The 55,996-nt window shown below is 70.9% G+C and carries 51 protein-coding genes and 7 pseudogenes (2 of these 58 only partly in view); 29 read left to right on the top strand and 29 right to left on the bottom strand.

Annotated elements, in window-relative coordinates:
• Nucleotides 1-1,970 carry the 3' portion of a DEAD/DEAH box helicase gene (locus ACWD3C_RS05365; RefSeq protein WP_451140281.1) on the top strand. Its footprint begins 544 nt before the window's first position, so the window shows 1,970 of its 2,514 coding nt (coding positions 545-2,514); its start codon lies off the left edge, out of view; it ends in the stop codon at nt 1,968-1,970.
• A 19-nt stretch (nt 1,971-1,989) separates the two neighbouring features.
• Nucleotides 1,990-2,865, top strand: coding sequence for an acyl-CoA thioesterase (locus ACWD3C_RS05360; RefSeq protein WP_451140279.1), 876 nt, complete (start codon nt 1,990-1,992; stop codon nt 2,863-2,865).
• A gap of 31 nt (nt 2,866-2,896) precedes the next feature.
• On the opposite strand, the gene ACWD3C_RS05355 is transcribed toward ACWD3C_RS05360, so the two are convergent.
• Nucleotides 2,897-3,913: a DUF6397 family protein gene (locus ACWD3C_RS05355; RefSeq protein ID WP_451140277.1), complete on the bottom strand. Its 1,017-nt coding sequence runs from the start codon at nt 3,911-3,913 to the stop codon at nt 2,897-2,899.
• 129 nt (nt 3,914-4,042) lie between these two features.
• On the bottom strand, nt 4,043-4,456 hold the full coding sequence (locus ACWD3C_RS05350; RefSeq protein WP_451140275.1) for a roadblock/LC7 domain-containing protein: 414 nt from the start codon (nt 4,454-4,456) through the stop codon (nt 4,043-4,045).
• Nucleotides 4,457-4,548: 92 nt separating this feature from the next.
• Here ACWD3C_RS05350 and ACWD3C_RS05345 point away from each other — a divergent pair, with 92 nt between their 5' ends.
• Nucleotides 4,549-4,977: a PPOX class F420-dependent oxidoreductase gene (locus tag ACWD3C_RS05345; protein WP_451140273.1), complete on the top strand. Its 429-nt coding sequence runs from the start codon at nt 4,549-4,551 to the stop codon at nt 4,975-4,977.
• A gap of 11 nt (nt 4,978-4,988) precedes the next feature.
• Here ACWD3C_RS05345 and ACWD3C_RS05340 read toward each other — a convergent pair whose 3' ends face one another.
• The 5 genes from ACWD3C_RS05340 to ACWD3C_RS05320 form a co-directional block, all read right to left on the bottom strand.
• Nucleotides 4,989-5,594, bottom strand: coding sequence for a GTP-binding protein (locus tag ACWD3C_RS05340; RefSeq protein WP_451140271.1), 606 nt, complete (start codon nt 5,592-5,594; stop codon nt 4,989-4,991).
• Between the two features lie 225 nt (nt 5,595-5,819).
• Entirely contained in the window at nt 5,820-6,236 is a 417-nt protein-coding gene (locus ACWD3C_RS05335; protein WP_451140269.1) for a DUF742 domain-containing protein, read from the bottom strand.
• Nucleotides 6,237-6,255: 19 nt separating this feature from the next.
• The gene (locus tag ACWD3C_RS05330; RefSeq protein ID WP_451140267.1) at nt 6,256-6,693 is read right to left on the bottom strand and encodes a roadblock/LC7 domain-containing protein; all 438 of its coding nucleotides are present in this window, start codon (nt 6,691-6,693) and stop codon (nt 6,256-6,258) included.
• Nucleotides 6,690-9,230, bottom strand: a complete 2,541-nt coding sequence (locus ACWD3C_RS05325; RefSeq protein ID WP_451140265.1) for a sensor histidine kinase — start codon at nt 9,228-9,230, stop codon at nt 6,690-6,692. The genes ACWD3C_RS05330 and ACWD3C_RS05325 overlap by 4 nt, the downstream gene beginning before the upstream one ends.
• Nucleotides 9,231-9,286: 56 nt before the next feature.
• The gene (locus tag ACWD3C_RS05320) at nt 9,287-10,063 is read right to left on the bottom strand and encodes an MHYT domain-containing protein (RefSeq protein WP_451140263.1); all 777 of its coding nucleotides are present in this window, start codon (nt 10,061-10,063) and stop codon (nt 9,287-9,289) included.
• Between the two features lie 152 nt (nt 10,064-10,215).
• Between ACWD3C_RS05320 and ACWD3C_RS05315 the strand changes: the two genes are divergently transcribed.
• On the top strand, nt 10,216-10,815 hold the full coding sequence (locus tag ACWD3C_RS05315; RefSeq protein WP_451140261.1) for a class I SAM-dependent methyltransferase: 600 nt from the start codon (nt 10,216-10,218) through the stop codon (nt 10,813-10,815).
• A 4-nt stretch (nt 10,816-10,819) separates the two neighbouring features.
• Here ACWD3C_RS05315 and ACWD3C_RS05310 read toward each other — a convergent pair whose 3' ends face one another.
• Entirely contained in the window at nt 10,820-11,578 is a 759-nt protein-coding gene (locus tag ACWD3C_RS05310; RefSeq protein WP_451140259.1) for an alpha/beta fold hydrolase, read from the bottom strand.
• A 246-nt stretch (nt 11,579-11,824) separates the two neighbouring features.
• Between ACWD3C_RS05310 and ACWD3C_RS05305 the strand changes: the two genes are divergently transcribed.
• A complete protein-coding gene (locus ACWD3C_RS05305; RefSeq protein WP_451140257.1) occupies nt 11,825-12,121 on the top strand; it encodes a hypothetical protein in 297 nt (98 codons plus the stop codon).
• Between the two features lie 139 nt (nt 12,122-12,260).
• Nucleotides 12,261-13,106, top strand: coding sequence for a hypothetical protein (locus ACWD3C_RS05300; protein WP_451140255.1), 846 nt, complete (start codon nt 12,261-12,263; stop codon nt 13,104-13,106).
• 65 nt (nt 13,107-13,171) lie between these two features.
• Here the strand turns inward: ACWD3C_RS05300 and ACWD3C_RS05295 are convergent, their stop codons facing one another.
• Nucleotides 13,172-13,351 carry a hypothetical protein gene (locus ACWD3C_RS05295; protein ID WP_451140253.1) on the bottom strand — a complete coding sequence of 60 codons (180 nt, stop codon included), beginning with the start codon at nt 13,349-13,351 and terminating at the stop codon, nt 13,172-13,174.
• Between the two features lie 260 nt (nt 13,352-13,611).
• Here ACWD3C_RS05295 and ACWD3C_RS05290 point away from each other — a divergent pair, with 260 nt between their 5' ends.
• Together ACWD3C_RS05290 and ACWD3C_RS05285 are read left to right on the top strand one after the other, a co-directional pair.
• Entirely contained in the window at nt 13,612-16,458 is a 2,847-nt protein-coding gene (locus tag ACWD3C_RS05290) for an SNF2-related protein (RefSeq protein WP_451140251.1), read from the top strand.
• Nucleotides 16,455-17,717, top strand: a complete 1,263-nt coding sequence (locus ACWD3C_RS05285; protein ID WP_451140249.1) for an SWIM zinc finger family protein — start codon at nt 16,455-16,457, stop codon at nt 17,715-17,717. Before ACWD3C_RS05290 ends, ACWD3C_RS05285 begins: the two co-directional genes overlap by 4 nt.
• A 164-nt stretch (nt 17,718-17,881) precedes the next feature.
• Here the strand turns inward: ACWD3C_RS05285 and ACWD3C_RS05280 are convergent, their stop codons facing one another.
• Entirely contained in the window at nt 17,882-18,460 is a 579-nt protein-coding gene (locus ACWD3C_RS05280) for a hypothetical protein (protein ID WP_451140247.1), read from the bottom strand.
• 454 nt (nt 18,461-18,914) lie between these two features.
• A complete protein-coding gene (gene xylA / locus ACWD3C_RS05275) occupies nt 18,915-20,081 on the bottom strand; it encodes a xylose isomerase (protein WP_451140245.1) in 1,167 nt (388 codons plus the stop codon).
• 192 nt (nt 20,082-20,273) lie between these two features.
• Between xylA and xylB the strand changes: the two genes are divergently transcribed.
• The 8 genes and pseudogenes from xylB (at nt 20,274) to ACWD3C_RS05235 (ending at nt 29,291) form a co-directional block, all read left to right on the top strand.
• Nucleotides 20,274-21,719 (top strand): xylulokinase, encoded by a 1,446-nt coding sequence (xylB, locus tag ACWD3C_RS05270; protein WP_451140243.1) that lies wholly within the window; start codon nt 20,274-20,276, stop codon nt 21,717-21,719.
• A 76-nt stretch (nt 21,720-21,795) separates the two neighbouring features.
• Nucleotides 21,796-23,004 (top strand): ROK family protein, encoded by a 1,209-nt coding sequence (locus ACWD3C_RS05265; protein ID WP_451140241.1) that lies wholly within the window; start codon nt 21,796-21,798, stop codon nt 23,002-23,004.
• 258 nt (nt 23,005-23,262) lie between these two features.
• A complete protein-coding gene (locus ACWD3C_RS05260) occupies nt 23,263-23,862 on the top strand; it encodes an N-acetylmuramoyl-L-alanine amidase (protein WP_451140422.1) in 600 nt (199 codons plus the stop codon).
• Between the two features lie 167 nt (nt 23,863-24,029).
• Nucleotides 24,030-25,307 carry a GAF domain-containing protein gene (locus tag ACWD3C_RS05255; protein ID WP_451140239.1) on the top strand — a complete coding sequence of 426 codons (1,278 nt, stop codon included), beginning with the start codon at nt 24,030-24,032 and terminating at the stop codon, nt 25,305-25,307.
• 101 nt (nt 25,308-25,408) lie between these two features.
• A complete protein-coding gene (exaC, locus tag ACWD3C_RS05250) occupies nt 25,409-26,932 on the top strand; it encodes an acetaldehyde dehydrogenase ExaC (RefSeq protein WP_451140237.1) in 1,524 nt (507 codons plus the stop codon).
• A 311-nt stretch (nt 26,933-27,243) separates the two neighbouring features.
• Nucleotides 27,244-27,799 (top strand): annotated as a pseudogene (locus tag ACWD3C_RS05245) (transposase family protein); the annotation flags it as partial.
• A gap of 561 nt (nt 27,800-28,360) precedes the next feature.
• Nucleotides 28,361-28,558 (top strand): hypothetical protein, encoded by a 198-nt coding sequence (locus tag ACWD3C_RS05240; RefSeq protein ID WP_451140235.1) that lies wholly within the window; start codon nt 28,361-28,363, stop codon nt 28,556-28,558.
• Between the two features lie 85 nt (nt 28,559-28,643).
• Entirely contained in the window at nt 28,644-29,291 is a 648-nt protein-coding gene (locus tag ACWD3C_RS05235; protein WP_451140233.1) for a class I SAM-dependent methyltransferase, read from the top strand.
• 81 nt (nt 29,292-29,372) lie between these two features.
• Here the strand turns inward: ACWD3C_RS05235 and ACWD3C_RS05230 are convergent, their stop codons facing one another.
• Together ACWD3C_RS05230 and ACWD3C_RS05225 are read right to left on the bottom strand one after the other, a co-directional pair.
• Nucleotides 29,373-29,894: an integrase gene (locus ACWD3C_RS05230; protein WP_451140231.1), complete on the bottom strand. Its 522-nt coding sequence runs from the start codon at nt 29,892-29,894 to the stop codon at nt 29,373-29,375.
• 853 nt (nt 29,895-30,747) lie between these two features.
• A complete protein-coding gene (locus tag ACWD3C_RS05225) occupies nt 30,748-31,128 on the bottom strand; it encodes a hypothetical protein (RefSeq protein WP_451140229.1) in 381 nt (126 codons plus the stop codon).
• A gap of 28 nt (nt 31,129-31,156) precedes the next feature.
• Here ACWD3C_RS05225 and ACWD3C_RS05220 point away from each other — a divergent pair, with 28 nt between their 5' ends.
• Nucleotides 31,157-31,348, top strand: a complete 192-nt coding sequence (locus ACWD3C_RS05220) for a hypothetical protein (RefSeq protein WP_451140227.1) — start codon at nt 31,157-31,159, stop codon at nt 31,346-31,348.
• Nucleotides 31,349-31,501: 153 nt separating this feature from the next.
• On the opposite strand, the gene ACWD3C_RS05215 is transcribed toward ACWD3C_RS05220, so the two are convergent.
• The 3 genes and pseudogenes from ACWD3C_RS05215 to ACWD3C_RS05205 all read right to left on the bottom strand — a co-directional run.
• Nucleotides 31,502-32,710 carry a PP2C family protein-serine/threonine phosphatase gene (locus ACWD3C_RS05215; protein ID WP_451140225.1) on the bottom strand — a complete coding sequence of 403 codons (1,209 nt, stop codon included), beginning with the start codon at nt 32,708-32,710 and terminating at the stop codon, nt 31,502-31,504.
• Between the two features lie 103 nt (nt 32,711-32,813).
• Nucleotides 32,814-33,214 (bottom strand): annotated as a pseudogene (gene mshD, locus ACWD3C_RS05210) (mycothiol synthase); the annotation flags it as partial.
• Between the two features lie 16 nt (nt 33,215-33,230).
• A pseudogene (locus tag ACWD3C_RS05205) lies at nt 33,231-33,989 on the bottom strand (RICIN domain-containing protein); the annotation flags it as partial.
• A 1,288-nt stretch (nt 33,990-35,277) separates the two neighbouring features.
• Between ACWD3C_RS05205 and ACWD3C_RS05200 the strand changes: the two are divergent.
• Nucleotides 35,278-36,328 (top strand): annotated as a pseudogene (locus ACWD3C_RS05200) (IS110 family transposase); the annotation flags it as partial.
• On the opposite strand, the gene ACWD3C_RS05195 reads toward ACWD3C_RS05200, so the two are convergent.
• The 7 genes and pseudogenes from ACWD3C_RS05195 to ACWD3C_RS05165 form a co-directional block, all read right to left on the bottom strand.
• Nucleotides 36,218-36,598: an FAD-binding protein gene (locus tag ACWD3C_RS05195; protein WP_451140420.1), complete on the bottom strand. Its 381-nt coding sequence runs from the start codon at nt 36,596-36,598 to the stop codon at nt 36,218-36,220. The pseudogene ACWD3C_RS05200 and the gene ACWD3C_RS05195 overlap by 111 nt on opposite strands.
• A pseudogene (locus ACWD3C_RS05190) lies at nt 36,490-36,834 on the bottom strand (hypothetical protein); the annotation flags it as partial. The gene ACWD3C_RS05195 and the pseudogene ACWD3C_RS05190, both read right to left, overlap by 109 nt.
• Nucleotides 36,716-36,961 (bottom strand): annotated as a pseudogene (locus ACWD3C_RS05185) (hypothetical protein); the annotation flags it as partial. The pseudogenes ACWD3C_RS05185 and ACWD3C_RS05190, both read right to left, overlap by 119 nt.
• On the bottom strand, nt 36,910-37,701 hold the full coding sequence (locus tag ACWD3C_RS05180; protein WP_451140223.1) for a histidine kinase dimerization/phospho-acceptor domain-containing protein: 792 nt from the start codon (nt 37,699-37,701) through the stop codon (nt 36,910-36,912). The pseudogene ACWD3C_RS05185 and the gene ACWD3C_RS05180, both read right to left, overlap by 52 nt.
• A 14-nt stretch (nt 37,702-37,715) precedes the next feature.
• On the bottom strand, nt 37,716-38,093 hold the full coding sequence (locus ACWD3C_RS05175) for a hypothetical protein (RefSeq protein ID WP_451140222.1): 378 nt from the start codon (nt 38,091-38,093) through the stop codon (nt 37,716-37,718).
• 162 nt (nt 38,094-38,255) lie between these two features.
• On the bottom strand, nt 38,256-38,609 hold the full coding sequence (locus ACWD3C_RS05170; protein WP_451140220.1) for a winged helix-turn-helix domain-containing protein: 354 nt from the start codon (nt 38,607-38,609) through the stop codon (nt 38,256-38,258).
• Between the two features lie 384 nt (nt 38,610-38,993).
• Nucleotides 38,994-39,434, bottom strand: a complete 441-nt coding sequence (locus tag ACWD3C_RS05165) for a MarR family winged helix-turn-helix transcriptional regulator (protein WP_451140218.1) — start codon at nt 39,432-39,434, stop codon at nt 38,994-38,996.
• Between the two features lie 444 nt (nt 39,435-39,878).
• Between ACWD3C_RS05165 and ACWD3C_RS05160 the strand changes: the two genes are divergently transcribed.
• The 4 genes from ACWD3C_RS05160 (at nt 39,879) to ACWD3C_RS05145 (ending at nt 44,207) form a co-directional block, all read left to right on the top strand.
• Entirely contained in the window at nt 39,879-41,375 is a 1,497-nt protein-coding gene (locus ACWD3C_RS05160; protein WP_451140216.1) for a vanadium-dependent haloperoxidase, read from the top strand.
• Between the two features lie 125 nt (nt 41,376-41,500).
• Nucleotides 41,501-42,232, top strand: coding sequence for a flavodoxin family protein (locus tag ACWD3C_RS05155; RefSeq protein ID WP_451140214.1), 732 nt, complete (start codon nt 41,501-41,503; stop codon nt 42,230-42,232).
• A 289-nt stretch (nt 42,233-42,521) separates the two neighbouring features.
• Entirely contained in the window at nt 42,522-42,881 is a 360-nt protein-coding gene (locus ACWD3C_RS05150) for a DUF779 domain-containing protein (protein ID WP_451140212.1), read from the top strand.
• A 75-nt stretch (nt 42,882-42,956) separates the two neighbouring features.
• The gene (locus tag ACWD3C_RS05145) at nt 42,957-44,207 is read left to right on the top strand and encodes a phosphodiester glycosidase family protein (protein WP_451140210.1); all 1,251 of its coding nucleotides are present in this window, start codon (nt 42,957-42,959) and stop codon (nt 44,205-44,207) included.
• Between the two features lie 3 nt (nt 44,208-44,210).
• Here the strand turns inward: ACWD3C_RS05145 and ACWD3C_RS05140 are convergent, their stop codons facing one another.
• The 6 genes from ACWD3C_RS05140 to ACWD3C_RS05115 form a co-directional block, all read right to left on the bottom strand.
• A complete protein-coding gene (locus ACWD3C_RS05140) occupies nt 44,211-44,405 on the bottom strand; it encodes a hypothetical protein (RefSeq protein ID WP_451140208.1) in 195 nt (64 codons plus the stop codon).
• A 144-nt stretch (nt 44,406-44,549) separates the two neighbouring features.
• The gene (locus ACWD3C_RS05135) at nt 44,550-45,410 is read right to left on the bottom strand and encodes a phosphatidylinositol-specific phospholipase C/glycerophosphodiester phosphodiesterase family protein (RefSeq protein ID WP_451140206.1); all 861 of its coding nucleotides are present in this window, start codon (nt 45,408-45,410) and stop codon (nt 44,550-44,552) included.
• A gap of 229 nt (nt 45,411-45,639) precedes the next feature.
• Nucleotides 45,640-46,737 carry an acyl-CoA dehydrogenase family protein gene (locus ACWD3C_RS05130; RefSeq protein ID WP_451140204.1) on the bottom strand — a complete coding sequence of 366 codons (1,098 nt, stop codon included), beginning with the start codon at nt 46,735-46,737 and terminating at the stop codon, nt 45,640-45,642.
• Entirely contained in the window at nt 46,734-47,915 is a 1,182-nt protein-coding gene (locus ACWD3C_RS05125; protein ID WP_451140202.1) for an acyl-CoA dehydrogenase family protein, read from the bottom strand. Before ACWD3C_RS05125 ends, ACWD3C_RS05130 begins: the two co-directional genes overlap by 4 nt.
• Nucleotides 47,912-48,889 (bottom strand): NADPH:quinone oxidoreductase family protein, encoded by a 978-nt coding sequence (locus ACWD3C_RS05120; protein ID WP_451140200.1) that lies wholly within the window; start codon nt 48,887-48,889, stop codon nt 47,912-47,914. Before ACWD3C_RS05120 ends, ACWD3C_RS05125 begins: the two co-directional genes overlap by 4 nt.
• Nucleotides 48,890-49,022: 133 nt before the next feature.
• The gene (locus tag ACWD3C_RS05115) at nt 49,023-49,604 is read right to left on the bottom strand and encodes a helix-turn-helix domain-containing protein (protein WP_451140198.1); all 582 of its coding nucleotides are present in this window, start codon (nt 49,602-49,604) and stop codon (nt 49,023-49,025) included.
• 78 nt (nt 49,605-49,682) lie between these two features.
• Here ACWD3C_RS05115 and ACWD3C_RS05110 point away from each other — a divergent pair, with 78 nt between their 5' ends.
• The 7 genes and pseudogenes from ACWD3C_RS05110 to ACWD3C_RS05080 all read left to right on the top strand — a co-directional run.
• Nucleotides 49,683-50,609, top strand: a complete 927-nt coding sequence (locus ACWD3C_RS05110) for an NAD(P)/FAD-dependent oxidoreductase (RefSeq protein ID WP_451140196.1) — start codon at nt 49,683-49,685, stop codon at nt 50,607-50,609.
• A 45-nt stretch (nt 50,610-50,654) separates the two neighbouring features.
• Nucleotides 50,655-52,193, top strand: coding sequence for an ATP-dependent DNA ligase (locus ACWD3C_RS05105; protein ID WP_451140194.1), 1,539 nt, complete (start codon nt 50,655-50,657; stop codon nt 52,191-52,193).
• Nucleotides 52,190-52,666: an NUDIX domain-containing protein gene (locus tag ACWD3C_RS05100; protein WP_451140192.1), complete on the top strand. Its 477-nt coding sequence runs from the start codon at nt 52,190-52,192 to the stop codon at nt 52,664-52,666. The genes ACWD3C_RS05105 and ACWD3C_RS05100 overlap by 4 nt, the downstream gene beginning before the upstream one ends.
• 52 nt (nt 52,667-52,718) lie before the next feature.
• Entirely contained in the window at nt 52,719-54,104 is a 1,386-nt protein-coding gene (locus ACWD3C_RS05095; RefSeq protein WP_451140190.1) for an NADP-dependent succinic semialdehyde dehydrogenase, read from the top strand.
• A gap of 25 nt (nt 54,105-54,129) precedes the next feature.
• Entirely contained in the window at nt 54,130-54,369 is a 240-nt protein-coding gene (locus tag ACWD3C_RS05090; protein ID WP_451140188.1) for a DUF6213 family protein, read from the top strand.
• Between the two features lie 142 nt (nt 54,370-54,511).
• Nucleotides 54,512-55,611, top strand: a pseudogene (locus ACWD3C_RS05085) (type III polyketide synthase).
• On the top strand, nt 55,608-55,996 hold the start of the coding sequence (locus tag ACWD3C_RS05080) for a cytochrome P450 (protein WP_451140186.1). 841 nt of this gene lie beyond the right edge of the window; 389 of the gene's 1,230 nt are visible here — the first part of the coding sequence; its start codon is at nt 55,608-55,610; its stop codon lies off the right edge, out of view. The pseudogene ACWD3C_RS05085 and the gene ACWD3C_RS05080 overlap by 4 nt, the downstream one beginning before the upstream one ends.

Below are 55,996 nucleotides of genomic sequence, written 5' to 3'. Positions count from 1 at the left end.
TGTTCGAGAAGGACCTCACCCGGCGCACCGGCCGCCCCACGGCGGTGGTCCGCTCGGCGACCCGCCCGGTGCCACTGTCGTACGAGTACCGGCTGACGCCTCTGACGGAGACACTCACCGAGCTGCTGCAGACCAAGCAGGCGCCCGTCTACATCGTGCACTTCACCCAGGCGCAGGCCGTGGAGCGGGCCCAGGCGCTGATGAGCATCAACATGTGCTCGCGGGAGGAGAAGGACCGGATCGCCGAGCTGATCGGCAACTTCCGCTTCACCACCAAGTTCGGCCGCAACCTCTCCCGTTACGTGCGGCACGGCATCGGTGTCCACCACGCCGGCATGCTGCCCAAGTACCGGCGCCTGGTGGAGAAGCTGGCCCAGGCCGGTCTGCTGAAGGTCATCTGCGGCACGGACACGCTCGGTGTCGGCGTCAACGTCCCCATTCGTACGGTGCTGTTCACCGCGCTGACGAAGTACGACGGCAACCGGGTGCGGACGCTGCGCGCACGGGAGTTCCACCAGATCGCGGGCCGCGCCGGGCGCGCGGGCTTCGACACGGCGGGCTTCGTGGTGGCGCAGGCGCCCGAGCACGTCATCGAGAACGAGAAGGCGCTCGCCAAGGCCGGCGACGATCCGAAGAAGCGTCGCAAGGTGGTTCGCAAGAAGGCGCCCGAGGGCTTTGTGGGCTGGACGGAGAACACCTTCGAGAAGCTCATCGCCTCCGACCCGGAGCCGCTCACGTCCCGCTTCCGGGTCACGCACGCGATGCTCCTTTCGGTGATCGCCCGCCCCGGCAACGCCTTCGCGGCGATGCGTGGCCTGCTGGAGGACAATCACGAGCCGCGCAAGCAGCAGTTGCGGCACATCCGCCGGGCGATCGCCATCTACCGTTCGCTCCTCGACGGCGGCATCGTCGAGAAGCTCGATGAACCGGACGCCGAGGGGCGTATCGTCCGCCTGACGGTCGACCTCCAGCAGGATTTCGCGCTCAACCAGCCGCTGTCGACGTTCGCGCTCGCCTCGTTCGAGCTCCTGGACCCCGAATCCCCCTCGTACGCCCTGGACATGGTGTCCGTCGTCGAGTCCACGCTGGACGACCCGCGGCAGATCCTCGCCGCCCAGCAGAACAAGGCGCGTGGCGAGGCCGTCGCCGCGATGAAGGCGGACGGAGTCGAGTACGAGGAGCGCATGGACCGGCTCCAGGACATCTCGTACCCCAAGCCGTTGGAAGAACTGCTCTTCCACGCGTACGACATGTACCGCAAGAGCCATCCGTGGGTCGGCGACCATCCGCTGTCCCCGAAGTCCGTGATCCGTGACATGTACGAACGGGCGCTGTCCTTCACGGAGTTCGTCTCCTTCTACGAGCTGGCCCGCACCGAGGGCATCGTGCTGCGGTACCTCGCCGGCGCGTTCAAGACGCTCGACCACACCGTCCCCGACGACCTCAAGTCCGACGATCTGGAGGACCTGATCGCCTGGCTCGGCGAGATGGTGCGCCAGGTCGACTCCAGCCTCCTCGACGAGTGGGAGCAACTCGCCAATCCGGAGGAGATGACCGCCGAGGAGGCCCAGGAGAAGGCCGACCAGGTCAGGCCGGTCACCTCGAACGCGCGCGCCTTCCGCGTCCTCGTCCGTAACGCCATGTTCCGCCGCGTCGAGCTCGCCGCTCTCGACCAGATCGACGAACTCGGCGAGCTGGACGCCGAGTCCGGCTGGGACGCCGAGCGGTGGGGCGAGGCGATGGACAAGTACTGGGACGAGTACGACGAGCTCGGCACCGGGCCCGACGCCCGCGGCCCCCGGCTGCTGATGATCGAGGAGGAGCCGCAGAACGGTCTGTGGCGCGTCCGGCAGACCTTCGCCGACCCCAACGGCGACCATGACTGGGGCGTCAGCGCGGAGATCGACCTCGCGGCCTCCGACGCCGAGGGCCGCGCCGTCGTCAGGGTCACCGACGTCGGCCAGCTGTGAGTACAGGAGAGGCCAGCACATGACGACCAACCCCGCCGAGAGACTCGTCGACCTGCTCGACCTGGAGCAGATCGAGGTGAACATCTTCCGCGGCCGCAGCCCGCAGGAATCCCTGCAGCGGGTTTTCGGCGGCCAGGTCGCGGGCCAGGCCCTGGTCGCCGCCGGGCGCACGACGGACGGCGAGCGGCCGGTGCACTCGCTGCACGCGTACTTCCTGCGCCCGGGCCGTCCGGGGGTGCCGATCGTGTACCAGGTCGAACGGGTCCGGGACGGGCGGTCGTTCACCACGCGTCGCGTCACCGCCGTGCAGCAGGGTCGCACGATCTTCAATCTGACCGCCTCCTTTCACAAGCCTGAGGAAGGGAGCTTTGAACACCAGCTGCCGCCGGCCCGCAAGGTGCCGGACCCCGAGTCCCTGCCGACGGTGTCGCAGGAGATCAGGGAGCATCTGGGCGCGCTCCCCGAGCAGTTGGAGCGCATGGCACGGCGTCAGCCCTTCGACATCCGCTACGTGGACCGGCTGCGCTGGACCCCCGAGGAGATCGAGAACGCCGAGCCGCGCAGCGCGGTGTGGATGCGGGCCGTCGGCCCCCTCGGCGACGACCCGCTCGTGCACACCTGCGCCCTGACGTACGCCAGCGACATGACCCTGCTGGACGCGGTCCGCATCCCGGTCGAACCCCTCTGGGGCCCACGGAGCTTCGACATGGCGTCGCTGGACCACGCCATGTGGTTCCACCGGCCGTTCCGCGCGGACGAGTGGTTCCTGTACGACCAGGAATCCCCCATCGCCGTGGGTGGACGCGGGCTGGCCCGCGGGCGCATCTACGACCTGGAGGGACGCCTGCTCGTCTCGGTCGTCCAGGAGGGCCTGTTCCGCAAGCTCGGCGCCTGACCCGTCGAGGTGGGCACAGACCGCGCGCCGGTCAGGGCTTTCTGCGGCGCAGCCAACCGAGCAGACCGCGTGGTTTCTCCGGCTCCTGGCCCGGCGACGGCAGGTGGCCGGGGTGCGCACCGCTGTCGCTTGCCGTCCGCTCCGGTCGGCCCGTGGGCGTCGGCGGCGGCTGCGGTTTCCCTACCGTGGCAAGTCCTGACCCCGGCACCGATGGCTCCTGCTCCGGCCGTGGCGCGGCCCGATGCCCGCGCGCGTCGGCGACCGTCTGCCTCAAGTCGGCCCGCAGCCAGCCGATCTCGTCGGGATCGTCCGCCGTCGTGATCCTGGCGGCGATCTGGGCGGCGGGTGACTCAGGGGCACCGTGAGCGGGCCGCTCGGGCCGGAAGCGGTTCAGGTAGGCGCGCTCGTAGGGGTCCCGGACGATCTCCGCCACCTGGACCGGGTCGAGCAGGGACGCCACGGCGGCGGCCCGCACCCACGGATCCTCCGCCTGCCGCAGCAGGAATCCGAGGTGGCGTCCCCGCCAGTTGCGGGGCCGCAGGTCGAGCCCCGCGTCCAGTTGGCGGCGCAGGGCCTCCGGTACGCGGCCGCGCAGCAGCGGGGTGTTCTTCTCGTCGGCCGCGAACTGCCGTAGTTCGTCGGCCAGATACAGCCAGACGACCGCCCGGTAGCGGTTGAGGTACCACTTGGCCGGCACCACGAGGCCGAGGCGGGCGAGACGGGTGAACCTCGCTCCCGTCACGTCGATGAGAGCCGCGCCCTCCGTCGTACCCACGGTCCTGACGCGCTCCCTCAGCGCTTCGGGGAAGCCGCTCTCGGAGCGCACCCGGCCGATCTCCTCGCGAGTGACGCGACGGCCGCCTTCGCCGTCGTCGGCGATGGTCCGGACGCATCCCAGCTGTACGGCGAGGTCGAACTCTCCGCGTTTGAGCCCCAGTTCCCGCGCTGCGCGGCTCTGTGCGAGTGAGGGGCGGTCGGTCCCGGCGGTGGCCGAAGCCGAGGTGGGCGTGAGGGTTGTGGTGGACTGCGTGATGGTGTGGCCCGACATGGTCGTTCTCCCCCGTGCGATGACGTGCTCGCGCTGGTTCGCGCTCGCTTCGAGAAAAAACCGTAGCCGCTGCGTCGGACATCGCGGCGAGCCTGTGGATAACCTCGCCGCCGTGGACGTATGAGCAGGTCAGAGGTCCGCCGTGGGCACGTGTTCAGGCTCTCGGGCATCGACGTCGAGGTGTTCGCCGACGCGGTTCACCAGCAGGGTCATCTCGTACGCGACGTGACCGATGTCGGCCTGGGCCCCGCTGAGCACACAGAGGCAACTGCCCGCGCCCGCCGCGGTCACGAAGAGCACGGCGTCGTCGAACTCGACCATCGTCTGGCGGACCTGCCCGGCACCGAAGTGGCGGCCGGAACCCTTGGCGAGGCTGTGCAGCCCGGACGAGACGGCGGCGAGATGCTCGGCGTCCTCACGTCGAAGTCCCGTGCTCGCGCCCGTCACCAGACCGTCGTTGGACAGCAGCAGGGCGTGCCGTACATGGTCGACACGCTCGGTCACGTCGTCCAGCAGCCAGGCAAGCCCCATGTTCCGCGCCATTGTCTGCTCCCCGTGTAGTCGCTCCCCCTGGCCGGGGGATCCGACGTTTCAGCCTTCCCCACGGCCGCCGCCGGAGCAAGCAGGATGGGAACATGGCACAGAAGATGACCGATGAGGAATGGCGGGCCTTCGTCTCGTACGGGACTCGCACCGGCAAACTTTCAACCGTTCGCGCCGACGGGCGCCCGCACATCGCGCCCATCTGGTTTCTGCTGGACGGCGACGATGTGGTCTTCAACACCGGCAAGGAAACCGTCAAGGGACGGAATCTGGCCAGGGACGGACGTGTCGCCCTGTGTGTGGACGACGACCGGCCGCCGTACGACTTCGTCGTGCTGGAAGGGCGGGCCGAGCTGTCCGAGGACCTCGACGAGGTGAGGCACTGGGCCACGCTGATCGGCGCGCGCTACATGGGCGAGGACCGGGGTGAGGAGTTCGGCAGGCGCAACGGTGTTCCGGGCGAACTGCTCGTCCGCGTGCGGGTCGACAAGGTTCTGGCGTACTCCGCGGTGGCGGACTGAGTCGTCGGGAATCAGCCGACGGAGTCGAGCAGCCGGGCGGTGTGCATCCGCCCGGCGTACTCGACGAGCCTGATCAGCACTTCCTTCCCGGAGTCGCGGTCACGGGCGTCGCAGAGGACCACGGGTGTGCCCCGGTCGAGATCGAGGGCGCGTGAGACATCGTGGGCGCCGTAGGTGCGGGCGCCCGGGAAGCAGTTGACGGCCACCACGAACGGGATGTGCCGGTGCTCGAAGTAGTCGACCGCCGGGAAGCAGTCCTCCAGCCGTCGGGTGTCGGCGAGGACGACCGCGCCGAGGGCGCCCTGCGCCAGTTCGTCCCACAGGAACCAGAACCGGTCCTGGCCCGGGGTGCCGAAGAGGTAGAGGGAGAGGCCGGACCTGATCGTGATGCGGCCGAAGTCCATGGCCACGGTCGTCGTGACCTTCTGGTCCACGCCGTCGGTGTCGTCCACCGACTGGCCCACCTCGCTCAGCAGTTCCTCGGTGCGCAGCGGCCTGATCTCACTGACCGCGCCCACCAGGGTCGTCTTGCCCACGCCGAAACCGCCGGCGACCAGGATCTTCAACGCCAGGGCGGTCGTGTCCCCGCCGGTGGTGTCGGAGTGCTCGGAGACCATCGATCACTTCTCTCGGGAGTGCCGGCACGACTCGGTGTCAGTGCGTGCATGCGAAGTCAGCATCATGTCAACTGCCGGTTTTCTTCGGAGTGTTGGACCGCTATTTCACCGCTGTGACCGAGTCGCGTGCGTTCGATGCCCGGATCGGTGCGCACATCGGTACGAGACGGGCCCATCTGTTTCCAGCTACTTCCAACTGCTTCCAGTTGCTTCCATCTGCCTGCTCTACAGTGCCCTCAGTCCCTCGATCACCTCGCGCAGGATTCGCTCGTCGGGCAGTTGCGCGGGCGGGACCGGGCGGCTGACGGTGACGCGGCCCAGTTCCAGCAGGTCGCCGAGGAGCACTCGGACGACGCCGACGGGCAGGTCGGCTCCGGCGGAGAGTTCGGCGACCGACTGCGTTTCTACGCGGCAGAGTTCGATCAGGGCCCGGTGTTCCGGGCCGAGCGAGGTCTCGTCGCCGGCATCGGGCGCGCGCGTGTCGAGGGAGACCAGTGCGATCAGATCGAAACGGACCCCGGTGGGACCGGGTTTGGTGCGACCGCCCGTCATCGCGTACGGGCGGACGAGGGGTCCGGCCTCGTTGTCGTACCACTGGTTGCCCGGCGGCTCCTGCGGAGCGCCTGTCCTGTCCTCGGTCATGAGCGCGGACCGTCCTGGGTCATCGGGCGGCGGGTGGCCGCGCCGCGGCACGCGGCGGGGTGTACAGGTGCTCGCCGACACGTTTCACCAACCGCGCCATCTCGTACGCCACCAGGCCGATGTCGGCCGTGACGGCGGTGAGGAGGGCCAGGCATGAGCCGTCGCCGGCGGCCGCCACGAACAGGAAGCCGTCGTCCATCTCCACCATCGTCTGGCGTACGCCGCCGGCGCCGAAGTGACGGCCGGCGCCCTTGGCCAGGCTGTGGAAGCCGGAGGCGACCGCCGCGAGGTGCTCGGCGTCCTCCCGCTCGAGGTCGGTGGAGGCACCCACCGCGAGTCCGTCGTTCGACAGCACCACGGCGTGCCGTACCTCGGTCACGCGCAGCACCAAGTCGTCCAGCAGCCAGTCGAGTTCGCCGGACCTCTGGGCGGCCCTCATGCTGGGGTCCTGGATCATCTGGGGTCTCCTTCGCTGCTGTCGCCGCCCGCCACCGGGTCGGATGTGGTGCCGTGACCGGGTGCCCTGCCGCCGCCGCGTGCCCAGCCGTCGCGGTAGGCCGCCATGCGGTCCCGTACGAGTTCGGGGGTGCGCTCGTCGGCGCCCCGCGTGTCCTGCTCCTGTGCCGGTTCTTCGGTGCGCTGCTCGCGCAGTTGGGGCACGAGATGTGCCTGACGTATGCGGCGCGGGAGGTCGTCGGAGCCTTCGGAGTCGTCCGTGGGGCGGTGCAGGCGCAAGGTGGTGACTCCTGGCGGTGTGGCGGTGTGCGTACCGTCCGACGGGGCCTCCTCCGGGGCCGGCGGCACGGGGGCCACCAGCGCGGGCCGCTCGGCCGGCTGCTCGACGGGCGGCTCCTGTCGGGGCGCGGGCACGCGCGCGTACGCGCGTTCCTGAGCCTGTCCGGTGTCCACGGCCGCGCGGGGTGATCGACCCGCCGCGCCGCTGTGCAACAAGGCGGTGGGCAGCAGGACAACCGCGGTGGTGCCGCCGTAGGGCGAGGTCCGCAGATGGACCTTGATGCCGTGGCGGGATGCGAGCCTGCTGACCACGAACAGGCCGAGCCGGTCGCTGTCGAACAGGTCGAGGGCCTCGGACTGCTCGATGCGGCGGTTGGCCTCGGCGAGGGTCTCCTTGCCCATGCCGAGCCCCCGGTCCTCGACCTCGATGGCGTAACCGTTGCCGACCGGTTCGCCCGTGATCCGCACGCGCGTGTGGGGCGGCGAGAACTGGGCGGCGTTCTCCACGACCTCCGCGAGCAGGTGGGTGAGGTCGGCTACGACGGCCCCGACGATCTGGGCTTCGGGGAGCTGGCGTACCTCCACGCGCGCGTAGTCCTCGACTTCGGAGACGGCCGCGCGGACCACGTTCGTCAGCGAGACCGGCATGCGCCAGGCGCGGCCGGGTGCCGCTCCGGAGAGGATGATCAGGCTCTCCGCGTGGCGTCGCATCCTGGTGGTGAGGTGGTCGAGCCGGAAGAGGTCGCTGAGTTCGTTCGGGTCCTCGGACCTGCGCTCCATGCCGTCCAGGAGGCTCAGCTGGCGGTGTACGAGGACCTGGCTGCGGCGGGCGAGGTTGACGAAGACTCCGGAGATGCCGCTGGCCAGCTCCGCGCGTTCGACGGCGGCGCGCAGCGCGGCGCGGTGGACGGTGCCCAGTGCCTCGGCGACCTGACCGGCCTCGTCCTCGGCGGGCGGTCCGGGTGGGGCCTCGGCGTTGACGTCGATCTCCTCCCCCGCGCGCAGCTTCCGCATGGCGTGCGGGAGTTTGCGGCGGGCGATCTCCAGGGCGCTGTTGCGCAGGCTGACCAGTTCGACGACCAGACCGCGGCCGATGCGTACGGAGATGACGAGCGAGGCGGCGACGGCGGCGAGACCGAGGAGGACGGCGGCACCGGCCGGGGTGAGCAGACCGCGGGTGAACGGATCGGCCCGGTCGGCCACTCCGCGTCCCGCACCGGCCTCGATGGCCCGCATGTCGTCCTGCACGCGCGCGTGTGCCCTGTTCCATGTGGCTTCGGGGGCGGCCGCGAGCGCCTTGGTGCCGGGATGACCGGCAAGCACCTTGTTCTCGACGGCCTGTACTTCTGCGTACGCGCTGCCTTCCGCGAGGTCGGTCCAGGCGGCTCGTTCGGGTCCGCGCAGGTCCGCGACGGCGGATTCGGTGAAGGTGCGGCGGGTGTCGACGGCTCCGGTGAACCGTCGCAGCCGCTCGCCGTCGAGGCTTCCGGCGAGGCGGGCACCGGCCAGCACCGCGTCCTCCCGGGCCAATGCCTCGCCCGCGCGGGAGAATTCGAGCAGTACGCGCGCGTCGGAGCCCAGTTCCGCGTCCTGGATGCCGGTGAGCGCGCCGCCCACTCCGAAGGCCGCGGAGATGGTCCTGGTGTACCGCTCGTACGTCTCGGCCCATCCGGTACGGCGGTCGAGCACCGAGGCCCGCAGCGAGCTCAGCCGCTCGGCCCCGGTGACGAAGGTGTCGAGGCGCTGCGACACCCCGGAGGGCAGATCGGTGCCGTCGGCGACGGTGTGCTCGTCGCCGAGGCGCAGCTTCGCCACAGCCCGGTCGGTGCGCTCCGCCAGCTCCTTCAGGCCGCTCGCCCGCTCGGAGGCGGGCTCGGTGGCGTACCGCACGGCGGCCTCGCGCTCGGCCTGCAGCGCGGCGACGGCGTCGGCGACCGGGGTACGCACGGAGGCGTCGACGCGCTGCAGTTGCCGGAGCCTGGCGACATCCTGGGCCGTGGTGACGGTGGCGTACGCCCACAGGGCGAGCAGGGAGACGACGGGCACCATCAGCAGGCAGACGATCTTGGCCCGGACCGTGCGGGGACGGATGCTCCAGCGTTCCGCGCGCGTGGGTGCCTCGCCCGCTGCCCCGGCGACGGCCTCGTCGTCCTCGGGGCGTTCGTCGGCCGGCGGGCCCGCGTGGGCGCGGCGGCCGCGCACCGGGGGCTGGGGCGGCGGCTCGGTGCCGGTTGTCGGGGTCCTACGGGGTGTACGCATGGCCTCCTCGATCGGAGTGGTTCGGGGCGCGTCGCCCGGGCTGCCGTGGGTCGGGGTCACCGGTGGGCGACGCTCTCGACCGGCCGCTGGGCCGACGCGGATGCCTGGTGTTCCCCGGCTGTCGGCGACAGCGCGACGAACGCCGAGGTGAGGAAGAGATAGGACCCGAGACCGACGGCGAGGGGGAAGATGAACTGCATCGCCGTGGCCCCGGGCAGGACCTCCCCGGAAGGAGTGACCTCCGCACTCACCGCGAGCATCCCGGTGTAGTGCATGCTGCTCACGGCTCCTCCCATGACCAGGGAGGCCACGGTGACGGCGATGGGCGACTTGATGTTGAGCGCCGCCCACAGGGCCGCCGTCGCCGCGGCCACGGCGATCGCCACGGAGAGCGCGACGAGTGCCGGGTCGTAGCTGATGTCGCCGTGCAGTCGCACCGCGGTCATGCCCAGGTAGTGCATGCTGGCGACGCCCAGCCCGGTGGTGAGCCCGCCGAGGAAGAGCGCCCGGCCACGGTCGCGGCCGTAGCCGACGGCGAAGACGCCCGCGCAGACGACGATCATGGCGACGAGGAGGCTGAGGATGGTCAGCGGCACGTCGTAGCGGATCTCGGTGCCGCTGACGCTGAAGCCGAGCATCGCCACGAAGTGCATCGTCGAGATGCCGGTGCCGATCGCGGAGGCCGCGGTGAGCAGCCAGTTGCGGCGCGGCCTTCCGGTGGTGCCGAGCGCGCGGACCGTGCAGCGCAGCCCGAGGGCGGCGCCGATGCAGGCCATCGCGTACGACAGTACGGGGGTCAGCCAGCCGAAGGCGGCGTGGTCCAGGTGTCCCATGGCCCCGGGACGCTAGTCCGGACAGGAGCGCATGAAGGGGGCGCATTTCGAAAGGTGACGGAATGTGTTGCATATATGCGGCTGAACGATCGCGTCCCGCTCGAACGTGCGCACAGTGCCGTCCCCCGTGCCGGTGAGGGATCATGCGGAACATGAGCGAGGACCACACGCATGTCCAGGAGTTCTTCGGAGCCCGCGCGGCCGACTGGGACACGAGGTTCCCCGACGACGGCCCCGCCTACGCGGCCGCGGTCGCCGAGCTCGGGCTGCGCGCGGGTGACCGCGTGCTCGACGCGGGCTGCGGGACCGGACGCGCCCTGCCGCCGCTGCGGGCCGCCGTGGGGCCCTCCGGGACGGTCCTCGGGGCCGACCTCACCCCGGCGATGCTGGAGGCCGCCGTACGGGCCGGACGGGACCACGACGGGCGGTTGCTGCTCGCCGACGTGGCCGTGCTGCCCCTGCGCTCGGAGTCGCTCGACGCGGTGTTCGCGGCCGGGCTCATCGCGCACCTCCCCAATCCGGCGGAGAATCTGCGGGAGTTGGCGCGCGTGGTCCGCCCCGGCGGCACGCTGGCGCTCTTCCACCCGATCGGCAGGGTGGCGCTCGCGGCCCGCCAGGGGCGGCAGATCACCCCGGCCGACCTGCGCGCCGAGCCCAATCTCCGCCCGCTGCTCGCCGGTTCCGGCTGGCGCATGACGTCGTACGTCGACGAGGACGCCCGTTTCCTCGCGCTGGCCGTGCGCGAGGGCTGACCCGTCAGGCCTGCCCGGCGACCACGGCCACGAAGGCGTCGGGGTTGTCGAACATGACGTTGTGACCCGCGCCGGGCACGGTCACCACGCGCACGCCCGCGGCCTCCAGGCCTTCCCTGCCGGGGAGTTCGCCGCTCAGCTCGCCCTGGAGGTAGACACGGTCGGCCGTGGAGTCCTTGAGCAAGTGGCGCATGGTGGGGGTCGTTCCGCGCACGAGGCCCGTCGCCGAGCGATGCAGGGCGCGCGGGTCGGCGAGTCGCATGGTCGCCGCCCAGGTGGGGCCGATCTTGTCCAGCACGCGCGCGTGGCCACCGTTTTCGACGTAGTCGTCCTCTTCGTAGAAGGCGATTCTGCTACTGCCGGCGGTGGCCGGAGGGCTCGGGTCGAGATTGGCCTCGGTGAGGACCAGCCGGGAGACCAGGTCGGGCCGGCGGTGGGCGAGCACGATGACGACGGCGCCGCCCATGCTGTGCGCCACGAGTTCCACTCCGGTGACCCCGGCCTCGTCCAGGACGACGGCGAGCGCGTCCGCGTGGTCTTCGAGGGTGTAGCCGAATTCCGCGGGGCGGTCGCTGATGCCGTGCCCTGGGAGGTCGACGAACAGGCTGCGTCGGCCGGTCAGTTCGGGACGGGCCGCGATGTGGGCGTGGTACACCGCCGAGGTCGCGCCCAGGCCGTGCAGATACACCCGCGCGGGTTCCGCGCCCGGTGTCTCCGTCCAGCGGATGTGGCTGCCCTTGCCGTCGAACTCGGCCTGTTTCATCGCGCCTTCCCCTCAATCTGTCGCAGAGGGCACGCTATCCCGATCCCGCTGCCAGGCGGCCGGAGCCGGCGGGCTCGCCCGACCGGCCTGACCGCGCGACACGATCGATTCATGGGGCAAGGGACCGGCTTGACCGCTCGAAGCGCTTCACCACATGGCCCTCTTCTGCCGTTGAAGCTCCGTCTCTACGTTGAGTGGGAGCACGGAACGATCGGTGAAACCGACGCAGGGGGAAGGTAGCCCAACATGTTCGGCAGGCTTCGCAAGTTTTTCAAGAGACTCCTCAACTCCTTGCGCGCGGACACGAACAAGAGCGAGAAGAAGCGCGCGCACAACCTGTTCGAGGCCGCCGCGGCCTATGTCTCGGCGTGCGCCGAGGACGACCAGGACCAGATCGACGAGGCCACGACGTGGGTGTCGCCCGAGGCGCTGTCCTTCGGGGTGAGCGAACTGGCGTGCCGGGCCGTCATCGCTCTCGCCCGCGAGCGCGACGAGTCGCCGCAGACGGTGGCACGGTCGCTCCTCGGCCTGCCCGCGGCCTGAGCGCGGGGCACACATACGGCCGATTCGTCCCCTTTACAGCCGGACCATCGCAGCTCTGCGCGTGCTTCGCAGTCGTGACAAGCTCCTTCCTGGCGCATTAGGGTGCGCCGACGGACGAGAGAGCGATGGGGAGGCCGGCATGGCCGGGACGGACGAGGACGCCGTCGCCGCCGGGGACGACGACGCACTGTATGTGCTCACGGCGGTGCTGCTGACGCCCGCGCAGTTCCCCAGCGTGCTGGGCGACGACTATCCGGAGGCCTGTGCGGCGCTCGACCTCGCGCCGCTCGCCGACGGGTACGGCCTCGTGCTGGGCCAGGACAGCGACGGTGCGCGATGGACGGTGGTCGTCGACGATGTGTCGCTGGTCGCCGTCGCCATCGCGTCGTGGGACTGCGGCATGGAGTACGACCTGTCGCCCGACGAGCGCTCGGTCGTGGCCGCGCTGCCCGGCTGGCCCCTCGCGGTGGCCGTCGCGGCTCCCGGTGTGCCCGCGCCGCACGACCCCCCGCCGGAGATCGCGGAACGGCAGCCACTGCGCCCGCCGGACACCGACACCTGGGGCCCCGCCCAGCGCCGCCTCGGCGCCGACGAGATCGCCCTCCAGTGGTCGACCTGGCGCGAGCAGATCGACGACTCCACGTTCGCGAACCAGGACGGTAAGGCAGCGCCCGGCGACACCCCGGACGCCGCGCCCGGTGACAACGGGAACAGCACCCGCAGTGGCGTGCGTCGCGTCCTCACCGAGGCGCACGCGTACGTGGACACGCCGCCGCCCCTGGGCCGCGTCCGCTCCTCGTTCGCACCCGGCGACGCCCGGACCCTGCGTGCCGACGGTCCCGGCTGGTCCATGGTGGCCAGGACCGACGACATCGCGTTCGTCCTCCTCGACGAAGAGCCCGGAGAGGTGCTGCCGGTGGGCCGCGGCCCGGAACTGCCCGGCCTCCTCAAAGCCCTCGACGAGATGGCGGTACGCCCCAACTGATCCCGGGCAGGGCCGTGCACCCCCACGGCCCCGTCAGCGGGCCGCCGCACCGCTCCGACGGCCCCTCAGCGGCCGAGCTCCTTTCGGGTGACACGGCGCAGCCTGCGCCACTGCGAGGGGTCCAGCGTGAGGTACGCCGCCGCCGGGACCCCCAGGATGATGAGGAGCGCCCACCAGGGGAGCCAGATCAGCAGGATGAGTCCGACCGCCGCCCCTCCCGCGGCGATCTTCGCGTTCTTCGACATCTCCGTCGCCTCCTTCGCGGCCACTGCCGCTCTCTGCCCTGAAAACGGGTCCGCGCTTCCAGCAGTTCCGGACCGCGACCCTGATACGACCCTGAGGCGCACCCCTGACATGACCCTGAGCAGCTTCCCGACAGGAGTCGACGGGCCCGCATACAGAGTGACTCACGTCACGGTCTCGCCGCACCTCCCTGTCATCCATGGTCCTGTACTCTCAACGATTCCGACCCTCAGTAGTCAAATTTGAGGAATAAGCTATCGCTGTGCAGAGAATTCCCACGGCAGCACCCTCGGAGATCTCAGAACTGGCCGGTTGCTGTGCCGTGTTCGTGCCCGCGGACCCGGCCCGGGCCGGCGACGTCGCCTTCTGGCGGCCCGACGGCGCGATGCCGCCCGCGGTCGCGGCGGGTACCGCCGAGGAGCTGACTGTCGTCGTGCCCGGCGACGGGGGCGTCGAGCTGGTGTCCGTACCCGCCGTGCTGCTGCCGGTGCGCGCCGCACTGCCGGTTCTCACGCGCGCGCGTGCCGCGGCACAGCCGCACCGGGCGACCGCGTTCTGGGGTGCGGCCGCCCTACTGGCGCTGCAGTTCGCCGCGCGGGGACTGCTGTTGCCCGGCCTGTCCGCGGGCAGCCACGACGCGTGGCGGGCGGGTCCACTGCGCGCGGAGGACGTGGAGCGGGTGCGTGAGCTGGCCGCCGCGCTGCCGCCCGAGGCGCACGCGGTGCCCGTGGACAACTCCGAGCCCTGGCGCCTGCCGGACCCGGAACGGCTGCTGCGCGACTTCCTCGACGCGATCGCCGACACCTTGCCCCGCTCCCCCGCGGCGAAGCTCGCGGCGGGCGCCCCGGCCTTCGCCGCCCAGGAGCCGCAGTACGTGCCCGAGCAGCGCGCCTGGGCCACCGAGGTCGCCGCCGGCCACGACGCCGGCGTACGCCTCTCGCTGCGCATCGAGGTGCCCGGGCTGGAGACGACCGAGTCGGACGAGGTCCGGCTGCCGTTCCGCGTTGTGCCGCAGGTGCACAGCGTGAGCGACCCGGCCCTCGTGACGGATGCCGCCGCGGTGTGGGCCGGGGCCTTCGGCCCACGCGCGCGGATGGACACTCTGCTCGCCCTGCGCCGCGCGGCCCGTGCCTGGGCGCCCCTCACTCCGCTGCTGTCGGCGGCCGTGCCGGACCGCGTCGACCTCGCCGACGACGAGATCACCGACCTCCTCGGGGAAGGCGCCCGACAGCTGGCGGGCGCCGGCGTCGACGTGCACTGGCCCAAGGAGTTCGCGCGCAAGCTGACCGCCCGCGCGGTCATCGGCCCGCATGACGACGAGCAGGGCCCCGTCTCGGTCGCGTCGGACACACCGTCGTTCCTGTCCGCCGACGCGCTGCTTGCCTTCACCTGGCGGTTCGCGCTGGGCGACCAGCAGCTCACCCGGCAGGAGCTGGACCAGCTGGCCGAGGCGAACCGGCCCATGGTGCGGCTGCGCGACCAGTGGGTCCTCGTCGACCCCGAGGAGGTGCGCCGCGCCCGCGCCCAGCAGGACCTCAAGGTCACGCCCGTCGACGCGCTGAGCGCCGCTCTGACGGGCTCCACGGAGGTCGACGGCCGTCGTGTCGACGTACGACCCACGGGGTGGCTGGCGACGCTGCGGGAGCGGCTGGCGGACCCCGAGGGGCAGCAACCGGTGGGACAGCCCGCGGCCCTCGCGGCGACCCTGCGCGACTACCAGTTGCGGGGCCTCAACTGGCTCGCCCGGATGACGTCGTTGGGTCTGGGCGGCTGTCTGGCCGACGACATGGGCCTGGGCAAGACGATCACCTTGATCGCGCTGCATCTGCACCGGCAGACCGAGCCGTCGGCCTCGGGACCCACGCTCGTCGTCTGCCCGGCCTCGCTGATGGGCAACTGGCAGCGGGAGATCGAGAAGTTCGCACCCGGCACCCCGGTGCGACGCTTCCACGGGGCCCGCCGCAGCCTGGAGGCGCTTGCCGACGCTGAGTTCGTGCTCACCACGTACGGCACGATGCGGCTCGACGCGCCGCGGCTCGCCGAGGTGGCGTGGGGCATGGTCGTCGCGGACGAGGCGCAGCACGTGAAGAACCCCTACTCGGCCACGGCGAAAGAGCTGCGCACGATCGGTTCACGCGCGCGTGTGGCGCTCACCGGCACTCCGGTGGAGAACAACCTCTCCGAACTGTGGGCGATCCTCGACTGGACGACTCCGGGACTCCTCGGCAGGCTCGGCACCTTCCGCACCCGGTACGCACAGGCCGTCGAGGGCGGCCGGGACCCCGCGGCGGCGGAGCGCCTCGCCCAGCTCGTACGGCCGTTCCTGCTGCGCCGCCGGAAGTCTGATCCCGGCATCGCGCCCGAGCTGCCGCCGAAGACCGAGACCGACCGTGCCGTGTCCCTGACCAAGGAGCAGGCGGGGCTGTACGAGGCGGTGGTACGCGAGACCCTGGCGGAGATCTCCGGGGCCGACAGCATGGCGCGGCGCGGGCTGATCGTGAAGCTGCTGACCGGGCTCAAGCAGATCTGCAACCACCCGGCGCAGTTCCTCAAGGAGGAGCGGCCGAGAATCCCGGGCAGGTCGGGCAAGCTGGAGCTGCTGGACGAGTTGCTCGACACCATCCTCTCCGAGGAGGCGAGCGTTCTGGTCTTCACCCAGTACGTGCGCATGGCGCGGATCATCGAACGGCATCTGACGGCCCGTGGGGTGCCTTCGCAGTTCCTGCACGGCGGAACACCGGTCGACACGCGCGAGGTGATGGTCCGGCGCTTCCAGGAGGGCGAAGTCCCGGTCTTCCTGTTGTCGTTGAAGGCCGCCGGCACGGGGCTGAACCTGACCAGGGCCGAGCATGTCGTCCACTACGACCGCTGGTGGAACCCGGCCGTCGAGGCACAGGCCACCGACCGCGCCTACCGCATCGGGCAGACCCGGCCCGTGCAGGTGCACCGTCTGATCGCGGAGGGGACGATCGAGGATCGCATCGCCGACATGCTGCTGCGCAAGCGGGAGTTGGCCGACGCGGTGCTCGGTTCCGGCGAGGCGGGGCTCACCGAATTGTCCGACGCCGAACTGGCCGACCTGGTGGAGCTGCGAGGGGGAGCACGATGAGAGACCACGACGAGGAGCGCACGTTCGCCGCGCTGCCGCCCGCGCGGGGACGCGGTTTCGCGCAGACCTGGTGGGGCCAGGCCTGGCTGAAGGCCCTGGAGGACGCGGCGCTGGACTCCGAGCAGCTGCGGACGGGCCGCCGTCTCGCGCGCGCGGGAGCTGTGGGAGCCGTGTCGGTGCGCCCGGGACGCATCACGGCCGTCGTCCAGGACCGCGACCGGACCGCGCACCGGGCCGACGTCCTGCTGCAGGAGCTGTCCGAGGAGCAGTGGGACCGCTTCCTGGGCATGGCCGTCGAACGCGCCGGGCACATAGCCGCCCTCCTGGACCGCGAGATGCCGCCCCACCTGGTCGAGGACGCGGCCACCGCCGGAGTCGAACTCCTTCCGGGGCTCGGCGATCTGGAGCCGGAATGCGGCTGCGGGGCCTGGGACCACTGCGGGCACACCGCCGCGCTCTGCTACCAGGTGGCGCGGCTGCTGGACCAGGATCCGTTCGTTCTGCTGCTGATGCGAGGACGGGGCGAACGCGCGCTGCTGGACGAACTCCAGGTCCGCAGCATCACGCCGCCCGAGGAGCCGACGGCGCCGGACGGCCCCGAGGAGGGCGTGGACGCCGCCGAGGCGTACGCGGCCGGAGGCATCCTCCCGCCTCTCCCCGAGCCGCCCGAACTGCCCGCGGAGCCCGGCCTGCCACTCTCTCTGGACACGGAGGCCGCACCGGCGTCCGGTGTCGATCCGGCCGCGCTGGAGTTCCTCGCGGCGCGGGCGGCCTCGGAGGCGCACCGGCTGCTCACCGGCGCGCTCCGGCCCGGGCATGAACAGGAGGCGTGCGAGGACGAGCTGACGCCTGCCCAGGACGCGGTCCGGCTGGCCGCGGGCAACCCCGAGGCGGCCGCGATATCGGCCCTCCTCGCCGACGGATCGGGGCGCGACCGAGAAGGGCTGGCGCTCGCCGTACGCGCGTGGCGGTACGGCGGTGTGGCCGCACTGTCCGTGCTCGAGGACGAGTGGCGCCCGGAGGCGGAAGCGCTCGCACGCGTGCGTGCCGCCCTGGAAGCCGCGTGGGACGAGGAGGAACGGCCACGGCTTCGCGCCTCGGACAACCGCTGGACGGTGACCGGCGCGTCGGTTCAGCTACGTCCGGGCCGGGACGGCCGCTGGTGGCCGTATCGCAAGGAACACGGCCGCTGGGTGCCCGCGGGCCCGGCGGCCCGGGATCCGGCGACGGCGCTGGCGACGGCGCAAGAGGACACCTGAGGCGGATCCGGCAACCGGAGATCGGACCAGTGCGTGCGCGTCTCGTGAACAGCGGTGACGGTCGGGGCTTGCGCAACTGCCGTCCGGGGCCTGCCTCCGGCAGCGCACCAGCACGCGCGCGTGAGCTGTGAAAAGCGACGCTCACGCGCGCGGGTCGTTCACGTTCACGTCAGAGGCTTCGTGAGCTTGCGGCCGCCACCACCGACGTCCGCCGACAAGCTGCACGCGACGTTGTCGATGCCCAGTTCGTAGCTCTGGGGGTCCGGATACTGCACCAGGGTGCCGCGTACCGTGCCGGCGGGTTGCCGGGCGGCCTTACCCTGGAGGGTCTCCTCGCACAGGGTTGAGGCCGCCTTCTTCAGCGCGGCGTCGGTCGTGTAGCCGCCCTCCAGTTCGGCGACCTTCACGACCTCGGCGTCGTGCGGCTTGCTGCACGAGCGCTTGGCCGCCTGCCCGGGCCGGCTGTCGTTCAGGTTGAAACAGTCGCCCGCCTTGAGCATGTAGTACGGCACTTCGTCGCCCGCCGGGGACGCGAAGAACGAGTCAAGGTCGCTCGGAAACTCACTGGGCAGTTCGCTCGGGAACGCGCTCGGCAGTTCACTGGGCAGGTTCGAAGACAGCGACGGCAGTTCGCCGGGCAGCTCGGACGGAATGCTCAGCGACGGGGTCGGTACGCGCCCCGGACTGCGGCTGCTCCCGGCCGGGGACTTCTCGTCCGACGATCCGTCGCCACTGGTGGCCACCAGCACGACGGCAGCGACGGCGCCGAGGGCGACGACGACGGCCAGAAGGATGAGAAGGAGATTCCGCCGACCCCTTGGAGGCGGCCCTCCGGGTGGTCCGGGAGGCCACGAGCCCCCGCCGCCCTGACCGGGAGGCAGACCGCCTCCGTACGACGGCGGGCCGAAGCCACCGTCGTACGGAGGCGGTGGGCCTCCCGGCGGCCTAGGTGGCTTGGGCGGTAAGGGCGGCGTGGCCATACCGACAAGAGTCGCCTCGAACCGGTCATGACGCGACCCCCGTGCGGGAGTTGATACGGGCCCATGTCACGGATGGCACGATTCCGGCGAATTCCACGTAGAGATCGCAGATCGCAGAATCTCGAACCCCAAGGGCCTCACAAGGGCTCCAGACGTCGGCAAAGGAGGACGCGGGACCCATGACAGGTCCGGTCCCGCGTCTCCCACGCGCGCGTGCTCAGCCGCGCGCGCCCAGCAGGTGATCCATCGCCAGCTGGTCCAGGCGTTCGAACGCCATCCCGCGCGCGGCGGTCGCCTCGACGTCGAAGTCCTCGAAGGCCGTACGGTCCGCGAGCAGCGCCTGCAGACCGTCGGCGGCGGTGGGCTGCGCCAGCTCGTCGAGGCGGGAGGCGCGCAGGGCCTCCTGGACCTCCGGGTCGGCGCGGAAGGCCGCCGAACGCTCCTTCAGGATGAGGTAGTTGCGCATGCAGCCCGCAGCCGACGCCCACACTCCGTCGAGGTCCTCGGTCCGCGGCGGCTTGAAGTCGAAGTGCTTCGGGCCCTCGTAACCGGCGCTCTCCAGGAGGTCGACCAGCCAGAAGGCGGCACGCAGATCACCGGCGCCGAAGCGCAGGTCCTGGTCGTACTTGATGCCGGACTGGCCGTTGAGGTCGATGTGGAAGAGCTTGCCCGCCCACAGGGCCTGGGCGATGCCGTGCGGGAAGTTCAGCCCGGCCATCTGCTCGTGGCCGACCTCGGGGTTGACTCCGTACAGCTCCGGGCGCTCCAGGCGCTCGATGAAGGCCAGGGCGTGACCGACCGTGGGCAGCAGGATGTCGCCGCGCGGCTCGTTCGGCTTGGGCTCGATGGCGAAGCGCAGGTCGTAGCCCTGGGAGGTCACGTACTCGCCGAGGAGGTCGAAGGCCTCCTTCATACGGTCGAGGGCGACCCGCACCTCCTTGGCGGCACCGGATTCGGCGCCCTCGCGGCCGCCCCAGGCGACGTATGTCTTCGCGCCCAGCTCGACGGCCAGGTCGATGTTGCGGATCGTCTTGCGCAGCGCGTAGCGGCGGACGTCGCGGTCGTTGGCGGTGAACGCGCCGTCCTTGAAGACGGGGTGCGTGAACAGGTTGGTCGTGGCCATCGGCACGGTCATCCCGGTGGCGTCGAGGGCCTGCCGGAAGCGCTTGATGTGCGACTCACGCTCGCTGTCCGAGGACCCGAAGGGGATCAGGTCGTCGTCGTGGAAGGTCACTCCGTGGGCGCCGAGTTCGGCCAGACGCTGCACCGTCTCGACCGGGTCGAGGGCGCGCCGGGTGGCGTCGCCGAACGGGTCCCTCCCCTGCCAGCCGACGGTCCACAAGCCGAAGGTGAACCTGTCATCGAGGGTGGGCTGGTAGTTCATGCCGCGGCTCCTTGCTTGTTCCGACTATTTCGTCATGGCGCTTAACAAATTAGTATGCGGAGGCATCTCTGGGAAGAGACGATGTGTCTCCGTAAGGAGACAAGGAACACGGTGCGTGATCGGGGCGGCCCAGACCTCCGACACGCCGGTCAACAGGCCAGATCCCGCAAGCCGCGGAAGAGGGAGAGCGCGATGTCAGCAGCCGAGGGTCCGCTCGTCGTCGGTGTGGACACGTCCACGCAGTCCACCAAGGCCCTGGTGGTCGACGCGTCGACCGGACGAGTGGTGGCGAGCGGACAGGCGCCGCACACGGTGTCCTCAGGGGCGGGCCGCGAGAGCGATCCGCGGCAATGGTGGGACGCGCTGTGCACGGCCCTGCGGCAGTGCGGTGACGCGGCACACGAGGCCGCCGCCGTGTCGATCGGGGGCCAGCAGCACGGCCTGGTCACCCTCGACGCCCAGGGCGATCCCGTACGCCCGGCGCTGCTGTGGAACGACGTGCGCTCCGCGCCGCAGGCCCGCCGTCTGGTGGAGGAGCTGGGCGGTTCCAAGGCCTGGGCCGAGCGCACCGGAAGCGTGCCGGGAGCATCCTTCACGGTCACGAAGTGGGCCTGGCTGGCCGAGAACGAGCCCGAGTCGGTCCGTGCGACGGCCGCCGTGCGCCTGCCGCACGACTACCTCACCGAGCGGCTGACAGGGTGGGGCACGACCGACCGCGGAGACGCCTCCGGTACGGGGTGGTGGGCGTCCGGGACGGAGGCGTACGACGAGGAGACCCTCCGGCACGTGGGGCTCGACCCCGCCCTGCTGCCTCACGTGGTCCGGCCCGGCGAGGTGGCGGGCACCGTGCGGGACTCCCACGACCTGCCCTTCTCGAAGGGCACCCTGGTCGCACCCGGCACCGGTGACAACGCCGCCGCCGCGCTGGGCCTCGGCCTGCGCCCCGGCACCCCGGTGCTGAGCCTCGGCACCTCCGGCACGGTGTACGCCGTCTCGACGCAGCGCCCCGCGGACCCCACCGGCACCGTGGCGGGCTTCGCCGACGCGCGCGGCGACTGGCTGCCGCTGGCCTGCACCCTGAACTGCACGCTCGCCGTGGACCGCGTGGCCGCCCTGCTGGGCCTGGACCGCGAGGCCGTCGAGCCCGGCACGAACGTGACCCTGCTCCCCTACCTGGACGGCGAGCGCACACCGGACCTGCCGCACGCCTCGGGACTGCTGCACGGACTGCGGCACGACACGACCGCCGGGCAACTGCTCCAGGCCGCGTACGACGGCGCGGTCCACTCCCTGCTCGGCGCCCTCGACCTGGTGCTGGACGCGGACGCGGACCGCTCGGCGCCGCTGCTGCTGATCGGCGGGGGCGCGCGCGGAACGGCCTGGCAGCAGACCGTACGGCGGCTGTCGGGGCGGCCGGTCCAGGTGCCCGAGGCAAGGGAACTGGTCGCGCTCGGCGCCGCCGCACAGGCCGCCGGCCTGCTGACCGGCGAGGACCCGGCCGCGGTCGCCCGTCGCTGGGACACGGCCCGCGGGCCGGTGCTGGACGCCGTCGAGCGGGACGAGGCGGCGCTGGCCAGGATCGCCGGGGTACTCTCCGACGCGGCGCCGCTGCTTCAGCGAGGGCCCGACCGGCGCTGACGAGGCCCGCAGCGGTTGTGCGCGCCGCCCAGGACAGCCCCGAGGGGGAACCGCCGGACGAGGACTGACTTCAGGCATGACCGCACCGCTGCACGAGGCCCATCCGGCCAGTCCCGGCCGCCGGCTGCCCGACACCCAGCAGGGCATGCGCCGCCGCAATCTCTCCCGGGTGCTGCACACCGTCAACGCCGAGGGGCCGCTGTCCCGTGCCGCCGTCGCCTCGCGCATCGGGCTGACCCGGGCGGCCGTGTCGACGCTGGTGGACGAGCTCATCCGGGCCGGACTCCTCGAAGAACTGGGCCCCGAGCGTCCGGGCCGGGTGGGCCGGCCCGGCTCCGCGCTCGCTCTCAGCGGGCGCGGACCCGCCGGGATCGGCGCGGAGATCGGCGTCGACCATCTCGCGGTCTGTGCGGTGGATCTGCGGGGTGAGACGCGGGCGCGGGCCGTCCGGCACGGCACGAACCGGGGCCGCACGCCCGAGCAGGTGATCTCCGACCTGAACGCGCTGGTGCGGCAGGTCGTCGCCGAGGCGGATCGGGAAGGACTGTGGCCCGTGGGTCTCGCGGTCGCCGTGCCCGGCCTGGTGGCGCGCGACGCCCGCACCGTGGTCCGCGCCCCCAACCTCGACTGGCACGACGTGGACCTCGGCGCCCTGCTGCCCGGTGAACTGCCGTTGACCGTGGACAACGAGGCCAACTTCGGCAGCCTCGCCGAACTCTGGCTCGGCGAGGACACCCCCCGCGACTTCCTGCACGTCTCCGCGGAGATCGGTATCGGCGGCGCGGTCGTCGTGGACGGCCGGCTGCTGCGCGGAACACGCGGTTTCGCCGGCGAGCTGGGGCATGTGCCCGTCCGTCCGGACGGGCCGGAGTGCCCGTGCGGCGGGCGTGGCTGTCTGGAGCAGTACGCCGGTGAGGAGGCCGTGCTCCGGGCGGCCGGGCTGGAGCCGGGCGAGGACCTCGTCGGGCTGCTGGCCGAGCGCGCCGCCGAAGGCGACAAGGACGTACGGCGTGCCCTGCGCGGAGCGGGCACCGCGCTCGGCATCGCGCTGACCGGCGCGGTCAATCTGCTGGACCCTCAGACGGTCGTGCTGGGCGGCGCCCTGTCCGGCCTCGCGCCCTGGCTGCTGCCGTCGCTGGAGCGGGAGCTGGCCCGGCGCGCGGCGGGGCCCGCCTGCGCCGTGACCGTGTCACGGCTGGGCCCGGAGGGCCCACTGCTGGGCGCGGCGCACTCGGTGGTGCGGAACGTGCTCGACGATCCGGCGGCGGTGGCAGGGCGGTCCTGACTTCCGGCACCGCACAGCCGCTTGTCCCCCTTGTGGGTGACGAAGTTATCCACAGTCAAGTGGTTGTCCACCGAACTCGAAGCGCTCGGGCAGCGCAGTCGGCCAGAGCCGTACCGTGATTCACGCGAGGCGCAACCATCCGACCGGCGCCCGCGTGTTCGGACGAGACCCCGTCCCCGATCTTCGGCAGAACGGAGCTGTGCAGTCGCACGGCCCGGAGCACACATTCGACCTCCCACCTCAGAAAGGCAGTTCGTGATGGAGCGAGCCGGCTCGTCCCCCAGCAGACGGCGCATGCTCAAGGGCACGGCCCTCGCCGCGGTTCCCTACGTCCTGCTCCCCGATCCCCGGGCCGGGGCGCAGCCGCGGGCGGTCGACTACGCGCTCGGGGAGTGGTCGGGGGCGAGTTCCGCCAACTACACGGTGGCCGACCGCCCGGCCAGTCGTCCCATCGACCTCGTGATCATCCACGTGACACAGACGAGGTTCCGGAACACCCTGAACGTCTTCCGGAACCCGGGCAAGCAGGTGTCCGCGCACTATGTCGTCAGGGCCGCCGACGGCTACGTGGCGCAGTGCGTGCGGGAGCGCGACATCGCCTGGCACGCGGGCAACTGGGACTACAACGCGCGCAGCGTCGGCATCGAGCACGAGGGCTGGGTGGACGAGCCGGGCTGGTTCACCGACGCCATGTACGCGCAGTCGGCGAAGCTCACCGCGGCGATCTGCGCCCAGCACGGCATACCCAAGGACCGCGCCCACATCATCGGTCACCACGAGGTGCCGGGCACCGACCACACCGATCCCGGGCCGAACTGGGACTGGACGCGCTACATACGGCTGGTCAACCTCGTCTGAGGCCCGGAGCGACCGAACCGACCGGAGCAGTCAGAGCAACCTCACCGGCCGCGGCAACCGGAGCGACCGGATCGCCCCGCTCCGGGAACGTCGTCGCGTGGCTTGTCCGGGCGCGTACGGGGAGTGACGATGGGAGTCAGCCACATCGCCTTCCTCTGGAGGCTCCATTGACCGATCCGTGGGTGGCCCTGGAGCCGGGGGCCGATCCCGTCGAGCGGGTACGGGTGCTGCGCCGCGCCCATGAGACGTTCACCGAGGCGGGCCGGGTGGAGCGGCCGGTGCGTTCGGTGGTGGCCGACTCGTGGCGGCGTTCGGCGCGAGCGGGGGTCGGCCCGGACGGCACCGCGAGCGTGGAGCTCACGGACGGCGACCTCGGCTCCTACCGCGCGGAGCATCCGCTCGCCCGGGTGATGCCCCTGGTCCGGGAGCTCATGGGCCCGTTCGCGGCGGACGGCGAGCATCTGCTGGCGGTGTGCGACGCGCAGGGCAGGCTGCTGTGGGTCGAGGGGCACCCGACCACCCGGCGCCGGGCGGACCGGATGAACTTCGTGCCGGGCGCACGCTGGGCGGAGACCGCGGTCGGTACGAACGCGCCGGGTACGGCCGTTGCCCTGGACCGGCCGGTGCAGGTGTTCGCGGCCGAGCACTTCATCCGGCGGGTCCAGCCGTGGACCTGCGCGGCGGCGCCGGTCCACGATCCGCGCACCGGGCGGGTGCTGGGCGCGGTGGACATCACCGGCGGCGACGGCCTCGCGCATCCGCACAGCCTGGGGTTCGTGCAGGCGGTGGCGCGTGCCGCCGAGTCCCAGCTGGCGCTGCTCGCCCCGCCCGAGGCGGCGGCGGACGCGCTCGAACTGGCCGCGCTGGGCCACGACGAGGCCCAACTCCTCGTGGATGGGCGGAAGATGAGGCTCAGTCGGCGGCACAGCGAGATCCTGGTGCTGCTCGCCCGGCACCCGGAGGGGCTGACCGGTGATGAGTTGCTGTGCGCGCTGTACGAGAACGAGTCGGTGACGCCGGTGACGCTGCGCGCCGAGCTGGCCCGGCTGCGCAGGCTGCTCGGCCCGGGGCTGCTGGGCTCGCGGCCGTACCGGCTGACGGTTCCGGTCGAGTCCGATGTCGCCGTTGTGGAACGGAGGTTGGAGACGGGCGCGGTCACGGCGGCCGCGGGGGCGTACGGTGGGCCGCTGCTGCCCGGTTCGCTTGCGCCGGCGGTGGTACGCCTGCGGCACCGGCTCGCCGATGGGCTCCGTACGGCGCTCATTGCCCGCCGCGACCCCGACCTGCTGGCCGACTGGGCGCACGCGCCGTGGGGCGAGGACGACCTCGACGTATGGCGGGCGCTCGTCACCGTACGACCGACGGCGGCCGTCCGGGCACGCCTGGACGAACTGGAGTCGGAACTGGCGGCACCACCGGGGTGGACAGGCCGGGCGCGCCGGTAAGCGCGACAAGTGCCGCAACGTAGTTGCAACGTGCCCGTCCCTAGCCTCGCGCCGAGAGCTGTCCAACGGCGGGCAGCGCTTTTCCAGGAGGCAGGTACCCCATGACCCGTTTCGCGGCGCCCGGCACCGAGGGCGCGATCGTCTCCTACGAGGCTCGCTACGACCACTTCATCGGCGGTGAGTACGTGCCGCCGGCTCGCGGGCAGTACTTCGAGAACCCGAGTCCGGTGAACGGTCGGCCGTTCACCGAGATCGCGCGAGGCACGAGCGAGGACGTGGAGCGTGCGCTGGACGCGGCGCACGCGGCCGCGCCCGGCTGGGGCCGTATGTCGGTGACCGAGCGTTCGGACATCCTCCGGAAGATCGCCGACCGGATGGAGGCGAACCTCGAGAAGCTGGCGGTCGCCGAGAGCTGGGAGAACGGCAAGCCGGTGCGCGAGACGCTGGCCGCCGACATCCCGCTCGCGATCGACCACTTCCGCTACTTCGCGGGTGCGCTCCGCGCACAGGAGGGCTCGCTCGCCGAGCTCGACGACGACACGGTCGCGTACCACTTCCACGAGCCGCTCGGCGTGGTCGCGCAGATCATCCCGTGGAACTTCCCCATCCTCATGGCGACGTGGAAGCTGGCGCCCGCGCTCGCGGCGGGCAACGCGGTGATCCTCAAGCCCGCCGAACAGACCCCGGCGTCCATCCACTACTGGCTGAGCCTGGTGGCCGACCTGTTGCCGCCGGGTGTGGTGAACATCGTCAACGGGTTCGGCGTGGAGGCGGGCAAGCCGCTGGCGTCCAGCTCGCGGGTGGCGAAGGTGGCGTTCACCGGGGAGACCACGACGGGGCGCCTGATCATGCAGTACGCCTCGGAGAACATCACGCCGGTCACGCTCGAACTCGGTGGCAAGTCGCCGAACATCTTCTTCGACGACGTCTGGGCGGCGAACGACGAGTTCCGCGACAAGGCCCTCGAAGGCTTCACGATGTTCGCGCTCAACCAGGGCGAGGTGTGCACCTGTCCGTCGCGGGCGCTGGTGCAGCGCGGCCACTACGCCGAGTTCATGGAGGCGGCGGTCGCCCGTACCGAGCAGATCAAGACCGGGCACCCGCTCGACACGGACACGATGATCGGCGCCCAGGCATCCAACGACCAGCTGGAGAAGATCCTCTCCTATCTGGACATCGGACGGCAGGAGGGCGCCAAGGTCCTCACCGGCGGCGAACGCGTCGAGTACGACGGCGAGTTGAAGGGCGGCTACTACGTCCAGCCCACCGTCTTCGAGGGCGACAACCGCATGCGGATCTTCCAGGAGGAGATCTTCGGGCCCGTCGTGTCCGTGACGTCGTTCCACGACTTCGACGACGCCATCAAGATCGCCAACGACACGCTGTACGGTCTCGGGGCGGGTGTGTGGACCCGCGACATCAACACCGCCTACCGCGCGGGCCGTTCGATCCAGGCGGGCCGTGTCTGGACGAACTGCTACCACGCCTACCCGGCGCACGCCGCCTTCGGCGGCTACAAGGGTTCGGGCATCGGCCGCGAGACCCACAAGATGATGCTTGAGCACTATCAGCAGACGAAGAATCTGCTGGTGTCGTACTCGCCGAAGAAGCTGGGCTTCTTCTAGACACACGAGAAAAGGCGCCTGACCTGGGCTTTTACCCGTCAGGCGCCTTTCGCTCAGCCGATTCACGGCTGGGCCCGGCTTGCGCACTAACTCCCATTTTCTCCCAGGGTTGTCCCGTTCCTGACCAGTACTTCCGGACCAGTCACGGACCAAACGCACGGATCAGCCCTCAGACGCTTCGCCTTGGCCGACGCGCCCCCACTCCTGCATGAACTGCTCGATGAGGCGGTTCGCCCGTTCTCGAACGATGTCGAGGAACTTGGCGTAGTGACGGAAGAGAACCTCGTCTCATTTGGTGAGTCTGCGCCGTCTACCGGTACGTCGCCGAGGTCGTCGACGTCCTGGCCGACCTCGCACCCGCCCTGGCCGAGGCGGCCCGGCGCGCGCCGAGGAAGGCGTACCTGATCCAGGACGGGACGCTGCTGCCCATCGACCGGATCGCCGCCGACCGGCCGCTCCACTCGGGCAAGCACCACAAGCACGGCATGAACGTGCAGGTCCTCGCCGACCCCATGGGCTGTCTGCTCTGGACGGTCCCCGGCCCTGCCCGGGGCCGTCCACGACATCCGGGCCGCCCGCGAACACGGCATCATCGACACCCTGGCCAACGCCGGCCTCACCTGCTGGGCCGACCAGGGATACCAGGGTGCAGGCGGCACCGTGCGCGTTCCCTGCCGCGGCCGGTGGGACCGCCTGTCCGCCGGTCAGCAGGCCGTCAACCGCTCTCACGCCAAGATCCGAGCCTTCGGCGAACAGGCCATCGCCACCCTCAAAGCCTGGCGGCTCCTGCGCCAACTGCGTTGTTCCACGACCCGGATCACCCCCTTCGTCCAGGCAGTGCTCACCCTCCACCTGACCAGCTCAAACCGAGGTTGGAAAAGGCTCACTGTCAGTGGTGGCGGGTACGGTCCGCATCATGACGCCATCTCCTCGCTCCGACTCTCTGCGGTGGCTGCTGGAGGTCACCGCCGCCGCGGCTCCCGCGGGACCCGGCCGCCTTCGAGGAGCAGCGGCAACTGCTGTGCTCTGTCGCCCAGTTCGACAGGGCCTCGCGGACATGGTGGACGCATATCGAGAGCGCTCGATGTCCGGGCGCTCGACGTCCTGCAGCGTCTGTATGAGCCTGCCGGGCGTTTTGGGACCGAGATTCGTGTCCAGGCGATCGCTGCTCCTGACACGTGGAAGGGGCCCTGTTTCAGCGACGCCGCGGCGAGCTGGCGAGCCTCGTGGCGGCACGGGCTGACCACGGCCGGTTGTTGGGGCAGCTCCCCGTCTCCTGACAAGGGCCTCCGGGATCGGCGATCGCTATGCCGTGGCTTCGCCCGGAGGTGAATCGGGGCGGTGTGCTGAGCGGGCGTTTTTACAGCCGTGGGGGTGGCGGCGCGATGGAGGAACAGACTTGGTGCGCAGTGGTGTTGGGGGTTTCGTTTGCAGGGGGATACGCGGCAGATCCAGACGGCGGTGCTGGGCGGTGCGGAGTCGGAGTTGCCGCTACTGCTGCCGCTGGAGGCGATCGAGATGGACGCCTTCCGGTGCCGACACGTAGGGGACACGTTCTGGTGCAGGCTACTGCTGGGAGGCTGCGGCGGGCAGCTGACGACGAAGCTGTACACCGAACTTCCCTGAACTATCGATAGCCCGGGCGAACAGGCGGGAGGGAAGATCGTGATTCTCTCGGCTCGCCTCAGCGCCAGGAACTACTGTCGCGAGCATGGTCGAACACGATGCCCTCAGCGCCACCCGCGAGGCCTACGACGCTGCTGCCCCCACCTATGCGCAGCTGTTCCGCGACACGCTGCGTGACAGTCCCCTGGACCGCGCGATCTTGGGTGCCTTCGCCGAGGTCGTACGTGCGAGTGGGGACCGTCAGGTCGCGGACCTGGGGTGTGGCCCTGGCCATATCACCGCTTATCTGGACGAGCTGGGGCTGGCGGCGTTTGGTGTTGATGCCTCTCCTGTGATGATCAAGTTGGCTCGACAGGCCTGTCCGGGCCTGCGGTTCGACGTGGGCTCGATGGCCGCGTTGAACATCGCTGACGGCGTACTGGGCGGCGTACTCTCACGTTGGTCCATCATCCACACTCCGCCGCGGGAACTCCCCGTCATCCTGGCGGAGTTCCATCGTGTGCTGGCACCTGGCGGCCACCTTCTGGTCGGCTTTTCGGCAAGCGACGATCCGTCTCACCCGACGCAGGTCTTCGATCACACAGTCGCGCCGGCCTATCGGTGGTGGCCTGATCACCTCGCCGCGATGCTGCGCACGTCCGGGTTGGCCGAGGTGGCCCGGATGATTCGCGAGCCTCAGCCCACCGACCGGCGGCAGTTCCAGGAGGTTCAACTGCTCGCCCGCAAAGCCTAGCCAAGGACTGTTTGGCCGAACACATGACCGCATCCAACCTGCCGGACGGGGAGCCGTCAGGCTCCAGGCGGCGGCTCATGATCAGGGCTCACCGTCCGTTCGAGCTCCGTTTTGGTCGAACAAGGGGACTCCGAGGAAATCCTTCGATGACCTGCACTCCTGGCGGGCATCAAGCTGGGCGAGTCTCTCCTCTGCTCCGGCGAGGCTGACCTGGAGTCCCTCGCCCTCGCCGGGCCGGCCTTCCCGCTCGGCCTCGGCGATGCGGGCGATCAGGTTGTCGCGGATCTCCTCCGATCGGGTCCTCCGGGGCGGATCCGGTCGCAGGAGTGAGCATCGGACACAAGCGTGCTCATGGATGCAAGGTGATCCGAATGCGCGTGCGCAGGTGCCGACGGACACCGTCCGCTTCTCGATGTGCCCGAGGAACTGGTCCCACTCCTCAGCCGTGGCTGTCCGGTATTCCTCTGCAGGTCGCAGGGCACGGCGGCGTGCGATGAAGGCTCGGTGGGCCTCGATCGCGTCGTGTGGATAGACGGAGTTGTAGCCCATCGTGGTGTTGATGTCCTTGTGGCCGCAGATGATCTGGGCGATGTGTGGCGGCATGCCGTTCGCGATGGCGTCCGTGACGAGGATCCCGCGGAAGTCGTGGGGCTGAAGCGCAGGGGCTTGCCGTTCTCGTCGATCATGCCGATGGCGGCCAGGGCCTCGTTGAGGGCCTTGCGGATGTTGGCCGGCGAGACTGGCCGGCGTCGGCCGGCGGAGTCCCACTGGAACAACGACGGCAGGGGCGGGTTCCAGGTCCTCTCGCGGTCGTAGAAGGAGGCGACCAGCGGGATCGCCCCTGATCGGTCGCGGACTCGCGTGACGATGGTGCCGAGGACGTCGGCGAGTTCGGGACTGACGAGCAGGGCTCGTTCCTCGTCGGTCTTCGACGGCGCGATCTGCAGCAGGGGAACGATCTCTCCGGTGGTGGGGAGCTTGTATTGCGTGATGCTGTGGTGGCTGGCCTTGAGCATCTCCTCGATGCGGACGCCGGTGTGCCGCAGGAACTCCACCACGGCCCAGGCCCAGAAGGCCCGGTGCTCGTCCTGGGTGAGTTTCGCTTGTGCCTGTGCTGGTCGAAGGCCACCCGGGTGAGGTGCGCGACCCGGGCCCGCGATCCCTTCGGCTTGACGAACGTCTCGTTGAGGACAGTGAATTCGGCTTCTGGCTCCGCCTCTTTCAGGGCGTCCAGCCGTGTCCTGGCTTCGTGGAGGCGTCGGGCCACGAAGTCGACCAAGGACGGTAGGACCGGAAGCCGCTCGCGGGTGCGCCTGCGGGATCGTGCTCGTTGCTGTTTCTCGTGCTTGACGTGTCGGGTCTCCTCGCAGCTGATGGGGCAGCGGACGGCCCACGGGCCCCGGCGACTGGGCTCTTCCCGCGGCCCACTGTGCGATGTCGGGGTAGAACGCCCTGATCAGCATGAGGACGGAACGTAGGAGATCCTCGGCTTCGTGGTCTCGATGACCGTGCCGTCCGGCCGTTTCTTCCGCGCGGTGACGGCGCGGAAGCGCTCCTTCCACCCGGTCGCAGTGTCCGACGGCAGGTCGGTGGAGTCGATTCCCGGGTGGTGGGCCTCGAGGTCAGCCCAGAAGTTGCCGGCGATGGCTCGAGACAGGTTCTGCAGGGTGTTGCAGTCGACGCTGGGCCGGCGTTCCTTCAGGTAGTCGACGATCAGGTCGCGGATGGGCCGGCACTGCAGGTGGAAGCGGTCGACCAGTTGCTCAATGGTCAGCTGAACCGGCCTGAGGTTCCGCAGACGCAGGCTTGCCGGATCGTCGTCGGGGAAGATCCCCAATGTGGCGGAGCCAGCTGTAGAAGTGCGTGTGGACGATGCCCTGGTTGCGGACGGTGTGCTCGCTGAGTCGAAGTTCGAGGCAGTCGCCGACGGTGATGTCGCTGATGCCACCACCCTTGGCGATCATGATCCGGATTCGGTGATCGCGCCAGAGTGGAGTGACGACACGATCGAGCCGGTGCTGGGATGTCGGTGCCGGTCGACGACGACACGCTGGTGAGGCGCTGGTATGTGCACCGGGTGCGGTTCGACAGCGCTGGCACCAGTCGGCAAGTCCGCATCGGTACGCAGGGCTGCGTGGAGCCTGCGATTCTGCGCATTCGGCACACCGGGCTGTATTCCGCGATGCTCGCAACCGAGTCTGAATCGTCGGTTACGCAGACATGACACCCAGGCGGCGGGGGGTTTCCCCTGACCCACCCCTTCCCGAAACCGGGGGCTCCGCGCCAGTTTCGGTGGCTGACGATGTGCGCGCCACCGCGAGAAGCGCCATGTCGTCCGAGAGCCGTCCGCCCGTATAGGCGCCCACGTCCGCGAGCAGGGCGTCGAGCAGATCACCGGGGTCGCGCAGCGCCCAGTCCTCCGCACGGGCCCGCGCGGCCGGGTCGTAGAAGGTGCCGTCGGCGGCGCGGGCCTCCGTGAGGCCGTCCGTATAGAGCAGCAACGTCGCGCCGGGCGGAAAGGTTGCCTCGACGACGCCGGACCGATCACCGGCCGACGCGGGGCGCAGGCCGCCCAGCCCCAGCGGGAGCGCGTGCTGGGAGGGCTCCAAGAGCTGTACGTCGCCGTCGACGCCGAGCAGCAACGGTGCCGGATGTCCCCGGTTGACCAGCCGTAGCTTCCCGGTCTCCCACACCTCCGCCAAGAGGGCGGTGGTGAACCCCTCGAAGCGCTCCAGACCCGCCTGGCGCTCGGCCTCCCGGGTCAGCACGTGGTCCAGTCGGACGGCGACCCGCTCCAGCGAGAGCTCGTCATCGGCGGCCTCCCGGAAGGTGCCGATGATGACAGCGACAGCCTCGATCGCGTCCAGACCCTTGCCGCGCACATCGCCCACGAGCAGTCGCACGCCGTGCGGGGTCTCCTGGACCGCGTAGAGATCCCCGCCGATTCGGGCGTCGCTGTGCGCCGCCTCGTAGCGGGCGGCGATCTCCAGCCGGCCGACACGGGGCGGAGGTGTCGGCAACACGGCGAGCTGGACGGCCTCGGCGACGGTACGGGTGGAGGCAAGCCGCTCCCTGCCCCGCCGCACGATGCGGTTGATGAAGAGGGCGAGCACCGCCACCGTGGCGACGGTCACGGCCTTCGTCAGGCCCTCCGCTACCCCAGGCTTGTCGTAGAAGGCCAGCAGCGCCATCAGGACGAGCGTCGAGACCAGCCCGATGAACGCGGTGAAGCGGGCGGAGAGCAGCGGGGCCGCGACCATGGGTGCGGCCGCGAAGAGCGCTGTGACGGTGATATCGGGCGGGGTGATCCGCTCGAGGACGGCGCCGAGCACGATCAGCGCGACAGACAGCAGCCGTGCGAGGCTGCTGTTTTCCGCCACCGCCTCCCGCAGCCATGGCCGTGGCCGTCGCCCGCGCATGCTCCCAATCTCCCAGCTGTGGCCCGGGCTGGCGAGTCGGCGACCGTCACGGGCACCCATGAGGCACCGTCGCCGACGCGACCCTGGCGAGATGACGGGCCTGTCAGCCCTCCGTGCGGCACACGAGGTCGACCTCGTGCGTACGGAAGCCGAGCTGCTCGTACACGGACACCGCCGGCCCGTTGTCCGCGTCGACGTACAGCATCGCGGTCGGCATCCCCCGCTCCACCGCCAGGTAGCGCAGGCCGACCGTGGTCAGCGCCTTGCCCAACCCGCCCCCCCTTGCGCCTCAGGCGTGACGCCCAGCACGTAGACCTCGCCAAGCCGCTCCTGCGGGTGGACTTTCGTCCAGTGGAAGCCGACGATCTCCTCGCGCCGCACCGCGAGGAAGAATCCCTCGGGGTCGAACCACGGTTCGGCCTTGCGGGCGTCCAAGTCGCGCTGGACCGGCGAGCTCTGTTCCGGGTGGTGGGCGAACGCGGCCGCGTTGGCGGCCAGCCAGGCGGTTCAGCGTCTGTCAGCCGACCTGCACGAGTTGCCATTGCTGGTTGGTGCCGCCCCAGTCGGTGTACTGGACGATGTCGGCGCCATTGTCGGTGGCGGCGTTCTGTACTTCGAGTGCCTTGCCGCTGTTGCGGTTGATCAGGCGTATATGGCCGCCGTCGGAGTCGGTGAGTCTGAACTGCTGGTTGGCGCCGTTGTGGTCGGTCCACTGGACGATGCCCGCGCCGTCGGCGGTGGACCAGCCGAGGACGTCGAGGACCTTGCCCGAGTGCCGGGACTTGAGGCGGTAGTAGCCGCCACCGGAGTCGACGAACTGCCACTGCTGCTGCGCCTGGTCGTTGCGCGACCACTGGGTGATGCGCGCGCCGTCGTCGGTGGCGAGGTTGTACACGTCGAGCGCCTTGCCACTGTTGCGGTTCACCAGCACGTACCACGCACTGGTGTCGATCCCGCCGGGAGCCTCGGCCACGCCGGCCACGAAGGTCGTCACGCTGCGAGCGGGAAGCGTGGCGGTGAAGGAGCCGTTCGACACGCCGGTCGCGCCCTGGGGCGCGATGTTCCTGCTCGCGTCGGTCAGCCAGGACGAGACACTGGACACCGTGCTGTTCGCCAGGGAGAACTGCTGGCTCACCGCAGAAATCCCCTTGTTGATGGCAACGACGACGACCGTGGACTCACCGCCCCGGTACGCCGAGACGTAGACGTTCGACGCCGGGTTCGCCGTCGCCTCGATCCGCACATATCCGGGGCGGACGAACCTGGCGAAGTGCGCCATGCCGGCGCCGCGCTTGCTGATCCGGCCGTCCTCCCGCATGGGGCCGTAGCTGCGCCGGATGTACCACCAGATGTACGCCTGGAACTCGGCGTCCACCATGGCGCGGTGGATGTGCTCCCCCACGTCGAGCGCCTGGGGCCAGAGGTCCGCCGAATCACTGCTGTTGGGGTAGTAGACCTCGGTCATCCAGAGTTCTTTGCCCGCGCCCCTTTGCCTGAAGAGGGGATAGGGGAAGTCCGAGAACGGCGTGCCGTAGAGGTGGGCTCCGAGGATGTCCACGTTGGCGAGCGCCGCGGAGTCGTTGAGGATCGGGTCCGAGATGTTCTTCCGGTACTGGAAGGACTCGGGCGCGATGACCCTGGTGCCGATCGAGCCTGCGTTCTCCCGCAGGAACCGGACCATTTCGGTGGGGGTCCACCACGTCCAGTCATGAGCGTAATCGGGCTCGTTCTGCACCGATATGCCGTACAGGTTCACCCCGTTGTTCCGCAGGAATCCGTTGAAGTCGTTGAGGTGCTGGGCATAGGCGCCGTACATGTCGTACCTGAGGCGTCTGGCGTCGGTCTGACTGCCGCGGACGAAGGTCTCGACCATGCGGGCGGGGGGATTCCACGGCGACGCGATGACGGTCGCCCCGAGCTCGATCGCGCGCCTCGCCGTCGCCACATCACGGCTCCAGTCCGCCTGGTTCTCGGGGACGGGGATCCTCAGCACGGAGAACCCCAGTTGGCCCTCGCCGGTGCCGAACGCCGTGTCCCGCTGGGCGGCTGTCAGGTCGCCGATCCAGGCCGTGTGGGTCATGCCGCCGAAGCCTCGGATCGTCTGCCGCCGCGCCGACGGGTCAATGACCGCTGTGGCGGCAGCCGTCACGGCCGCAGCTCCCGAAGCCCCCACGGTCGACGTCGTGGCCGTGAGGACCGGCAAGGCCCCCATCGTCGCCAGGACGGTCCTCCGGCTCGGCGATTTCCGCTCGCTGCTCACGGGCTCATTCCGACCTTGCGTCATGTCTCCTCCTCTTGGCGGTTGGTGCCGATCCGCACGTTGCACTCCTATGGGAGCGCTCCCACTCGCAGGAATGACTACGCGCTGGTCTTGGTTCGGGGGAGGTGCTGCCGGTCGTTCCATCGACCTGCCCTGGCGGCTCGGGAAGACACCGCAACCGTTCGACATTTCGAATGGCATGCCAAATTTCAAATAATTGGCAAGCTGGCAAATTAACGATTACCACTCGCACCGTCAAGCCTCAGCGTGCGAAGAAGCGCGAATGGGGCGGGCAATTGGCTTCCTCAACAAGCTGACCGCGAAGTTCGGAACCGTCCTGGTGATCGTGGACCAGCCGGCCTCGATCGGCGCCCTGCCCCTGACCGTCGCCCGGGACGCGGGCTGCAAGGTCTCCTACCTGCCCGGCCTGGCCATGCGGCGCATCGCCGACCTGTATCCGGGCGAGGCGAAGACCGGCGAAGACCGACGCCAAGGACGCCGCAGTGATCGCGGACGCCGCCCGCACCATGCCCCACACCCTGCGCTCGCTGGAGCTCACCGACGAGATCACCGCCGAACTGACCGTGCTCGTCGGCTTCGACCAGGACCTCGCGGCCGAAGCCAACCGCACCAGCAACCGCATACGCGGCCTGCTCACCCAGTTCCACCCCAGCCTGGAACGCATCCTGAGCCCCCGGCCTCGACCACCAGGCCGTCACCTGGCTGCTGGAACGCTACGGATCACCGGCCGCCCTGCGCAAAGCCGGACACCGCAGGCTCGTCGAAGCCATCAGGCCCAAGGCCCCGCGCATGGCAGCCCGGCTGATCGACGACATCGTCGACGCGCTCGACGAACAGACCGTCGTCGTTCCCGGCACCAGCACCCTCGACATCGTGATCCCGTCCCTGGTCCGCTCGCCCGCCGCCGTCCACGGACAGGGCCGGGCCCTGGAAACCCAGATCAACGAACTGCTGGAGGCCCCCCTCTTGCCCAGGTCCTGACGTCGCTGCCCGGCGTCGAGGCCAGGACCGCCGCCGTGCCGCTGGTCACCGTCGGCGACGACACCAGCTTCCCCACCGCCGCCCACCTCGCCTCCTACGCCGGCCTCGCCCCGGCCACGAAGTCGTCGGGCACGTCGATCCACGGCGAACACGCCCCCAGAGGCGGCAACCGGCAACTCAAACGCGCGATGTCCCTGTCCGCGTTCGCCGCCCTGCACGATCCCGCCTCCCGCACCCACTCCGACTCATGCCGAGCCCGCGGGAAGACCCACACACAGGCCTTCCTCCGCCTCGCCCGCCACCGCATCAGCGCGCTCTTCGCGACGCTCCCCGACGGCACCCTCTACGAACCCAGAACCCACGCCTCGCTTGACGAAGGACATAGAGGCACCCCCGCCGCGCGGCGTCGCCCAGAACAGCTCGGGGTTCTCGGCCTCGTCGGCGCGCACCCTGCGGCCGTCCACGTAGACCATCTCGCAGGCCGGCAGGTTGTCGACGGTGGCACCGTAACGGCGCATCAGGTGGCCGATGCCGCCGCCAAGGGGCAGTCCGGCGACCCCGGTGGTGCTGACCGTGCCGGTGGGTACGGCCAGGCTGTGCTGCGCGGGCGCACAGTAGCCCGACAGTCACCTCCGGAGGGCCACCGGGACCGGCGGCCTCGGTGACGTCGGCCGGTCGGTGTGGCGTGGCAGCAGTACCCGGAAGGTGGCGCCTCGCCCGGGTGCCGAGTGGATCTCGACGTGTCCCGCGTGAGCGGTGACCGTCCCGCGTGAGCGGTGACCAAGCAGTGGACGATGGCCAGGCCGAGGCCGGCGCCGCCGGTCGTGCGGGTGCGGGAGGTGTCGGCTCGGTAGAAGCGTTCGAAGACGCGGGTGGTCTGGGACGGGGTGAGGCCGGGGCCTTCGTCCGCCACCTCCAGGACCGACCGCGTCGTCGTTCACGGTGCCCACGCCGATGCGGACGGGCGTGCCGGGTGGTGTGTGGGCCACCGCGTTGCCGACCAGGTTGGTGACGACCTGACGGCGGCGGGCCTCGTCGGCCAGGGCGGGGCGGGGGCAGAGGCGGGTGCGCCGTCGCCGTTCAGGCCGGTGAGGGTGACCGGGCGGGTCACGTCCAGGGCTCGTACGTCGTGGGGGGCGTCGGCGGCGAGGGTGCGCAGGTCCGTGAGGGCCAGGTCGAGGGCCGCGGGAAAGCCCTGGGCGGGATGAGCGGTGGGTTTGCCGGTGGCCTTCAGGGAGTGCTCGTCGAGGCGGGCCAGCAGGAACATGTCCTCGACCAGGCGGGTGAGGCGGTCCGATTCGCGGGTGATGCGGGACATCGTGGCGTCGATGTCCTGGCGTTCGGGGAGCGCACCCATGCGGTGCAGATCGGTCAGGCCCTTGATGCCGGCGAGGGGGGTGCGCAGTTCGTGGTCGGCGTCGGCGACGAAGCGGCTCATCCGCGCCTCGGACTCGGCGCGGGCGCCGAAGGCGGTCTCGATCTGGCCGAGCATGCCGTTCAGGACCTTGGCCAGGCGTCCTGTCTCCGTGTTCGGGGCGCCCAGTTGGGGGACGCGGCGGGACAGGTCACCGGCCGCGATCTCGGCCGCCGTCTGCTCGATGCGGGTCAGCGGGCGCAGGCCGGAGCGGACCGCGAACCAGCCGGCCAGCGCCAGCAGGGCGAGCAGGCCAAGACCGGTCGTCTCGTAGATCCGCCACATGCGGTCCACGGTGCCGTCCACCTGGCTCATCGAGGTCGACACGATCACGCTGCCCCGGCTGCCCCCCCATTGCCCCCGGGGTCGCCCACCAGTGCCGTGCGGGTGACCCTGGGCACGGCGATCGACCGGCAGCGCGTGTCGCCTTTGGTGCTGCCGACGGTGAAAGGGCGGCCGTCGCGGACCGTGACCGCGCCCGCGTCCAGCCGGGGCAGGGCCGGGCCATGCGCATCCTGGGTGCGGTTCGGGCCGGCGAGCGAGTCGATGCTGCTCTCGGCGGTGCCGTCCTCCGCCACGTACGTGATGACGGGGTTGCCCAGGACGTCCGTCCGTACTGAAGTCGGCGAGGGCGGGCGGTGGGTTCCCGTCGGCCCCGTACTCGGCCACCGCCGGCGGCAGTACGGCGAACACCTGGGCGGAGGCACGGAGTTGGGCGTCGACGCGGTCCTCCATGCAGGCGCGCAGGGCATTGCCGGTGACCAGGCTGAACGCCGAGAAACCGACCGCCGGCAGAGCCACCGCCGGCAGAAGGACGCGGGTGCGGAGCGAAGCCCGCGCCCATACCGTGCGAATCCGGCGGCGCACACTCATGTCCTCGGTCCGCGCAGGACGTAACCGACGCCGTGCACCGTGTGGATCAACTTCGGGCCGCCGTTGTCGAGTTTGCGGCGCAGGTAGCCGATGTACGTGTCGACGATGCCGGTGTCGCCGCCGAAGTCGTAGTCCCACACGCGCTGGAGGATCTGCGCCTTGGAGACCGTGCGGCCGGCGTTGGTCATCAGGTAGTGGAGGAGGCGGAATTCGGTGAGTGAGAGGCGTATCGGCTCGCCCGCGCGGGTCGTCTGGACGCCCTCGGGGTCGAGTTCGAGGTCGGCCACGCGCAGCAGGGCGGTCGCCGCTGGTGCGGCGCAGCACGGCGTGGGATGCGGGCGATCAGCCACCCTCCCCGTCCGGACGTGCGGAGCTACCGCTTCCAACGGGGCGTCACGTGGACCAAGACCAAGATCCGGGACTTCGTCGACCTGTCGCCGCACTACAGCGAGCACGCGCTGCTGTTCAACCTGCTGGGCGAGCGGTTCACCGACGAGATGCTCACCGATCACCTGACGACGATGGCGCTGATGGAACAGCCCGAGAACCGCGGGCTCCTCGTCGCCGACGCCCGAGCGTTCCGCGACTCGGGTTCGCGGCGTTCCAGGGCCCGGTCGCGGATCATCCAGCTGAATGAGGGCTCAGGCACCGGCAGGGGCCGCGCCGCCGGGTCGGCGTCGTTGCGCACGGGCGCCTCGGCCTCTCGTTTCGTCCGCTTCGGCCGGAGAACGGCTTCACCGGTCGAGGTGGGGGTCGGTGATCTCGCGGAGTCTGGTGAGGCTGTCGCGGAGCTGGTCCATGCGGCGTTTGCCGAGGTGGGCGGTCCACTCGGCCTCGACCTCGGCGACCGCCGCAGCGGCGACGGGGCGCACGGCGAGTGCCTTGTCGGTCAGGCGGATCAGCCGGGCGCGGGCATCACTGGGATCCGGGCAGCGTTCCACATATCCGCCGGCCTCCAACTGGTCGACGAGATAGCCGGCGGTCTGCTTGGTCACCTGGGCGGCTTCGGCGAGTTCGCTGAGGCGGATGCCATTGTCGTCGACACGCTGCAGGAGCTTGCCCTGCGCTACGGTGACGTCGTCGTACCCGGCCTCGGCGATGGCGGCGAAGACCCGGTTGTCCATGGCCCGGTAGGCGATGAAGAGCAGGACGCCGATATTGAGTTCGTCGGTCATGGACTGCGTCCCCTTGCGACTTCCCCGAAAATCGTCAGGCCGTCCGACTGAAACGAGCACAAACGAGTCAGAGAAACTGACCATTTTAGTCAGAATATCTGACCGACTTCCCCAGTAGGCACGGTGGCATCGACCGTCGCCGCTGCGCATCCTGAACGCCGACGACACCGAACTCGCGCGGCTGCGTGCGCCGGGCATCGCCGGCCCCGAGGACGACCCCACCGCGCTCGCCGACCCGGAGGGCAACGCATTCTGCCTGTCGGCCGGTGGCGGAAGCGGCGCACGCTGAGCCGAACCGGAGGCGGAAGCTCAGTCTACATATGTGCAGATATTGGCGATTGGATGTTTTCGCACAACGTTCTTGCGCTAACTGCTGTCTTATGGGATGTAGTTCACGTCCGAACATGTTCCATCAAGAACACGGCAAAGCACGGGGGATAACACGTGAGTGATCGTCGTTTTGACGCGCGCAACGCGCGTGCAAGGGCCGCCGAAGTAGAGTTCGAGCGCAACGTCCCGACCCAGGTGGCCAACGGGGCGGAGACGGACCACCCGTTCGTCGCCAACTACTCCAAGGGCCTGCCGCACAACAAGTTCGGTGAGGTCGACCCGGCCGCATACAGCCTGCTGCGCCGGGCGCTGGCCACCGGCTCCTACGAGGACTTCGAGCGGATCCCGCTCGCCGGCAGCCGCAAGCTCGTCAACCCGCAGTCCGGAAGCTCCTTCGACCTGCAGGGCCCGGACGCCCAGGCACTGACCATCCCGCCCGCACCACGCATCGACAGCGCGCAGAACTCCGCCGAGGCGGTCGAGCTGTACTGGATGGCGCTGCTGCGCGACATCCTGTTCACCCGGTTCGACTCCAGCGAACTCGTCGCCGAGGCGGCCACCGAACTGAGCGGGCTGTCGGACCTCCGGGCACCCAAGCAGGGCGACCTGGTGACCCCGCAGACCATCTTCCGCGGCAGCACCCGCGGTGACCTGGCCGGACCGTACGTCTCGCAGTTCCTGCTCAAGGACATCACGTACGGCACACTGCTGATCCCGCAGCTCCTGGACACCCTGGTCCGCCCGGTGGACCACCTCACCACCTGGGACGACTGGCTGGAGGTGCAGAACGGCTTCGAACCCGAGCCGGACGAGCGGAACTTCGCCGAGCGCCGCTACATCCAGACACCGCGCGACCTGGCGCACTACGTGCACTTCGACGCGCTGTACGAGGCCTACCTCAACTCCGCCCTCATCCTGCTGGACCTGGACGCGCCGGTGGACGCGGGCAACCCGTACAACTTCTCGCGCAACCAGATCGGCTTCGGCACATACGGCGGCCCGCATCTGCTCTCGCTCGTCACCGAGGTCGCCACCCGCGCCCTGAAGGCGGTGTGGTTCCAGAAGTGGTACGTCCACCGGAGGCTGCGGCCCGAGGAGTTCGGCGGCCGGGTGCACCTGCAGCTGCGCGGCCAGCGCGAGTACCCGATCGACGGCGAGGTGCTGGACTCCGTCGCGGTCAAGCGGGTCTTCGAGAAGTACGGCAGCTACCTGCTGCCGCAGGCGTTCCCGGAGGGCAGCCCGACGCATCCGGCGTACGGCGCCGGGCACGCCACGGTGGCGGGGGCCTGCACCACCCTCCTCAAGGCCTGGTTCGACGAGTCGTACGTCCTGCCCGAGCCGGTCGTGCCCACCACCGACGGCACCGCCCTGGAGCCGTACACCGGCCCGGACGCCGACCGGCTCACCGTCGGCGGCGAGCTCAACAAGGTCGCCGCCAACATCTCCATCGGCCGCAACATGGCCGGCGTGCACTGGCGCACCGACTACACCGCGTCCGTCCGGCTGGGTGAGGAGATCGCCATCGGTCTGCTGCGCGAGTCGAAGGAAGTCACCCTGGAGAGGGCCGACTTCACCCTCAGCCGGTTCGACGGCACCACCGTCACCATCTGATCCGGAGAGTCTGGTAGCCGGGGGTCGGTCCGCTGCGGTGGACCGGCCCCCGGCCCGCGTCGTACCCGGCCCGCGCCCTTCACCGGCAGTACGCTCCGGCCAGGCCGCATCCCTGGAGGGCACCCATGGCTTCCCCATCTCCCGCCGACGGCGTCGGGCGCTACGACGACCTGCGCGCGATGTTCATCAACTGCACGCTGAAGCGCTCTCCGGAGGTCAGCAACACCGAAGGCCTGATCGACAGGAGCAGGGCCGTGATGGAGGCCAAGGGCGTCGCCACCGAGCTCGTCCGCGCCGTCGACCACGACATCGCCACCGGCGTCTGGCCGGACATGACCGAGCACGGCTGGGCCACCGACGCCTGGCCCGCCCTCTACGAACGGGTGATGGCGGCCGACATCCTGGTGCTCGCCGGGCCCATCTGGCTGGGCGACAACAGCTCGGTGATGAAGCAGGTCGTCGAGCGCCTGTACGCCTGTTCGTCACTCCTCAACGAGCAGGGTCAGTACGCCTATTACGGGCGGGTCGGCGGCTGTCTGATCACCGGCAACGAGGACGGCGTCAAGCACTGCGCGATGAACGTCCTCTACAGCCTCCAGCACCTGGGCTACACCATCCCGCCGCAGGCCGACGCGGGCTGGATCGGCGAAGCGGGCCCGGGACCGTCGTATCTCGATCCGGGCTCGGGCGGCCCCGAGAACGACTTCACCAATCGCAACACCGCCTTCATGACCTGGAACCTGATGCACCTCGCGGCGCTGCTCAAGCGCTCCGGCGGCATCCCCGCGCACGGCAACCAGCGCTCGCAGTGGGACGCGGGCTGCCGCTTCGACTTCCCCAACCCCGAGCACCGCTGACGTCCCGCCGGGACCGGCTGGGCCTTGCCCATCCGGTCCTCAGGCTGTACGGGTGAACGATGAGTCCCGTCCGGCAGGAGCGCGCGGTACGCGGCCGTCGTGGCGGTGACCTCGGTGCTGATGATGCGGTGGGGGCTGCCCGCCGCTCCGCCGTCCATCCGTATGTCCGGGCGGATTCCGGCCGGCGGGGGCGAGGTGGTGCCCACGCGCGAGACGGTAGCCGCCGCGCGCGGCCGGGTTCAGCGATGGCACCGGCGCCCCCGCGCCCCTACAGAAGGAGTGATGCCCGATGACCGACACCCTCCCCCGCGTGGAGCTGACCCCCGCGGCCGCCGATCTCCTGCGCCGGCTCCGCGCGGCCCACGGCCCGCTGATGTTCCACCAGTCCGGCGGCTGCTGCGACGGCAGCGCGCCCATGTGTTACCCGGAGGGCGAGTTCCGTACGGGCGATTCGGACGTGCTGCTGGCCGAGCTGGAGGTCGACGGGGTCGAGGAGCCAGTGACGTTCTGGATGGCGAGGAGCCAGTACGAGGCGTGGCGGCACACCCGGCTGATCGTCGACGTCGTGGAGGGGCGGGGCAGCGGCTTCTCCCTGGAGGCACCCGAAGGAGTGCGTTTTCTGACCCGTTCCCGAGTCGTCGGCGTCTAGCCACCGCCCGCCTTGGCGCCGTCTGGTGCAATTCTCCCGAGTGCTGGGAGAGTTGACGAGGCATCAGGGGGCACCGTGACACGTCGCGGCCGACGGTTCAGAACGGTACTGACAGTTCTCGCGGCGTGGAGTGCGCTGGCCGGCGCGGCCCTGGTGGGGGCGGCACCGGCCGGCAGCGCGCCGGGCACCGTCGAGGTCGCGCCGGGCGTCGAGTACGGCGAGTTCGACATTCCCGGGGTGAAGGGGACGGCCCACGCCCATGTGGTGAGCGTCGATCTGCGTCATCCGCAGGTGCGGGTCGATCTGCTGTACCCCGCAGCGGTGGCTGCGCGGGCCCGCGTTTCCCAGCTCGCGAACTCCGTGGGCGCGGTCGCGGGGATCAACGGCGACTTCTTCAACCTCACCGAGACCCGGCACCCCGGCGTCGAGGCCACCGGCGCCCCGGTCGGTCCGGCGATCGCGGGCGGGCGCCGGCTCAAGGCCGCCGTCCCGAACGGCCAGCGTTTCGGCCCGGCCCTGCCGCCCGGCACGAGCACCGAGGACGTGCTCGGCGTGGGTGTCGACCGCAGGGCCCGCATGGACCGCCTCGCCCTGGTCGGCTCGGTCGGCACCGACGACGGTCCGCTTCCGCTGCGCGGCCTCAACCAGTACGCGCTGCCGGAGGGTTCGATCGGCGCGTTCACCACGGACTGGGGCAGCGCCTCCCGGGTACGGGCCACATGCGGCACGGACACGGACCGGGGTGCGCCCTGCAGCACGGACACCTACGAGGTGACGGTCAGGGGCGGTCACGTGGTCGCGGCCTCCGGCATCCCGGGCAGTGGTCCCATCGCCCGGGGCACCACGGTTCTGGTCGGCCGTGAGGCGGGGGCCCAGCGGTTGCGCAAGCTGTCTCCGGGCGAGCGGGTCGGCGTACGGCACCGGCTCGTGGCCGCCGCGACCCGCGTCCCGTACCGCTTCGCCATCGGCGGCCACCCGGTCCTCCGCAACGGTCGGCCGCTGCCCGGGCTGGACAGCAACACCGCCGCCGTACGCACGGCCGCGGGCATCGCGGACGGCGGGCGCCGGCTGCTGCTGCTCGCCCTGGACGGCGCGCCCGCATTCCGCACCGGGCTCACGGTCGCCGAAGTCGCCGCCACCATGCGCCGGTTGGGCGCCACCGAGGCGCTCAACCTCGACGGCGGCGGTTCCACCACCCTGGTCACCCGTGCACCCGGCGCGACAGCCGTCACCGTACGGAACCACCCCAGTGCCGGCGCCGAACGGCCCGTGCCGAACGGCATCGGTGTGTTCTCCAAGGGCATGCCCCCGCCCTGGAAGCCCTGAGTGTCACGGTTTCAGGCTGCTGACAAGGTCCGCTGTCGCCGTGAGCCCGTTGTGGATGGTCGGCGCCATGCTCGAACTGGCCAGCAGGAAGCCCAGCAGCATGCAGACCAAGGCGTGTGAGACTTTCAGCGCGCCATTGCGCAGGAAGACCACCGCCAGGATCAGGAGCAGCAGCACCACAGAGATGGAAACGGCCATCGACAACCTCCTCCGCCACGCCCATTTCGCGGCGTTCGGCCGCAAGTGTGGCGTAGCGGAGGGTTCGTCCGGGCAGCTGACGTGTCCGCCGAACGTGTGGTGTCCGTATGTGTGATGTCCGTACGTATGGTCTCCGCGTCCCGGCTACCGCCGGTCGTAGGCGTCCAGGAACGCTTCGAGCCCCGCGAGGTCGTCCGTGTTGATGTAGTCGACGTCGGCGGCGAGGAGTTCGCCCCACAGCGCGTCCCGGGCCGGGCCGGCCAGATCGGGCGTGGCCCAGAACCGCACCGTCTGTCCGCGTGCGTGCGCCGTCGAGACGATGGTGCGCAGCCTGGCGCGCTCGGCCTCGGGGAACGCGCCGACGCCCCGCCAGGCGAAGTTGAGCGTCCAGTTGTCGCTGATCAGCGGGATGAAGGAGGCGGGCGCCGCACCGCCGAGGTCGGCGAGGCGCCCGTCGTAGAAGGCGCGCCGCACCCTCTGCGCCTCCATGGGCGCGCGGGCCGCGCGGTCGCCGGAGATCACGGCGGTGACCGCGCCGGGACGCACACGGCCGTGGGCGTACGTCGTGAACAGGTGCTTGTAGCGCCGCAGACGGCGGTCGAGTTCGAGGTACGTCGACGAGCCCTCCGTCTTGATGTCGATGAGGAGTTGCAGCGGCTTGCGGTAACCGCGGTACACCGAGCCGTGGTTGGCCCTCACGCGGGCCGCGAGCGGGTCGAGGTACAGGGATTCGAGGGTGCGGGACGGGTTGAGGTCGATGGGGTCGTGGGCGACGAGGAGCTGGTCGCCGACGAGGAAGATGTCGGCCTCAAGGCTGCCGAAGCGGTGGTCGAGGGCGTCGAAGAGGGGGCGCGGGTGCAGGTAGTCGTTGTGCGCGTGGGCGCGCCACAGCGGGCGCGGCCAGTGCTTCCGCTCGCTCGCCTCGGCGTACGCGGGCACCGCGACGGAGCCCGCGAGGGCGGCGCCGAGGGTGGTGAGGGCTCTGCGGCGGGTGATGAGTGCCATGCTCTGCCTCCCTGGTGGTTGCCGTTGGGACCTCAGCGAGTATGCGGTCCCGTACACGCCAAGGAGCAGATGCCCGCGGTGAGTTGGCCGGACTGCCGCCGTGCGTTCATTTCGGCGGACCGACGGACACAAAAAGGCCCACCGCGCATCGGGGGTGGGCCTTCAGGGGAACGGCCGGTTGCAAAGAGGCCCGCCCCTCATCAGGGCGGGCCTACGACGCAACGGCCGGTTACACGGGTGCCCGCAGATCGACCAGTTCGCCCAGCGCCTCGCGATGGGCGCCCGGGGTGCCGTACGCGATCGAGTCGGCCTTGGCCCGTTTCAGGTACAGGTGTATGGGGTGCTCCCAGGTCATGCCGATGCCGCCGTGCAGTTGGAGGGCCTCCTCGGCCGTGTGGACGGCGACGGGGGCGGCGTAGGCCTGGGCGACGGCGACGGCCACGTCGGTGTCGGTGCTGTCGGTGGCGAGCGCGTCGGCCGCGTTGCGGGCGGCTGCGCGGAGGTTGACGGTCTCCAGCCACAGTTGCGCGAGGCGGTGCTTGAGTGCCTGGAAGCCGCCGACGGGCCGGTTGAACTGCTTGCGGTCCTTCAGATAGGCGACCGTTTCAGTCAGGCACCAGTCGGCGAGGCCGAGTTGCTCGGAGGCGAGCAGCCCGGCTCCGGCGCGCAGGGCCCGTCGTACGGCCGTCCCGGCGTCGGAGGTCAGCAGTCGCGCGGGGGCTCCCGTGAAGGTGACGGTGGCGAGGGGCCGAGTGAGGTCCAGGGACACCTGGGGCGTGATCGTGACGCCGACCCCGGAAGCGTCCACCGCGTACAGCCCGCCGTCCTGAGCCGGAACCAGCAGCACATCCGCGGCCGCCGCATCCGCGATGCCGCTCAACTCCCCGTGCAGGGCGCCCTCTTCGCGGCGTACGGCCTCGAAGGCACCCCCGGGCGCGACGGACAGCCCGACCGCGAGCGCGCCCACGGTCCGGCCCGACGCCAGCGCGGACAGGAGCTCGGCGGCCGTGTCGGGCGGGCAGGCCAGCAGGGCCTCGGTGGCGACGACGGCGCTCGTCAGATACGGCACCGGGGCGACCGCGCGGCCCAACTCCTCCAGGACGACGGCGGCTTCGCGGTGGGTGGCGCCCTGTCCGCCCTGCGCCTCGGGGACCAGGAGGCCTGCGAGGCCCATGGCGTCCGCGAGGGACTTCCAGAGTTCGCGATCGTGGCGCACGTCGGACTCGGTGCGGGTGATGACGTCGGCCGCGTCGCAGTGGTCCGTCAGCAGATCCCGGACGGCGGCGCGGAGCGCCTCTTCCTCCTCCGAATACAGCAGGTCGCTCATCGGGCCAGGTCCTTCCAGGCGACGTCCTTGTCGGTGCGCGGCTCGGAGGGCAGGCCGAGGACGCGTTCGGCGACGATGTTCAGCAGGACCTCGCTGGTCCCGCCCTCGATGCTGTTGCCCTTGGAGCGGAGGTAGCGGTAGCCGGCGTCGCGGCCGGTGAAGTCGACCAGTTCCGGGCGCCGCATGGTCCAGTCGTCGTACAACAGGCCCTCCTCGCCGAGGAGTTCGACCTCCAGGCCGCTGATCTCCTGGTTGAGGCGGGCGAACGCGAGCTTCATGCCGGAGCCCTCGGGCCCGGGCTGGCCCGCGACGAGCTGCTGGCGCAGCCGTTCACCGGTGAGCCGGGCGACCTCGGCCTCGACCCACAGCTTCAGCAGCCGCTGGTGGAGGTCATGGGTGCGCAGCTCGGGGCGTTCACGCCAGGTCTTCGCGACCGGGCCGATCATGCCGCCCTCGCGCGGGATGCGCATCCCGCCGATGGACACCCGCTCGTTCATCAGCGTGGTCTGCGCGACCCGCCAGCCGTCGCCGACCTCGCCGAGACGGCGCGCGTCGGGGATGCGGACGTCGGTGAGGAACACCTCGTTGAACTCGGCCTCGCCGGTGATCTGCCGCAGCGGCCGGACCTCCACACCAGGGTCGGTCATGTCGCAGATGAAGTACGTGATCCCACGGTGCTTGGGCACGTCCGGGTCGGTGCGGGCGATGAGGATCGCCCAGCGGGCCAGATGCGCGCTGGACGTCCACACCTTCTGCCCGTTGACCACCCATCCGTCGCCCTCCCGGACGGCCCGCGTGCCCAGCGCGGCCAGGTCGGACCCGGCGCCGGGCTCGCTGAAGAGCTGGCACCACACCTCCTCACCGGTCCACAGCGGCCGCAGACAGCGCCGCTTCTGCTCCTCCGTGCCGAAGCCGAGGATCGTCGGGGCGGCCATGCCGAGGCCGATGCCGATGCGCCGCGGGTCGTTGTCGGGAGCGCCGGCCGCCTCCAACTCCGCGTCCACGACGGACTGGAGGGAGCGCGGCGCACCGAGTCCGCCGAGCCCCTCCGGGTAGTGCACCCAGGCGAGCCCGGCGTCGAAGCGGGCTCGCAGGAAGTCGAGGCGGTCCGTGGTGGCGGGTGGGCAGGCGGCCAGCAACTCCCGCGTGCGGCTGCGCAGTTCGGCGGCGTCGGTCATGCGGCTGCTCCGTTCTCCAGGTCCGGGACCACGGCGACGCGCCCGGTGGTGACCCCGTCGGCGACCCGCTGCACGGCGGCAGCGGCACCGCCCAGCGGAACGCGCTCGCTGACCAGCGGCTTGATCGCGCCCCGCGCGGCCAGCTCGGTGAGCTGCTCGTGGCAGCGCAGGACCAGCTTGGGGTTCTTGGTGTTGTACAGGCCCCAGTGCAGGCCCAGGATCGAATAGTTCTTCACCAGGGCGTGGTTCAGGGCCGGGCTCGGAATGGACCCGCTCGCGAAGCCCACGACCACGATCCGCCCCTCGAAGGCGACGACCTTGGCGGACTGCGCGTAGGCCTCGCCGCCGACCGGGTCGTAGACGACGTCGGCGCCCCGCCCTCCGGTGGCCTCCTTCACGGCGGCGATGACGTCCTCCGTACGCCGGTCGACGACGACGTCGCACCCCAGCTCTTGTGCCACGGCGGCCTTGTCGGCCCCGCCCACGACACCGATGACCGTGGCGCCCGCGGCCTTGCCCAGCTGCACGGCCGCGCTGCCGACCCCTCCTGCGGCAGCGTGGACGAGCAGCGTCTCACCGGCCTCCAGACCGGCCCGGCGGTGCAGGCCGAACCAGCCCGTCTGGTAGCCGATGTGCAGCGCGGCGGCCTCGGCGTCGTCCAGGGCGTCCGGCGCGGGCAGCAGGGCGGCGGCGTCGGCCACTGCGTACTCGGCGAAACCGCCGTACGGCAGCGCCGGGTTGGCGATGACCCTGCGCCCGTCCTCGGTCTCGCCGCAGATCTCCACACCGGGCGTGAACGGCAGCGGCGGCCTGATCTGGTACTGCCCCCGGCACAGCAGGGCGTCCGGGAAGTTGATGTTGGAGGCTCGCACCCGCAGCAGGACCTGGCCGTCACCGGGCGTGGGCCGCTCGACGTCCTGGAGCCGCATCACCTCGCCCGGCTCGCCGTTCTCGTGCACTTGCCATGCCTGCATGCGGAGCCTCCACGGGGCTGTGCTTGGTTGGTTCGCCTGACCGGGGTCGATCGCATACTAAGCGGTCGCTTGCACCGGAGGGAACAGCCGGGAACCAGTCGCGTGCGTCACGCCCGCGAACCCGGGCCGAGCCTCACCCCCGCCGGGGCCGCGCCCGGACATGCATCCGCTCGCCCTGCGGCCCGAACAGGCTCAGGAACTCCACGGGCCCCTCCCCCGTCGACCCGAACCAGTGCGGCACCCGCGTGTCGAACTCGGCCGCCTCCCCCGCCCCCAGCACCACGTCATGTTCGCCCAGCACGAGCCGCAGCCGCCCGGAGAGGACGTACAGCCATTCGTACCCCTCGTGCACGCGCGGGTCCGGCTCCAGCCTGCGCCGTGGTTCGAGCACCTTGAAGGCCTGCAGCCCGCCGGGCTGGCGGGTGAGCGGCCAGTGCGTACGACCGTGCCGCCGAATCGGTTCGGCCCGCACCCGCGGATCGCCCACCGGTGGCGCACCGACCAGTTCGTCCAGGGGTACCTGATGCGCCCGCGCGATCGGCAGCAGCAGCTCCAGACTGGGCTTGCGCAGTCCCGACTCCAGCCGCGACAGCGTGCTCACCGAGATGCCGGTCGCCTCGGACAGCCCGGCCAGTGTGGCGCCGCGCTCCTTCCGGATCCGCCGCAGCCGGGGGCCGACCTCCGCGAGAACCTCGTCCGTGTCGTCGTCACTCATGACAGTCATTGCAGTTTCGGCAAACGTGTTTGTCAATACGGCAGTGGTTGGGCGACTGTCGACGTGGAGGTGGTCACCATGACCGACACATACGAAGTGATCGTCGTCGGAGGCGGCGCGGCCGGGCTGTCCGCCGCGCTGGTCCTCGGCCGGGCCCGGCGCCGCACGCTCGTCGTCGACGCGGGCGAACCGCGCAACGCGCCCGCCGCGCACATGCAGGGCTATCTGTCGCGGGACGGCATGCCGCCCGCCGAGTTCCTCGCCGTGGGGCGTGAGGAGATCGCGCGGTACGGCGTCGACCTGGTCCGCGACCGCGCGGTGGACGTCACCCGGGACGGGGACTTCACCGTGGTGCTCGCGAGCAGACGGACCGTCCGCGCCCGGCGGCTGGTCCTCGCGACCGGGCTCGTCGACGAGCTGCCCGGGGTGCCGGGCGTCGCCGAGCGCTTCGGGCGGGACGTGCTGCACTGCCCGTACTGCCACGGCTGGGAGGTCCGCGACCAGGCCTTCGGCGTGCTCACCTCGACCCCGGCGAGCGTGCACCAGGCACTGATGGTCTCCCAGTGGTCGAAGGACGTGACCCTGTTCCTGCACACGGTCACCGAGGACGAACTGCCGGACGAGGATCTGCGCCGGCTCGCCGCGGCCGGGGTCGCCTTCGTGCCGGGCGAGGTCGCGGGGCTCGTGGTCGACGACGGCCGGCTCACCGGGGTCCGGCTCGCCGACGGCACGGTGCACGATCGCGAGGTGCTGTTCGTCGCGCCCCGCGCCGTACCGCAGACCGACCTGTTCACGCGGCTCGGGGCGGAGCTGCGCGAGACCCCGTTCGGCAGCTATCCCGTGATCGACGCGACGGGCCTGACCACCGTCCCGGGCGTGTGGGCCGCGGGCAACGCCATCGGCTTCGCCGAGCAGGTCGTCAACGCGGCGGGCGCCGGATACCGGGCAGGCGCCACGATCAACGGCGACCTGCTGTTCGAGGACCTGGACGCGGCCGTCGGCTGAGCTCCTCGGGTGTCGGCCGGGAGCCTGAAGTCGCACCATGGCTGCATGCTGTTCGCCCGGCTCGCCCGTGTGTCCCAGGAGGTCGCCGCCACCTCGGCGCGGTCCCGGAAGACCGCTCTGCTCGCCGAGCTCTTCCGGGACGCGGAGGCGGACGACGTGCCGATCGTCATCCCGTATCTGGCCGGCCGCCTCCCCCAGGGGCGGCTCGGCATCGGCTGGAAGCTCCTGAACCAGCGGATCCCGCCCGCCGACGCACCCACGCTCACCGTGCGCGAGGTGGATGCCCGTCTGACGGAGATCGGCGGCGTCACCGGCAGCGGTTCCCAGGCCGAACGCAGGCGGCTGGTCGCCGAGCTGCTGGCGGCGGCCACCGACGACGAGCAGCGGTTCCTGTTCGGCCTGCTCACCGGCGAGGTGCGGCAGGGCGCCCTGGACGCGGTGGCCGTCGAGGGGCTCGCCGGGGCGACGGGGGCGCCCGCCGCGGACGTACGGCGTGCGGTGATGCTCGCGGGGTCACTGCAGGTGGTGGCACAGGCGCTGCTCGCCGAGGGGCCGCAGGCCCTGGAGAGCTTCCGGCTCACCGTCGGCCGCCCCGTCCTGCCGATGCTGGCGCACACCGCCTCCTCGGTGGCGGAAGCCGTCGAGAAGCTGGGCGCCTGCGCGGTCGAGGAGAAGCTGGACGGCATCCGCGTCCAGGTCCACCGCGACGGCGACGACGTACGGCTCTACACCCGCACCCTCGACGACATCACCGACCGGCTGCCCGAACTCACCTCCACCGCCCTGGAGTTGAAAGGCGAGCGGTTCATCCTCGACGGCGAGGTCATCGCGCTGGACGAGAACGGGCGGCCGCGCTCCTTCCAGGAGACCGCCGGGCGCGTGGGCTCGCGGGTGGACGTGGAGACGGCGGCCAGGGAAGTGCCCGTCTCGCCCGTCTTCTTCGACGCGCTGTCGGTCGACGGCCACGACCTCCTGGACCTGCCGTTCGCCGACCGCCACGCCGAGCTGTCCCGTCTCGTCCCCGAGCCGATGCGGGTACGGCGCACACTCGCGTACGGCGCCGAGGACCTCCCCGCGGCGGAGGACTTCCTCGCCGAGACACTGCGGCGCGGCCACGAGGGTGTCGTGGTGAAGGCCCTGGATGCCCCCTACAGCGCGGGCCGGCGCGGTGCCTCCTGGCTGAAGGTCAAGCCCGTGCACACCCTCGACCTGGTGGTCCTCGCCGCCGAGTGGGGTCACGGCCGCCGGACCGGCAAGCTGTCCAACCTGCACCTGGGCGCGCGCACCGCGGACGGGGGCTTCGCCATGCTCGGCAAGACCTTCAAGGGCCTGACCGACGCGCTGCTGACCTGGCAGACCGAGCGGCTGAAGGAGCTGGCCGTGGAGGACAACGGCTGGGTCGTGACCGTACGCCCCGAACTCGTCGTCGAGATCGCGTACGACGGTCTGCAGAGGTCCACCCGCTACCCGGCCGGCGTCACCCTCCGCTTCGCCCGCGTGATCCGCTACCGCGACGACAAGTCCCCCGCCGAGGCCGACACCGTCGAGACGCTGCTCGCCGCGCACCCGGAGGTCTCCCGGTGAGCCCGGCCGCGCGCCGCAGCGCGGGATTGCTGCTGTACCGGCGCACCGCCAACGGCCCTCAGGTGCTGCTCGGCCACATGGGCGGCCCGTTCTTCGCCCGCCGGGACGCGGGCGCGTGGACCGTGCCCAAGGGCGAGCACGACCCCGACGAGCCCGCGTGGGACGCGGCGCGCCGTGAGTTCCAGGAGGAGCTGGGGCTGGCACCGCCGGACGGGGAAGCCGTACCGCTGGGCGAGGTGCGGCAGGCGGGCGGCAAGGTCGTCACCGTATGGGCGGTGGAGGCGGATCTGGACCCGGCGACCGTGGTTCCGGGGACCTTCCGGATGGAGTGGCCCCGGGGATCGGGCCGCCTCCAGGACTTCCCCGAGCTGGACCGCGTGGAGTGGCTCAGCCTCGACCGGGCGCGGGCCGTGATCGTGAAGGCGCAGGCGGAGTTTCTCGACCGGCTGGTGGAGCACTCGGGCGGCGAGTGAGCCGAAGGGGCGTGCCCCGGAGGCGAACCGAGCCCTGAAGAGGAGGCCAGCCATGCCCATCGCGACGGTGAACCCGGCGAACGGCGAGACGCTCAAGACCTACGACGCCCTGGGCGAGGAAGAGATCGAGCGCAGGCTCGCGACGGCACAGAGCGCGTTCCGTACATACCGAACCACCACCTTCGCCGAGCGTGCCCGCCTCCTGCACAGGGCGGCCGACCTGCTCGACGAGGACGCGCAGGACATCGCGCGCGTGATGACGACCGAGATGGGCAAGCCGATCAAGCAGGCCCGCGCCGAGACCGCCAAGTGCGCGAAGGCGCTGCGCTGGTACGCCGACCACGCCGAGGAACTGCTCGCGGACGTGGAGCCCGCCGAAGCCGACGCCAAGGACTCCGGCGCGTCCCGCGTCCTGGTGCGCTACCGGCCGCTCGGCCCCGTGCTCGCCGTGATGCCGTGGAACTTCCCCCTCTGGCAGGTCGTCCGCTTCGCCGCGCCCGCGCTGATGGCGGGCAACGTGGGCCTGCTCAAACACGCCTCGAACGTGCCGCAGACCGCCCTCTACCTGGAGGACCTGTTCCACCGGGCGGGCTTCCCCGAGGGCTGCTTCCAGACGCTGCTGATCGGGACCGGCGAGGTCGAGGGCATCCTGCGCGACACCCGCGTCAAGGCGGCGACCCTCACCGGCAGCGAACCGGCCGGGCGGGCGGTCGCCTCGGTCGCCGGGGACGAGGTCAAGAAGACCGTGCTGGAGCTGGGCGGCAGCGACCCGTACATCGTGATGCCGTCGGCGGACATCGACCGGGCGGCGCGGACCGCGGTCACGGCGCGTGCGCAGAACACCGGGCAGTCCTGCATCGCCGCCAAGCGGTTCATCGTGCACGCGGACGTGTACGACACCTTCGCCGAACGGTTCACGGAGGGTATGCGGGCGCTGCGGGTGGGCGACCCGATGGACGAGGACACCGAGGTCGGCCCGCTCTCCAGCAAGCAGGGTCGCCACAACCTGGAGGAGCTGGTCGTCGACGCGGTGGAGAGAGGGGCCAGGGCCCTGTGCGGCGGCGCGCGCCTGGAGGGGTCCGGCTGGTACTACCCGCCGACCGTCCTCGCCGATGTCACCGCCGAGATGCGCATTCACCGGGAGGAGGCCTTCGGGCCGGTCGCCACGCTGTACCGGGTGGCCGGCCTGGACGAGGCGATTGCCGTCGCCAACGACACGCCGTTCGGGCTCAGCTCCAACGTGTGGACCCGGGACGGGACCGATGTCGACCGCTTCGTCCGGGATCTTGAAGCCGGCGGGGTGTACGTCAACGGGATGACGGCTTCCCACCCGGCGTTCCCGTTCGGCGGGGTCAAGCGGTCCGGCTACGGGCGTGAGCTGTCCGGGAACGGAATCCACGAGTTCTGCAACATCACCACGGTATGGCACGGAGCGTGAGCGTTCCGCAGTTACCATCCCATCTGTGAACCGCGAAGTGACTCTGCCTCTGATCGTCGACGACCGCGGCACGTTGCAGGTGGCGGCCGCCGACGTCAGCAAGCTGCTGCGCACGGTGGGCGGCCGGTGGCTGCATCTGGTGGAGGCCGGCCAGGACGGGCTCGACGAGGACACGGTGGCGGCCCTCACGATCGAGCTCGCCAAGCTGGCCGACCGTATCGACGTGGCCTGCATCGCACACAGCAGTGGGGGCGCCTCCCGTTAGCCATGGACGCGCCGGAACCTCGCCTCGTTCCCCGGTCTGGAGTAGTCCCGCGCGAGATCCCCGGTCCGCCGGGAGATCGTGGGTGAACGACCATAGGTCCGGCGGGCGAAGGCCTTCCGGATGGCGAAAGCAGGCGCGCTCCATGGCGACTTTGTGCAGACCGTCCGTCTCCGTCCCGGAATACGTGATCACGATGCAGGAGACGCTGGACCTGGCACGCTCCCGGCACCCGGATCACCCCCGACTCCCGCTCGCACTCCGGCTGATCGAGAACACCGGCGTCGAGACCCGGCACATCGTGCAGCCCATCGAGGAGACCCTCGAACACCCGGGCTTCAAGCACCGCAACAAGGTCTACGAGGCCGAGGCGAAGGCCCGTGTCCCGGCGGTGGTGCGGCGGGCGCTGGACGACGCGGAGCTGCTCCCCACCGACATCGACGTGATCATCTACGTGTCGTGCACCGGGTTCATGATGCCCTCGCTCACGGCCTGGCTGATCAACACGATGGACTTCCGCAGCGACACCCGGCAGATACCGATTGCGCAGCTGGGCTGTGCGGCCGGCGGCGAGGCGATCAACCGGGCGCACGACTTCTGTACGCCTACCCGGACGCCAACGCCCTCATCGTGGCCTGCGAGTTCTGCTCGCTGTGCTACCAGCCCACCGACCTCGGTGTCGGCTCGCTGCTGTCCAACGGCCTGTTCGGCGACGGCATCGCGGCGGCGGTCGTCCGGGGCAAGGGCGGCACCGGCATCAGTCTGGAGCGCAACGGCTCGTACCTGATCCCGGGGACCGAGGAGTGGATCATGTACGACGTCCGGGCCACCGGCTTCCACTTCCTGCTGGAAGAGCGGGTGCCGGCCACCATGGAGCCGCTCGCCCCCGCTCTCATGGAGCTCGCGGGACAGCACGGCTGGGACGCCACCGACCTCGACTTCTACATCGTCCACGCGGGCGGCCCGCGCATCCTGGACGACCTCAGCAAGTTCCTCCAGGTCCCGCCGGAGGCCTTCCGGTTCAGCCGGGCGACCCTCACCGAGTACGGCAACATCGCGAGCGGCGTCGTGCTGGACGCGCTGCGCCGGCTCTTCGACGAGGGCGGCGCCCCCGACTCCGCGCGCGGTCTGCTGGCCGGCTTCGGCCCCGGCATCACCGCCGAGATGGCTCTGGGCCGCTGGGTGATGGCCAAGGAGCCCTTCCCGACCACGAAGACCCACATGACGGAGCGCGCCACCGTATGACTGAGGAAACGATGACGGCACCGCTGCTCGGCACGATGCCGCCGGTACGCCACTGGCCCGCCCTCGACCTGAAGGGCACCGACTTCGATCCGGTCCTCGCCGAGCTGATGCGCGAGGGCCCGGTCACCCGCATCCAGCTGCCCAACGGTGAGGGCTGGGCCTGGCTGGTGACCCGCTACGACGATGTCCGCATGGTCGCCAACGACCCCCGGTTCAGCCGGGCCGAGGTCGTCGGGCGGCAGGTCACGCGGCTCGCCCCGCACTTCATCCCGACGCCGGACGCGGTGGGCCTCCTCGACCCGCCCGACCACACCCGGCTGCGCCGGTCGGTCGCGGCCGCGTTCACGGCGCGCGGGGTGGAGCGGCTGCGGGAGAGCGCCCGCGC

It is taken from the genome of Streptomyces sp. NPDC002845, from assembly GCF_053591955.1.
This window is presented reverse-complemented; position numbering and strand designations above follow the sequence as displayed.

Bases quoted from the DNA above. Each gene is read 5' to 3' on its own strand.
- ACWD3C_RS05360 (WP_451140279.1), top strand. From the start codon at position 1,990: ATGACGACCAACCCCGCCGAGAGACTCGTCGACCTGCTCGACCTGGAG.
- ACWD3C_RS05355 (WP_451140277.1), bottom strand. From the start codon at position 3,913: ATGTCGGGCCACACCATCACGCAGTCCACCACAACCCTCACGCCCACC.
- ACWD3C_RS05350 (WP_451140275.1), bottom strand. From the start codon at position 4,456: ATGGCGCGGAACATGGGGCTTGCCTGGCTGCTGGACGACGTGACCGAG.
- ACWD3C_RS05345 (WP_451140273.1), top strand. From the start codon at position 4,549: ATGGCACAGAAGATGACCGATGAGGAATGGCGGGCCTTCGTCTCGTAC.
- ACWD3C_RS05340 (WP_451140271.1), bottom strand. From the start codon at position 5,594: ATGGTCTCCGAGCACTCCGACACCACCGGCGGGGACACGACCGCCCTG.
- ACWD3C_RS05335 (WP_451140269.1), bottom strand. From the start codon at position 6,236: ATGACCGAGGACAGGACAGGCGCTCCGCAGGAGCCGCCGGGCAACCAG.
- ACWD3C_RS05330 (WP_451140267.1), bottom strand. From the start codon at position 6,693: ATGATCCAGGACCCCAGCATGAGGGCCGCCCAGAGGTCCGGCGAACTC.
- ACWD3C_RS05325 (WP_451140265.1), bottom strand. From the start codon at position 9,230: ATGCGTACACCCCGTAGGACCCCGACAACCGGCACCGAGCCGCCGCCC.
- ACWD3C_RS05320 (WP_451140263.1), bottom strand. From the start codon at position 10,063: ATGGGACACCTGGACCACGCCGCCTTCGGCTGGCTGACCCCCGTACTG.
- ACWD3C_RS05315 (WP_451140261.1), top strand. From the start codon at position 10,216: ATGAGCGAGGACCACACGCATGTCCAGGAGTTCTTCGGAGCCCGCGCG.
- ACWD3C_RS05310 (WP_451140259.1), bottom strand. From the start codon at position 11,578: ATGAAACAGGCCGAGTTCGACGGCAAGGGCAGCCACATCCGCTGGACG.
- ACWD3C_RS05305 (WP_451140257.1), top strand. From the start codon at position 11,825: ATGTTCGGCAGGCTTCGCAAGTTTTTCAAGAGACTCCTCAACTCCTTG.
- ACWD3C_RS05300 (WP_451140255.1), top strand. From the start codon at position 12,261: ATGGCCGGGACGGACGAGGACGCCGTCGCCGCCGGGGACGACGACGCA.
- ACWD3C_RS05295 (WP_451140253.1), bottom strand. From the start codon at position 13,351: ATGTCGAAGAACGCGAAGATCGCCGCGGGAGGGGCGGCGGTCGGACTC.
- ACWD3C_RS05285 (WP_451140249.1), top strand. From the start codon at position 16,455: ATGAGAGACCACGACGAGGAGCGCACGTTCGCCGCGCTGCCGCCCGCG.
- xylA (WP_451140245.1), bottom strand. From the start codon at position 20,081: ATGAACTACCAGCCCACCCTCGATGACAGGTTCACCTTCGGCTTGTGG.
- xylB (WP_451140243.1), top strand. From the start codon at position 20,274: ATGTCAGCAGCCGAGGGTCCGCTCGTCGTCGGTGTGGACACGTCCACG.
- ACWD3C_RS05265 (WP_451140241.1), top strand. From the start codon at position 21,796: ATGACCGCACCGCTGCACGAGGCCCATCCGGCCAGTCCCGGCCGCCGG.
- ACWD3C_RS05260 (WP_451140422.1), top strand. From the start codon at position 23,263: ATGGAGCGAGCCGGCTCGTCCCCCAGCAGACGGCGCATGCTCAAGGGC.
- exaC (WP_451140237.1), top strand. From the start codon at position 25,409: ATGACCCGTTTCGCGGCGCCCGGCACCGAGGGCGCGATCGTCTCCTAC.
- ACWD3C_RS05235 (WP_451140233.1), top strand. From the start codon at position 28,644: ATGGTCGAACACGATGCCCTCAGCGCCACCCGCGAGGCCTACGACGCT.
- ACWD3C_RS05230 (WP_451140231.1), bottom strand. From the start codon at position 29,894: ATGCCGCCACACATCGCCCAGATCATCTGCGGCCACAAGGACATCAAC.
- ACWD3C_RS05215 (WP_451140225.1), bottom strand. From the start codon at position 32,710: ATGCGCGGGCGACGGCCACGGCCATGGCTGCGGGAGGCGGTGGCGGAA.
- ACWD3C_RS05180 (WP_451140223.1), bottom strand. From the start codon at position 37,701: ATGAGCCAGGTGGACGGCACCGTGGACCGCATGTGGCGGATCTACGAG.
- ACWD3C_RS05165 (WP_451140218.1), bottom strand. From the start codon at position 39,434: ATGACCGACGAACTCAATATCGGCGTCCTGCTCTTCATCGCCTACCGG.
- ACWD3C_RS05155 (WP_451140214.1), top strand. From the start codon at position 41,501: ATGGCTTCCCCATCTCCCGCCGACGGCGTCGGGCGCTACGACGACCTG.
- ACWD3C_RS05150 (WP_451140212.1), top strand. From the start codon at position 42,522: ATGACCGACACCCTCCCCCGCGTGGAGCTGACCCCCGCGGCCGCCGAT.
- ACWD3C_RS05140 (WP_451140208.1), bottom strand. From the start codon at position 44,405: ATGGCCGTTTCCATCTCTGTGGTGCTGCTGCTCCTGATCCTGGCGGTG.
- ACWD3C_RS05135 (WP_451140206.1), bottom strand. From the start codon at position 45,410: ATGGCACTCATCACCCGCCGCAGAGCCCTCACCACCCTCGGCGCCGCC.
- ACWD3C_RS05130 (WP_451140204.1), bottom strand. From the start codon at position 46,737: ATGAGCGACCTGCTGTATTCGGAGGAGGAAGAGGCGCTCCGCGCCGCC.
- ACWD3C_RS05125 (WP_451140202.1), bottom strand. From the start codon at position 47,915: ATGACCGACGCCGCCGAACTGCGCAGCCGCACGCGGGAGTTGCTGGCC.
- ACWD3C_RS05120 (WP_451140200.1), bottom strand. From the start codon at position 48,889: ATGCAGGCATGGCAAGTGCACGAGAACGGCGAGCCGGGCGAGGTGATG.
- ACWD3C_RS05115 (WP_451140198.1), bottom strand. From the start codon at position 49,604: ATGAGTGACGACGACACGGACGAGGTTCTCGCGGAGGTCGGCCCCCGG.
- ACWD3C_RS05110 (WP_451140196.1), top strand. From the start codon at position 49,683: ATGACCGACACATACGAAGTGATCGTCGTCGGAGGCGGCGCGGCCGGG.
- ACWD3C_RS05105 (WP_451140194.1), top strand. From the start codon at position 50,655: ATGCTGTTCGCCCGGCTCGCCCGTGTGTCCCAGGAGGTCGCCGCCACC.
- ACWD3C_RS05095 (WP_451140190.1), top strand. From the start codon at position 52,719: ATGCCCATCGCGACGGTGAACCCGGCGAACGGCGAGACGCTCAAGACC.